General features: G+C 61.7%; 44 protein-coding genes (1 of these 44 running past the window's edge). 19 read left to right on the top strand and 25 right to left on the bottom strand.

Annotation, left to right across the window (positions count from 1 at the left end; genetic code table 11):
* On the top strand, positions 1 to 824 hold the end of the coding sequence (cobJ, locus tag D8U82_RS20320; RefSeq protein ID WP_130902843.1) for a precorrin-3B C(17)-methyltransferase. 877 nt of this gene lie to the left of the window's left edge; only the last 824 of its 1,701 coding nucleotides appear in the window; its start codon lies beyond the left edge, outside the window; it ends in the stop codon at positions 822 to 824.
* Positions 825 to 1,192: 368 nt separating this feature from the next.
* Positions 1,193 to 8,299, top strand: a complete 7,107-nt coding sequence (locus D8U82_RS20315) for a TcdA/TcdB pore-forming domain-containing protein (RefSeq protein WP_130902842.1) — start codon at positions 1,193 to 1,195, stop codon at positions 8,297 to 8,299.
* A gap of 77 nt (positions 8,300 to 8,376) precedes the next feature.
* Here D8U82_RS20315 and D8U82_RS20310 read toward each other — a convergent pair whose 3' ends face one another.
* From D8U82_RS20310 to prmA, 8 genes are all read right to left on the bottom strand, one after another.
* Positions 8,377 to 8,973, bottom strand: coding sequence for a MarC family protein (locus D8U82_RS20310; protein ID WP_016771870.1), 597 nt, complete (start codon positions 8,971 to 8,973; stop codon positions 8,377 to 8,379).
* A 62-nt stretch (positions 8,974 to 9,035) separates the two neighbouring features.
* Positions 9,036 to 11,813, bottom strand: coding sequence for a hybrid sensor histidine kinase/response regulator (locus D8U82_RS20305; protein ID WP_038861141.1), 2,778 nt, complete (start codon positions 11,811 to 11,813; stop codon positions 9,036 to 9,038).
* 99 nt (positions 11,814 to 11,912) lie between these two features.
* Entirely contained in the window at positions 11,913 to 13,208 is a 1,296-nt protein-coding gene (gene purD / locus D8U82_RS20300; protein WP_073471778.1) for a phosphoribosylamine--glycine ligase, read from the bottom strand.
* 151 nt (positions 13,209 to 13,359) lie between these two features.
* Entirely contained in the window at positions 13,360 to 14,967 is a 1,608-nt protein-coding gene (gene purH, locus D8U82_RS20295) for a bifunctional phosphoribosylaminoimidazolecarboxamide formyltransferase/IMP cyclohydrolase (protein ID WP_130902841.1), read from the bottom strand.
* Between the two features lie 83 nt (positions 14,968 to 15,050).
* Positions 15,051 to 15,371, bottom strand: a complete 321-nt coding sequence (gene fis / locus D8U82_RS20290; RefSeq protein WP_002555375.1) for a DNA-binding transcriptional regulator Fis — start codon at positions 15,369 to 15,371, stop codon at positions 15,051 to 15,053.
* Positions 15,368 to 16,378: a tRNA dihydrouridine synthase DusB gene (gene dusB / locus D8U82_RS20285; protein WP_016771866.1), complete on the bottom strand. Its 1,011-nt coding sequence runs from the start codon at positions 16,376 to 16,378 to the stop codon at positions 15,368 to 15,370. Before dusB ends, fis begins: the two co-directional genes overlap by 4 nt.
* A 184-nt stretch (positions 16,379 to 16,562) precedes the next feature.
* Positions 16,563 to 17,834 (bottom strand): DUF3426 domain-containing protein, encoded by a 1,272-nt coding sequence (locus tag D8U82_RS20280; RefSeq protein WP_130902840.1) that lies wholly within the window; start codon positions 17,832 to 17,834, stop codon positions 16,563 to 16,565.
* A 30-nt stretch (positions 17,835 to 17,864) separates the two neighbouring features.
* Positions 17,865 to 18,743 (bottom strand): 50S ribosomal protein L11 methyltransferase, encoded by an 879-nt coding sequence (gene prmA, locus D8U82_RS20275; RefSeq protein ID WP_122751734.1) that lies wholly within the window; start codon positions 18,741 to 18,743, stop codon positions 17,865 to 17,867.
* A gap of 194 nt (positions 18,744 to 18,937) precedes the next feature.
* Here prmA and D8U82_RS20270 point away from each other — a divergent pair, with 194 nt between their 5' ends.
* Positions 18,938 to 22,891 (top strand): type III effector 1, encoded by a 3,954-nt coding sequence (locus D8U82_RS20270; RefSeq protein WP_130902839.1) that lies wholly within the window; start codon positions 18,938 to 18,940, stop codon positions 22,889 to 22,891.
* 64 nt (positions 22,892 to 22,955) lie between these two features.
* Here the strand turns inward: D8U82_RS20270 and accC are convergent, their stop codons facing one another.
* The 5 genes from accC to gcbA form a co-directional block, all read right to left on the bottom strand.
* The gene (gene accC / locus D8U82_RS20265) at positions 22,956 to 24,311 is read right to left on the bottom strand and encodes an acetyl-CoA carboxylase biotin carboxylase subunit (protein ID WP_024011424.1); all 1,356 of its coding nucleotides are present in this window, start codon (positions 24,309 to 24,311) and stop codon (positions 22,956 to 22,958) included.
* Positions 24,312 to 24,328: 17 nt separating this feature from the next.
* Positions 24,329 to 24,787, bottom strand: coding sequence for an acetyl-CoA carboxylase biotin carboxyl carrier protein (accB, locus tag D8U82_RS20260; RefSeq protein WP_016771862.1), 459 nt, complete (start codon positions 24,785 to 24,787; stop codon positions 24,329 to 24,331).
* 24 nt (positions 24,788 to 24,811) lie between these two features.
* Complete coding sequence (aroQ, locus tag D8U82_RS20255) at positions 24,812 to 25,267, bottom strand: type II 3-dehydroquinate dehydratase (protein ID WP_016771861.1); 456 nt, start codon at positions 25,265 to 25,267, stop codon at positions 24,812 to 24,814.
* 239 nt (positions 25,268 to 25,506) lie between these two features.
* Positions 25,507 to 27,453: a methyl-accepting chemotaxis protein gene (locus tag D8U82_RS20250; protein ID WP_130902838.1), complete on the bottom strand. Its 1,947-nt coding sequence runs from the start codon at positions 27,451 to 27,453 to the stop codon at positions 25,507 to 25,509.
* Positions 27,454 to 27,504: 51 nt separating this feature from the next.
* Positions 27,505 to 29,175, bottom strand: coding sequence for a diguanylate cyclase GcbA (gcbA, locus tag D8U82_RS20245; RefSeq protein ID WP_130902837.1), 1,671 nt, complete (start codon positions 29,173 to 29,175; stop codon positions 27,505 to 27,507).
* A 415-nt stretch (positions 29,176 to 29,590) separates the two neighbouring features.
* Between gcbA and D8U82_RS20240 the strand changes: the two genes are divergently transcribed.
* From D8U82_RS20240 to D8U82_RS20215, 6 genes are all read left to right on the top strand, one after another.
* Positions 29,591 to 30,658 carry a DUF2333 family protein gene (locus D8U82_RS20240; RefSeq protein WP_016771859.1) on the top strand — a complete coding sequence of 356 codons (1,068 nt, stop codon included), beginning with the start codon at positions 29,591 to 29,593 and terminating at the stop codon, positions 30,656 to 30,658.
* A 3-nt stretch (positions 30,659 to 30,661) separates the two neighbouring features.
* Entirely contained in the window at positions 30,662 to 31,219 is a 558-nt protein-coding gene (locus D8U82_RS20235) for an NUDIX hydrolase (protein ID WP_125926231.1), read from the top strand.
* A gap of 186 nt (positions 31,220 to 31,405) precedes the next feature.
* Positions 31,406 to 31,777: a translation initiation factor Sui1 gene (locus tag D8U82_RS20230; RefSeq protein ID WP_007914613.1), complete on the top strand. Its 372-nt coding sequence runs from the start codon at positions 31,406 to 31,408 to the stop codon at positions 31,775 to 31,777.
* Between the two features lie 220 nt (positions 31,778 to 31,997).
* On the top strand, positions 31,998 to 33,911 hold the full coding sequence (gene speA / locus D8U82_RS20225) for an arginine decarboxylase (protein WP_016771856.1): 1,914 nt from the start codon (positions 31,998 to 32,000) through the stop codon (positions 33,909 to 33,911).
* Positions 33,912 to 34,144: 233 nt separating this feature from the next.
* Positions 34,145 to 35,491 (top strand): contractile injection system protein, VgrG/Pvc8 family, encoded by a 1,347-nt coding sequence (locus D8U82_RS20220; protein ID WP_130902836.1) that lies wholly within the window; start codon positions 34,145 to 34,147, stop codon positions 35,489 to 35,491.
* On the top strand, positions 35,488 to 36,279 hold the full coding sequence (locus tag D8U82_RS20215; RefSeq protein ID WP_125917547.1) for a DUF4123 domain-containing protein: 792 nt from the start codon (positions 35,488 to 35,490) through the stop codon (positions 36,277 to 36,279). The genes D8U82_RS20220 and D8U82_RS20215 overlap by 4 nt, the downstream gene beginning before the upstream one ends.
* 9 nt (positions 36,280 to 36,288) lie before the next feature.
* Here the strand turns inward: D8U82_RS20215 and D8U82_RS20210 are convergent, their stop codons facing one another.
* Both D8U82_RS20210 and D8U82_RS20205 read right to left on the bottom strand, forming a co-directional pair.
* Entirely contained in the window at positions 36,289 to 37,638 is a 1,350-nt protein-coding gene (locus D8U82_RS20210) for an MATE family efflux transporter (protein ID WP_130902835.1), read from the bottom strand.
* Between the two features lie 146 nt (positions 37,639 to 37,784).
* A complete protein-coding gene (locus D8U82_RS20205) occupies positions 37,785 to 38,078 on the bottom strand; it encodes a hypothetical protein (RefSeq protein ID WP_016771853.1) in 294 nt (97 codons plus the stop codon).
* A 245-nt stretch (positions 38,079 to 38,323) separates the two neighbouring features.
* Here D8U82_RS20205 and D8U82_RS20200 point away from each other — a divergent pair, with 245 nt between their 5' ends.
* From D8U82_RS20200 to D8U82_RS20180, 5 genes are all read left to right on the top strand, one after another.
* Positions 38,324 to 38,626 (top strand): MazG-like family protein, encoded by a 303-nt coding sequence (locus D8U82_RS20200; RefSeq protein WP_016771852.1) that lies wholly within the window; start codon positions 38,324 to 38,326, stop codon positions 38,624 to 38,626.
* The gene (locus tag D8U82_RS20195) at positions 38,626 to 39,375 is read left to right on the top strand and encodes a methyltransferase (protein WP_130902834.1); all 750 of its coding nucleotides are present in this window, start codon (positions 38,626 to 38,628) and stop codon (positions 39,373 to 39,375) included. Before D8U82_RS20200 ends, D8U82_RS20195 begins: the two co-directional genes overlap by 1 nt.
* Before the next feature lie 12 nt (positions 39,376 to 39,387).
* Positions 39,388 to 39,999: a DUF4136 domain-containing protein gene (locus tag D8U82_RS20190; protein ID WP_016771850.1), complete on the top strand. Its 612-nt coding sequence runs from the start codon at positions 39,388 to 39,390 to the stop codon at positions 39,997 to 39,999.
* A 41-nt stretch (positions 40,000 to 40,040) separates the two neighbouring features.
* Complete coding sequence (locus D8U82_RS20185; RefSeq protein ID WP_041480657.1) at positions 40,041 to 40,598, top strand: DUF4136 domain-containing protein; 558 nt, start codon at positions 40,041 to 40,043, stop codon at positions 40,596 to 40,598.
* Between the two features lie 220 nt (positions 40,599 to 40,818).
* Positions 40,819 to 42,816 (top strand): pilus assembly protein TadG-related protein, encoded by a 1,998-nt coding sequence (locus tag D8U82_RS20180; protein ID WP_130902833.1) that lies wholly within the window; start codon positions 40,819 to 40,821, stop codon positions 42,814 to 42,816.
* Here the strand turns inward: D8U82_RS20180 and D8U82_RS20175 are convergent.
* A complete protein-coding gene (locus tag D8U82_RS20175) occupies positions 42,801 to 45,563 on the bottom strand; it encodes an ATP-binding protein (RefSeq protein ID WP_130902832.1) in 2,763 nt (920 codons plus the stop codon). The genes D8U82_RS20180 and D8U82_RS20175 overlap by 16 nt on opposite strands.
* Positions 45,560 to 46,006 (bottom strand): TadE/TadG family type IV pilus assembly protein, encoded by a 447-nt coding sequence (locus tag D8U82_RS20170; protein ID WP_122693322.1) that lies wholly within the window; start codon positions 46,004 to 46,006, stop codon positions 45,560 to 45,562. The genes D8U82_RS20175 and D8U82_RS20170 overlap by 4 nt, the downstream gene beginning before the upstream one ends.
* A 75-nt stretch (positions 46,007 to 46,081) precedes the next feature.
* Between D8U82_RS20170 and D8U82_RS20165 the strand changes: the two genes are divergently transcribed.
* From D8U82_RS20165 to D8U82_RS20155, 3 genes are all read left to right on the top strand, one after another.
* On the top strand, positions 46,082 to 46,552 hold the full coding sequence (locus D8U82_RS20165; protein ID WP_130902831.1) for a prepilin peptidase: 471 nt from the start codon (positions 46,082 to 46,084) through the stop codon (positions 46,550 to 46,552).
* Positions 46,553 to 46,670: 118 nt separating this feature from the next.
* Complete coding sequence (locus D8U82_RS20160) at positions 46,671 to 47,438, top strand: response regulator transcription factor (protein ID WP_130902830.1); 768 nt, start codon at positions 46,671 to 46,673, stop codon at positions 47,436 to 47,438.
* A 1,171-nt stretch (positions 47,439 to 48,609) separates the two neighbouring features.
* Complete coding sequence (locus D8U82_RS20155) at positions 48,610 to 48,915, top strand: DUF6124 family protein (RefSeq protein ID WP_130902829.1); 306 nt, start codon at positions 48,610 to 48,612, stop codon at positions 48,913 to 48,915.
* Between the two features lie 105 nt (positions 48,916 to 49,020).
* Here the strand turns inward: D8U82_RS20155 and D8U82_RS20150 are convergent, their stop codons facing one another.
* The 8 genes from D8U82_RS20150 to cpaB are packed head-to-tail and all read right to left on the bottom strand — an operon-like array spanning position 49,021 to position 56,468.
* Positions 49,021 to 49,293, bottom strand: a complete 273-nt coding sequence (locus tag D8U82_RS20150; protein WP_024011439.1) for a DUF3613 domain-containing protein — start codon at positions 49,291 to 49,293, stop codon at positions 49,021 to 49,023.
* A 9-nt stretch (positions 49,294 to 49,302) separates the two neighbouring features.
* Positions 49,303 to 50,025: a tetratricopeptide repeat protein gene (locus D8U82_RS20145; RefSeq protein WP_125926221.1), complete on the bottom strand. Its 723-nt coding sequence runs from the start codon at positions 50,023 to 50,025 to the stop codon at positions 49,303 to 49,305.
* A gap of 23 nt (positions 50,026 to 50,048) precedes the next feature.
* A complete protein-coding gene (locus tag D8U82_RS20140; RefSeq protein WP_125926220.1) occupies positions 50,049 to 50,933 on the bottom strand; it encodes a type II secretion system F family protein in 885 nt (294 codons plus the stop codon).
* A 1-nt stretch (position 50,934) separates the two neighbouring features.
* Positions 50,935 to 51,819, bottom strand: coding sequence for a type II secretion system F family protein (locus D8U82_RS20135; protein WP_125926219.1), 885 nt, complete (start codon positions 51,817 to 51,819; stop codon positions 50,935 to 50,937).
* 17 nt (positions 51,820 to 51,836) lie between these two features.
* A complete protein-coding gene (locus D8U82_RS20130) occupies positions 51,837 to 53,105 on the bottom strand; it encodes a CpaF family protein (protein ID WP_039763729.1) in 1,269 nt (422 codons plus the stop codon).
* Entirely contained in the window at positions 53,102 to 54,292 is a 1,191-nt protein-coding gene (locus D8U82_RS20125) for a pilus assembly protein (protein WP_122610416.1), read from the bottom strand. The genes D8U82_RS20130 and D8U82_RS20125 overlap by 4 nt, the downstream gene beginning before the upstream one ends.
* Entirely contained in the window at positions 54,289 to 55,506 is a 1,218-nt protein-coding gene (locus D8U82_RS20120) for a type II and III secretion system protein family protein (protein ID WP_122508650.1), read from the bottom strand. Before D8U82_RS20120 ends, D8U82_RS20125 begins: the two co-directional genes overlap by 4 nt.
* Positions 55,507 to 55,526: 20 nt before the next feature.
* Positions 55,527 to 56,468 (bottom strand): Flp pilus assembly protein CpaB, encoded by a 942-nt coding sequence (gene cpaB, locus D8U82_RS20115; RefSeq protein WP_130902828.1) that lies wholly within the window; start codon positions 56,466 to 56,468, stop codon positions 55,527 to 55,529.
* Between the two features lie 337 nt (positions 56,469 to 56,805).
* On the opposite strand from cpaB, the gene D8U82_RS20110 reads away from it, so the two are divergent.
* Positions 56,806 to 57,000 carry a Flp family type IVb pilin gene (locus D8U82_RS20110; protein WP_051600590.1) on the top strand — a complete coding sequence of 65 codons (195 nt, stop codon included), beginning with the start codon at positions 56,806 to 56,808 and terminating at the stop codon, positions 56,998 to 57,000.
* Positions 57,001 to 57,082: 82 nt separating this feature from the next.
* A complete protein-coding gene (locus D8U82_RS20105; protein WP_130902827.1) occupies positions 57,083 to 57,490 on the top strand; it encodes a response regulator in 408 nt (135 codons plus the stop codon).
* Positions 57,491 to 57,671: the final 181 nt, after the last annotated feature.

Below are 57,671 nucleotides of genomic sequence, written 5' to 3'. Positions count from 1 at the left end.
TGGCGATCGCGATTGCCGAGCAACCGCTGGACGTCGCGCAGATCGGCCGCCCGCGTGGTCGCCTCGCGGTCATTGGCCTTGGCCCCGGCGCCGCCGAACTGATGGTGCCAGCGGTGAAAGCCGAACTGGCCCGCGCCACCGATGTGCTTGGCTACGAAACCTACGTGCGCATGGCCGGCCCGTTCCGCGACGATCAGGTGCAGCACTGCACCGACAATCGCGAAGAAATGCAGCGTGCCCGCCATGCCTTCAGGCTCGCCGCCGCAGGCCGCTCGGTGATCGTGGTTTCCTCGGGCGACCCGGGGGTATTCGCCATGGCCGCTGCGGTGCTCGAAGCCCTGCACGAATCGGACGATCCGGCGTGGCACAGCGTTGATCTGGAAATCCTCCCCGGCGTTTCCGCCTCGCTGGCCACTGCGGCTCAGGCCGGTGCGCCGCTGGGCCACGACTTCTGCGTGATGTCGCTGTCGGACAACCTCAAGCCGTGGGCGATCATCGAGAAACGTCTGGATCTGGCCGCCGAAGCGGATCTGGCCCTGGCGTTCTACAACCCGATTTCCCGGGCGCGCCCGTGGCAGTTGGGCCGGGCGCTGGAGATTGTTGCGCAGCACCGCTCGCCTGAAACACCGGTGGTGCTCGGTCGGGACATCGGCCGGCCGGGGCAGACGCTGCGCACCACGACCCTGAGCGCATTGACACCGGAACAGGTGGACATGCGCACCATGGTGTTGATCGGCTCTTCGACCACCTGCACCTTCGCCCGTGCCGGGGGCGGTGAATGGGTGTACACGCCGCGTTGGTATGGTGAAAAACCGCTGTCCTGAAAAACCCTCCGCTCATGCAATTCTCAGCGACGGGAAAGTTTGAGCGGTTGTAAGTCCGATTGAAGTTTCAATTGTTTTCCACCAGCAATAAACAATGGTCATGTCCCACAGGGCAGGGCCATTTTTTATGCCCGACGGTCGCGCCGGTCCGCTAATTATTTCGCTGCCGTTACAGCGTACTGCTGCGGTGTTATCAGATATTGCCGGGGACAAGCTTTGTATTCCTTGTTGTTTGTGTGGCGCGTATTCGCCCACTAGGGTGCTGTGTTCACAGCACTTGTCGAGTGTCGTTCAAATCAATCTACCGCTCTGCAGCGGCGCGAAAGTGTGCGCGGTCAATGAGCCATTTAATAAACAAGGAGTGTGCAATGGCTTTGAAAAACGATTATTCGTTCGGGCGAGCGTTCGTATCTGCGCAAGAGTATTCGGTGATCTCCAGGGCGTTACGGGAGTTCTCTGCCTCGGCGCAGTACCAAGCGCTGAACGACTGTTACCAGCAAGCCAGTCAAACGACCGATCCGGTGTCGTTGTTGACCCTGGCGAGCCTGTTTCAAGAGCAACTTGCAGCGCTGCTCAAACGCAAGAAAACCCCTGTCCCGGTGGCTGTCGATGACATTGCGCGCGGGCTGCAACATTATCTGTCACGGCTTTCGACGACCGTGGAAATGTTGTCGGGGCTGACCCGGCCGGTTCCGAAGGTTATCCATTTCGTTTGGGTTGGCGGCAGCGAAGTCGGGGTCAATCAGCGCGATTACATGAATATCTGGCGTCAGGTGATGGCGGCGGAGGGTTACCGCTTCAACCTTTGGTACGACAGCGATGCGTTGCTGGCTTTCGAGATGAACCGGGTCATTCTCGACAGTGCCAGGGCTGATGCGATGGCGTCCGGTGGCGCTGCACTCAAGCATGCCGGGCAACTGGCGACGATGATTGAAGACCGCGCACGGGTGTTGAAACAGCAGATGTTCGACTACCTCAGCCAGCCGAAGTGGAATGGGCGAGCCGATCAAGCGCGCATCGATCTGATGGTGCGTGCTTATGGCAAGGACCGCGCGACGCTGCGGGCTTTTCGTCAGCGCTGCCTCGACAGCCATCTGGCGATGGTTGGCGCGGATCTGCAATTACGCGATGTATCTCACGCCTTTGCCGATGACTTGCTGGCGGACGTTTACCGCCGCGAAGTGTCGATGCGCGGCAACTTTGCCGCAGCGAGCGATGTGGTGCGCTTGCAGGCAGAACTTCTTGAAGGCGGGCGTTATACCGACATGGATTATCTGCCGCCACTGCTCGATAAATTGGGCGGTGTCGATATCAGCGATTACAGTCAGACGCAAAAGATCGGTGTTCTGCAACTTCTGTTGAACAACAACCCGCAGTTGATGCCTGGACGCGATCCGCAGCATTACCCCGACAGAACCGGCAGTCTCCCAGAACAACATAAACAACTTCTCGAGGATTTTGCTCGCAGCAAACCGGACCCGCTTGAACTGTTCGTGCCGCCGCAAACCGTGGAGGCCGGCGAGAACGGCTTTCGCATGGGGCTGCAAATCGGCGAAGAAATGAATGCACATTTCATCGCCCAGCCGGGCAGCGGCATGACGATGTCGATCATGCAAGTGATTCGGCTTAATTACGACGTGCTTACTGAAGTTGAAAGACGCATGGCCAACTCGGGATCCGGGTGGGCCGACAGTGAAACCCTGACCACGGTCGCTGCGGCAGTCATCGAAGAGATGTTGGTCAGGTCGAACTTCACCAACTGGAATGAAGCTTATGCCTACCAATTGCTTAAAGCGGTTGTCACCTATTACCAGGACGGCATTCGTAATGACGCGGGAGGCACGGTAACGCTCACCGGCCCCGGCGCGGCCCTCGCCGGATTGCATGAATACATTGAAGCCAATTGCGATCCGTTTTTCACTCGTCAGGTGCTGGCGCAACAGCGTTTGCGCGAGGGCTACAACGTCAATACCGAAGAGGAAACCATTTCCGGCTGGATCGTCAGGGGCACGGAAAAGGACTGGCTGGAGATGGAACACGCCCGGTGGGCCGAGGGCAAGCTGAAATCCCGTTATGCCGGACGCTTGTCCGACCTGCTCAGTGATCGAAGCCTGACCTTCGAGCGCGGCTGGCCCGTTGTCGAGGGCAAACCGGTGCTGTTGACCGCGGTGCTGCAACGTTTGATGGATGATCTGGGCGAGCCGTTCATTCGAGCGATGCGAGACAAGCTGAGCGGGGAGGTTACCTTCGATCAAACCGTGGTCATCGACTTCGACACCCGCCAACAGGTGCTGGCGCAAGGACCTGTCGTGGTGCCGACCTCCCGTGGCGCGGATTCCGTCAGCCATCTCAACGAACTGTTCAGCCGCATCGCCCACGGAACGCTGCCGCTGGAGCAACTGAGCCCCACAATGCGGGTCGTGCTCGGCGGCATTTTCGGCGCGACGAGCGTGGACGATGGCGGGTTCGCCGATACCTGGCAACAGGTGCGCGACCTGGCCATCGCCACCGACCGCGACGGCACTTTCGCGCGCTACGATGCGATTGAAAAAGCCGTGCGCCAGCGCCGCTCGGCGGCGTTCGAGAACGGGCTGGAACGCGACCTGCCGACGGCCACATCGACGACCCGCGAACTCAAGGTGCAAGCCATGTCCGAGCCGCTGACGCTGCGCCAGTGGGGCGAGCGTATCGGCCAGATCAAGCGCAGCGCCCGGCAGGAGTTCCGCACGCAGATCTTGCAGCGCAGCGGCCAGGTGCGTGACGTCTTTTTCAAGGCTGGCGCGGTGTCGGTCAAGCAGTTGCCGCAGGATCTGTTGCAGCACAACGCAGGCGACCCGGGGCGTCGCTGTTATCCGCTGGTGCTGCTGATGGGCGCCGCCGTTGCAACTGGCGAGCCGGCGGAGCGGGCGTTGGTCGGGCATGTCGCCAGCGCCAGCGCGAGTCCCGACGAACTTGGCTCGCGGGCGTTGCGCAGTGCGCTGGACGAACTGCGCGCCTTGCCCACCGGCGAGGTCGGCAGCGCTCGCGGCGTGCAGCGCATGGACAGCATCATCGCCGCGCTGGACGCCAGTGCGGCACCTGCGGTGCTGCTGCTCGACACCGGCGACCACGCCCTGCTGCTGGCCAAAGTGCGAACCGGTGAGCACGCGGCCTATCGCTTCTACGACCCCAACTTTGCTCTCTATGGGTTTGCCGATGGTGCGCAGTTGCAGCGTGGCGTAGAGCATTATCTGAGCGCAGACGATAACGCGCTGGCGAAGCTTTACGGTCTGGGCGATGCGGCCAATGCGCCATTCAACGTGATCGAACTGGACACCTCGGCGATCGCCGAACGCAGGCTGTCATCGGATCTGCGCGTGGACAGTTTTCTGCACAACGCTGCACTGGCCGATCCGCAGGGAGCGTCGATCTGGCACAAGCAAGCGCTGGCCCGTACCCGATCTCTTGGCGAAAACGCTCGACTGGGCGCCAGTCTCGCGCAACTGGACGCACGCTACTGGGCCAGCGAGTTCGAGCAGGCGACCGAGCGCTTGCGCCTTGAGCACAAGGTGGCGGGTGATTACGTGCCGTTGCTCGATACCCTCGGCAACAAAGCCGACGGCGGCCACAGCATTACCCTGATCGATCCGCGCAATGCGCAAAACACCCTGACGGTGATCACCCGCGATTCGCGCTTTCAGAAAATCAGGCAATACGTCGAACGACTCGTGCAGGGCGGTGCGGCCAGGCCCGGGCAGACGGCTGACCACGACGGTGGCAGCCGGCTGAGTTTCGCCTTTGCGATCCAGACGCTGATCAGTGAGATGCGCCAGCGCGATTACCGCGCTGGCGATACCGTGCCGGCGCTGACCGTTGCTCTGCAGATCCAGGTGTACGTCAGTTATGCACAGCTGGGCTTTGGTGTCGCCAGCGATGCTGCGCAGATCGTCCAACTGGTGCGTCAGGTAGCAGCGGCCGAGCGGGCGTTGCAGCAGGGCTCATTCGCCGCACGCCTGGCAGGACAGGCCGCCACGGGCGTTGGCGTGGCATTTTCCGTGGCCAATATCGGCTTCGACATCTACAACCTGACGCAGGCAGAGAATCATGAGCAGCGAGCGCGGTTCTCCACGTCCCTGGCGTTCAACACGGCGGCGCTGGGTCTGGATCTTGTCGCCCTGGCAGCGGGCGGAACGGTGGCCGCGTTCGCCGCAGCGCTGGCTGTGCCGCTACTGGGCGTGGGTATCGGGGTCACCGCGATTGCCAGCAATCTCGGGCAGATCATGGACAAGGCTGCGGCCATCGGCGAGCACCTCTCGCAGATTCACGACGCTTATCAGCAATCTTACGAACGCGCTGGTGCGGTCTTGCAGTTCCCCGCTCTGGCCGTGATAACCGAGGTGGATCTGCACAGCAGGAGGGTGGCGTTCGAGGGGCAGAAGTTTTACCCCTGGAAAGGCAGTGCGCTGGAGCTGCCGCAGTACGACGATGATCCAGCCAGGCGACATGCCGCGATCAACATCCCCAGAGCCTTTCAACGGCCTGCTGTCGGCAGCGTCTGGGGGACCTTGCCCGAGGCGCTGGTGCTGCCCTGTTCACCCGTCTGTTACTACGGCTACGAATATCAGCTCGGCAGCGCCGGGGCCGTGCCTTTTTCCACGACCCGCTATCCGCGGTTGCATGACCGTCTGGCACATCAGCTGGAATATGACGCGCTCGGTAACCGGGTGTTTTACCTGTTCAGCACGCCGTTTGCGCCACACATCCTTTACAAGCTGCATCCGGTCTTCATGGCCACGACGATCAAGGTGCAGTTGAGCGCTGAGGTCAGCCAACTGGTGGTTCCGGACCTGCCACCAGAGTGGCGCGAGAAGATTGCCTACCGGATCACCGCGCCGCAGGGGCAGTACCGGATTCGGTTGGTGCCAGGGCTGCTGGCGGTGAATTTCGAACAAGCGCAGGGCTGGGAACGGGTGACGTGGACGGTGCAAGCGTCCTGGGCCCGGGTCGAGCAGGTCAGTTTTCGGGAAAAGCCACGGGACAGCATCGACAGCGCACCTGACATGCTGGTCGATGGCGTGATGTTGAATCGTTTCGACGGTGTCATCGAGCTGGCCGAGGGGCTGTTCCGGATCGACTGGACAGGCCTCAGCCTGCATCTGATCGGTGTTGTTCTCGACTACGAAAACGAAGCTGCGGATCAGCTGCGCAGCGCCGACATGACAGCCAGCGGCATCCCGGCGCCGGTTCTGCGCTATCTGCGCGCTCAGGTCACCAGCGGGCAATTGACCGCAGCGTATTTGCCGTTACGTAACTTCAGAGTGCCGTTCAATTCGCCGGGCCAACCAGTGGTGACCACCGGCTATTACGACACTGCGCGGGACCGGGTGCTGTTCGCACGTAACCTGCCGCAGGAGGTCAACGAGGGCGTGGTTCTGGCAGGCGTCAGCGCCCGCCATGCGTGGTTCTACCATCCCGATCATCCATCGCTGTGGCGGGTCGATGTGCTGACCGGCACCGTCCAGCATCGCTACCGTCTGAAAAATCCGCGTATGGGATCGACGATCATTGGCTGCCAACAACAAGCCGATGGTGCGCTGCGGATTGTGCAGAGGCTGACGGCAGAAGCGTTGCATGGCACTACCACCATCGAGTATCGGATTACCGCTCAGAAGGTGGAGCTGACGGCTTGCAAGATCACTTTTGCGGCAGAGGATTATCGGTTCGAACCGCGCGAAGCGCTTCGACAAATCGATGCCCCGTTCAGGCGCGAATCGCCAGACACGGCCGCCAGCAGCAGCGGCTGGTCTTATGCTCCGTTCATTGTCGTGGAAGGCTATGCCGGGTTGCAGCTGCGCGACCGGGCCTGGCTGAACAAGGCGACGGGCAAGTGCACTCAGGCCGGGCAGGACCGGTCCTGGCCCGAGGACTTGTTGATGCTGGTGCCGTCCAGCTCGGAAAACAACGCGGTGCTGTTCTATAGCCCGCAGGAGCGGACGATCAGTCGCGGCATCGAACCCCGGGTCGGGCATTGGCAGAATGTGGTGATCGAACACGATGTGGTGGAGGTCACTCAGACCAATCAGCGTTTCATCGCCACCAAGGACGACGGCCGACTGTTCGAAATCGATATCGTCGACGTGCCGGCAGCGGCAGCGATCGACGACGCGATTGTGTTTCAGTACGGGGTACCTTCCCTTGCCCACAGAAGCGATGAGGCGTGGCTCGATCAGGCCGATAAGCCGTCGATTCTGCGGTTCGCCGGTGTCGGGCCGCGTTGGCTGCAGCGACATCCCGATTGGTTGAGCGCATTGCCCGCGCTGGCCACGAAAGCGCCGTTGCTGCCGTTGCCGATCTTCGGTTTACGTGATGTGGCAGGTCAGGCTTTCCTGGCGGCATGGTGTGTCGATGGCAGAATCGCTGTGGCCGATATCGGTCAGGGCAAGGAGCTGGCGCTGCTCGGTCTGACCCCGGATAACAGCGCGGTCTGGTTGCTTGAAATCAGCACCGGACAACTTTATCGCCAGCCGCTGATGGCGATCGAAGCACTGCGGGGAGTGTTTGCCGAGGACCATCGTTTGCTGAAATCGGAGGCGCTCGGCAGGCCTGAAAAGGTCTGGACGTCATGGACTTTTGCTGAGGTGCGACGCCAAGGTGAAGGGCTGGTCGCGCAGACCCTCGACGGGGTGCATCTGCAATTGCTGGATAACCAGCCGGCAATGATCGTTGGCGTGGAAAATCGCTGGTCTCATGTGCCGGGTCAGAGCGATGAACAGTTACGTGCACGCCTGCGAGCATTGTTGCACGGGCATGCCCACGCGCCTGTCATACAAGTGGCAAGTGCAACCGGACGCTATCTGTATTACCTGCCGCAACTTGATCGGCTGTTCGATCTGGCCGGACGCAGCGACGGGCAGTGGTCGGCATTTCTCGGTACGCGCGGGTCGAAGCAGCCGATGCTGTTCGACCCGGTCGACCAGTTGATTTTCAGCGCCGGCCCGAACGACGGCGTCTGGCTGCCCGGCAGTTATGCCCATCGCGACGCCGAGGTCATGGTGCTTGAGGTAGGTGATGACATCACAGAAATCGAAACATTGTTGCCCGATGACGTTGCCAGGCTGCTGCTGACTTTCGGTGCGCAGACCTCGGGTTATCGGCTGTCGCAAGCGTCCTTCCAGCGCCTGGACTGCATCGTGGTCGATGGGCGACAGGCTTCGGATGCTGAAACGGCAGAACCTTGCCTGCTGGATCTGGATCTGGACGAGTGCGGGCATTGGTGGATGTCACGGGTCGATGACGATGTGGTACTGACCGATCCGGACTCCGGGCACAGTCTGATCGTGCGCAATTTCGACGGACAACGCCCACTGCTACTGATGCTGCCCATCGCCGGGCGGCCACATACCTTGACGCTGGCTCAAGGGCTGCAAGCCTTTGCCACTGCGCGCGGTGTCGAGGCAACGGTCAGCCTGACAGCGGTGATCGCAGCGCTGCGCTGAGGCCGCCATGCACAACAAAACGCCGCGAACGGTGACCGTACGCGGCGTTTGTTGTGGCGGTTGCACTGCGACAATGCTCAAGGCACCAGATAACCCTTCACACCGGTAAAGATGATTTGCGCTGCCAGCGCGCAAACGAACAATCCCATCAAGCGGCTGACAATCTGCAAGCCCTGATCGCCGAGAATCCGCTCGATGCGATTGGACAGGTACAGCACCACACCGACAGTGAAACTGGCGAGCGCAATACTCATGATTGCGGTGAGCTTGTCGTCCCAGTGCGGCTGGCTGACGCCCATTACCAGCAAGGCGCCGATGGTGCCGGGGCCGACCGTCAGCGGAATGGTCAGCGGCACGATGGTCACATCCTGCTGCACGTTATCGGCCTGCACCGCCGGTTTGCCCTGAGCCATGCCCAGCGCGGAAATGAACAACACGCTGCCGGCACCGATGCGGAAGGCGTCCACGGTGATGCCGAAGACATCGAAAATCACCCGCCCAAACAAATACAGCAGAACACTGGAAATCAGTGTGGCGAGGGCGACCTTCCACGCCAGACGCCGCTGTTCCTTGCGCGAATAGCCACGGGTCAGGCTGATAAAGCAGGACAACACGAAGAACGGGCTGTAGAGCACCAGCATCTTCAGATAAACGCTGAACAACACATGGAGCATGATGCAAGCTCACTGGCGATGGAGTCGGGGGGAGTCTATCAGGCACCGGACAATCTGTCGGTTTACGACGGCTGGGTCGTGGCCCGGTTCTGCTGATCGCGTTCGGCGACCCAATGCTCGATCAGTTCACGCAGTTGCGACAGCTCCACCGGTTTGGACATGTGCCCGTCCATGCCGGCCTGGCGGGCGCGTTCTTTATGTTCGGCGAGAATGTGCGCGGTGAGGGCGACGATCGGTGTGCGGATGCGCTGATTGCTGACTTCCCAGGCGCGCAGTTGCTGCGTCGCGGAGAAGCCATCGAGGATCGGCATTTCGCAGTCCATCAGCACCAGGTCGTAACGCTGGGCCTTCATCGCTTGCAGCGCTTCTTCGCCATTGCTCGCGGTGTCCGGTTGCAGATTGAGCTTGCCGAGCATGCCGCGAATCACTTTGGTCGAAATGGTGTTGTCTTCGGCGACGAGGATGCGGAAGTCGCTCGGCACCTTGGCCGCTGTGGCCGCCGTAACGACCTGCGGCTGGAACACCACCTGGCCCTTGTTGCGCTGATTGAGTTCGTCCGCCAGCGTGGTCTTGAGCGTATAACCGGCCACCGGTTTGGCCAGAATCCGTTTGATCCCGGAATTGCGCGCAATGATCTTGCTCGGCGCGTTGCTGATGCCGGTGAGCATGATCAGCAGAATGTCGTGGTTCAAGCTCGGGTCTTCCTTGATCTTCGCGGCCAGTTGCATGCCGGTCATGCCGGGCATGTTCTGGTCGAGCAGAACCACGTCGAAGTAATCGCGCAGGTGCGCCTTGGTGCGCAGCAGCGCCAGCGCTTCCTTGCCCGACGGCACGGCGCTGACATTCAGGCCCCAGGCGCTGCATTGCTGTACCAGCACTTTGCGACAGGTGTCGTTATCGTCGACTACCAGTACCCGTGCGCCTTGCAGCGGACTGTCCAGATCGGAGGTCGGATGTTCGAGGCGATCCGGGTCCAGCGGCAAGGTCAGCCACAAAGTGCTGCCCTGAGTGGCGCCGCTCTTGATGCCGAACTCGCCTTGCATCAGACGAATCAGTTGGCGCGCAATCACCAGGCCGAGATTGCCGCCCAGGCGATTGGCCGAGAGGAAGTGCTTGCTGTGCAATTCGGCGTGCAGAAGCGCCTCGCGCTCTTCCGGCTCCATCGGCACGCCGCTGTCCTGCACGGCAATGCGCAGGCGCGGTTTGCTGCTGCGCTCGTCCAGTGCAACGACGATCAGCACTTCGCCTTCTTCGGTTTTCTTCAGGGCGTTTTCCAGCAGGCTCAGCAAGGTCTGGCGCAGGCGCGTCGGATCGCCGCTGATCACCCGTGGCACTTGCGGCTGGATGAAACTGATCAGCTCGACGTTCTGTTGCTCGGCCTTGGCCCGGTAGATGCTCAGACAATCATCGATCAGGGCGTTGAGGTCGAACTGCACGTCATCGAGTTCGATCTGCCCGGATTCGAGCTTGGAGATGTCGAGGATCTCGTTGATCAGCGTCAGCAGTTCGTTGCCGGCGCTGTGGATGGTCTGCACATAATCGCGTTGCTTGACCGACAGCGGCGTGCCCAGCAGCAGCTCGGTCATGCCCAGTACACCGTTCATCGGTGTGCGGATTTCGTGGCTGATCTTGGCGAGGAATTCGGCTTTGGCGTTGATTTCGGCGTTGCTTGCCGCGAGGTCGCGGCTGATGCTGAAACGGCTTTCGGTGATGCTGCGCTGTCGCTCGCCCAAGGCAATGCTCATCAGCAGGCCACTGATGCAGATGAACACCATCAGCGTCATGATCAGGCCTTGCGGCGTGACCAGTGTCAGCCCCAGCAGCGCCGGCAGGATAACCAGCGTGCCGATGTTGAACACGACCATGGCGGCGACGAACAGACGCGCCGGGCGATAGCCTTTTTGCCAGTGATAGAAGCCCACCAGCAACATGCTCAGGCCGGCCAGTGCGACCAGTGCGTAGGTGATGATGTTCAGCGGCAAGGTGTTGACGAACAGCAGCAACAGGCTGCACGTGACGATCAACAGAATGTCGCCCCACAGCAGTTTGTTCAGCGCGTGCTGGCCCAGTGGCGCAAAGAAGCGCAGGGCGAACATCAACCCGGCTGGAGCCGTCAGCAGCAATGCCAGATAAGCGCCCGGCGTCTGAATGGCTTGCCAGTTCGGCAGCCACGGACCGGCGAGGTTGAGCAACAGGAACAGACTCAGCCCCAGCAGGCCCTCACAGATCGCCAGCCACAGACTGCTGCGCGAGCGCGAGTAGGCGTAGCGCACCAGGTTGTGCAGCAGGAGCATGGCGAGGCAGCCGAACAGCAGGCCGAAAATCAGCGTCTGCTTCTGATCGGCGGCGCCTTCGATTGCCGCTTGCAGGGTGATGTGCGGGCGCAGCTGATGGCCGGAAACCATGCGTACGTAGACGTCCAGCGGCTTGTCAGCCTGGGGCAGCGGCAGCATGAAATCGCTGCTCGGCAACGGATGTTCGGCCTGCGGTCGTTCGTTGCCGGTATTGCGTTGCTCGATCAGCCGGTCGCCGTCGAGCACGTAGAGATTGAGTTGGGACAGGTCGGGGGCAAAGATGCGCAGCACTTGTTCGTGCTTGCCCGGCGCCAGTTTGAAGCGCAGCCACAGGGCGCCGTCGGGTTCGGCCGCGGTCAGGCGGTCAAGCTCGATGGGGCTGAATTGATTGGTGTAGCGAGCGGAGCGGATGTCGCTCAGTTGCAGGATGCCCTGATCGTCAAGCAATACCGACCAGCCACTGCCTTGCGCGGCCTGGGCCGGGAGCATGCAGAGCAAGGTCATCAGCGTGACGGTGAAGCTTATGGCAATCCTGAGCCAGCGCACGGCGAAATCCCTTCGTAGGTTGATGCCAGAATATAACGATGCGCGACGACCGAACAGCCCGGCGAGGAATGGCATCCCGCGCCGGGCCTGATGGATCGCTTACTCCTGGGTTTCGCCGCGTTCACGGGCAATGGCGCGGTAGCCGATGTCCTTGCGGTAGAAGCAGCCTTCCCAGTCGATGGCAGCGGCCAGTTTGTAGGCCTGCTGCTGAGCTTCGCCGACGGTGGCGCCCATGGCAGTGGCACACAGTACACGACCACCGGCAGTTACGACCTGTCCGTCTTTCAGCGCGGTGCCGGCGTGGAAGACTTTGCCTTCCAGAGCTGCCGCCGCGTCCAGACCGTTGATCGCTGCGCCTTTGGCGTAGTCGCCCGGGTAGCCGCCAGCAGCCAGAACGATGCCAACGCTCGGACGCGGATCCCACTGTGCTTCGATCTTGTCCAGCGCTTGCGCCAATGCGGCTTCAACCAGCAACACCAGGCTCGATTGCAGACGCAGCATCACCGGTTGGGTTTCCGGATCGCCGAAGCGGCAGTTGAACTCGATGACTTTCGGGTTACCGGCCTTGTCGATCATCAGACCGGCATAGAGGAAACCAGTGTAGACGTTACCTTCGTCGGCCATGCCGCGCACGGTCGGCCAGATCACCTGATCCATCACGCGCTGATGCACGTCGGCGGTGACCACCGGGGCAGGGGAGTAGGCACCCATGCCACCGGTGTTCGGGCCGCTGTCGCCGTCGCCGACGCGTTTGTGGTCCTGGCTGGTGGCCATCGGCAGCACGTTCTTGCCGTCGACCATGACGATAAACGAAGCTTCTTCGCCGTCGAGGAATTCTTCGATCACCACACGTGAACCGGCGTCGCCAAACGAGTTCCCCGCGAGCATGTCACGCACGGCGTCTTCGGCTTCGGCCAGGGTCATGGCGACGATTACGCCTTTGCCAGCAGCCAGGCCATCGGCCTTGATCACGATCGGCGCGCCTTTCTCACGCAGATAAGCCAGGGCCGGCTCGATCTCGGTGAAGTTCTGGTAATCGGCGGTCGGGATCTTGTGGCGCGCGAGGAAATCCTTGGTGAAGGCTTTCGAGCCTTCCAGTTGCGCAGCACCGGCGGTCGGACCGAAGCAGTCCAGGCCACGGGAGCGGAACAGATCGACGACGCCAGCCACCAGCGGCACTTCCGGGCCGACGATGGTCAGGGAAACGTTCTTTTCAGCGAAGTCGGCCAGTTGCTCCAGCGCCAACACGTCGATGGCAACGTTCTCGCACTTGGCTTCAATGGCAGTGCCAGCGTTGCCCGGTGCAACGAAAACCTTCTGCACACGCGGATCCTGAGCCACTTTCCAGGCCAGAGCGTGTTCACGGCCACCGCTGCCAATGATCAAAACATTCATTTCAAAAACCTCGGATGACGCTAATTCTGTGGGGGCTGATCGTTCCCACGCTCCGCGTGGGAATGCCTCTACGGACGCTCCGCGTCCGAGGGACGCGGAGCGTCCCGGGCTGCGTGCCCACGCAGAGCGTGGGTACGATCAAGCAAAATAATCAGTGACGGAAGTGGCGCATGCCGGTGAATACCATTGCGATGCCGGCTTCATCAGCAGCAGCAATCACTTCGTTGTCACGCATCGAACCGCCCGGCTGGATCACCGCAGTGATGCCAACCTTGGCCGCGTTGTCGAGGCCGTCGCGGAACGGGAAGAATGCATCGGACGCCATGACCGAACCGGCGACCTGCAAACCGGCGTGCTCAGCCTTGATCGCGGCGATGCGGGCCGAGTTGACGCGGCTCATCTGGCCGGCGCCGACACCGATGGTCTGGCGATTCTTGGCGTAGACGATGGCGTTGGATTTGACGTACTTGGCGACTTTCCAGGCGAAGATCAGGTCGTGGATTTCCTGTTCGGTCGGCGCGCGTTTGGTCACCACTTTCAGGTCATCGGCGCTGATCATGCCGATATCGCGGCTCTGCACCAGCAGGCCACCGTTGACGCGCTTGTAATCCCAGGCAGCGGCGCGCTCAGCCGACCATTCGCCGCAGGCCAGCAGGCGTACGTTGGCTTTCGCGGCAACAATGGCACGAGCTTCTTCGCTGACCGATGGGGCAATGATCACTTCAACGAACTGGCGCTCGACGATCGCTTTGGCGGTCTCGGCATCCAGTTCACGGTTGAAGGCGATGATGCCGCCGAACGCCGACTCGGTGTCGGTGGCGTAGGCCAGTTCGTAAGCCTGACGGATGCCGCCTTCAGCGTCCGGGCTGACCGCCACGCCGCACGGGTTGGCGTGCTTGACGATCACGCAGGCTGGCTTGACGAAGCTCTTCACGCATTCCAGCGCCGCGTCGGTGTCGGCGACGTTGTTGTAGGACAGTTCTTTGCCTTGCAGCTGGGTCGCGGTGGCGATGCCGACTTCGGCCGGCCTGGCTTCCACGTAGAACGCCGCGCTCTGGTGCGGGTTCTCGCCGTAGCGCATTTCCTGAGCCTTGATGAACTGGCTGTTGAAGGTGCGCGGGAATTCGCTGCGACCTTCAGTGCTCAAGGTTTCAGCGGCCTGGTTCACGGTGCCCATGTAGTTGGCGATCATGCCGTCGTAGGCGGCGGTGTGTTCGAAGGCCTTGAGCATCAGGTCAAAACGCTGAGCGTAGGTCAGGCCGCCGGCCTTGAGGTTTTCCAGGACGTTGGCGTAATCGCTGGCATTCACCACGATGGCCACGTCTTTGTGGTTTTTCGCTGCCGAACGGACCATGGTCGGCCCGCCGATATCGATGTTCTCGATGGCGGTCGGCAGGTCGCAGCCTGGCTTGTTGATGGTTGCTTCGAACGGGTACAGGTTGACCGCTACCAGATCGATCGGCTTGATGCCGTGCTCGTTCATGATCACGTCGTCGATACCGCGACGACCGAGGATGCCGCCGTGGATTTTCGGGTGCAGGGTTTTCACCCGACCGTCCATCATCTCGGCGAAACCGGTGTAATCCGCGACTTCCACTGCGGCAACGCCGTTGTCACGCAGCAGCTTGAACGTTCCGCCGGTGGAGAGGATCTCGACGCCCAGAGCTTCGAGCTCCTTGGCGAATTCGAGGATCCCGGTCTTGTCGGAAACGCTGATCAAGGCGCGGCGGATCGGCAGGCGGGTAGTCTGGTCGGTCATCTCAATTTCCATCAAAAGCAAAGGAAGTCAGCAAAAAAGGCGACCGTTTTTTACGCGGGCGCCTTTCTGGTTTGATTGAATGCTTACAGCAGATCGTACTGCTTGAGTTTCTTGCGCAGCGTGCCGCGGTTCAGTCCCAGCAGCTCACTGGCCTTGGTCTGGTTGCCCTTGACGTAGTTCATCACGCTTTCGAGCAGGGGCGCCTCGACTTCGGACAGCACCAGGTTGTACACATCCGTGACGGACGCGCCCTCAAGGTGGGCGAAATAATTGTGCAGCGCCTTCTCGACACTCCCGCGAAGGGTCTGGCCTTCTTCGCTCGGCGTGTTGAGGTGCTGTTTCAAATTCACGTTGTCGCTCACGGGTGTTGTTCCACTCACTAAAGTCTCGGTCATCATCGTCATGCGGCCACCCCTTCTTCGTCCCCTGTCAGGCTCTTGTAACGCTCGGCGAAGAACTCCCGAACGTCGGCGCATTGTGTTTCCGTACCATCCAAACGATTGAAACGGGCGCGAAACTCCCTGGCGCCCGGCAAGGTTGCGAGATACCAGCCCACATGCTTGCGGGCAATGCGCACGCCCATCACGTCGCCATAGAAGGCGTGAAGGGCAGCCAGATGCTCCAGCAGGATGCGTTCCACTTCGCTCAGTTCCGGCGCGGGCAATTTCTCGCCGGTGCGCAGGAAGTGATCGATCTCGCGAAAAATCCATGGCCGCCCTTGAGCGGCCCGGCCTATCAGCAGGCCATCGGCACCGGTCGCATCAAGCACGTATCGGGCCTTTTCCGGCGAATCGATATCGCCATTGGCAAACACCGGGATCGACACCGCCTGCTTGATCGCGGCAATCGTGTCGTACTCGGCTTCCCCTGTGTACAGATCGGCGCGCGTACGGCCATGTACGGCCAGCGCTGTGATCCCGGCCTGTTCGGCGATCTTCGCCACGTTCAGACCGTTCTTGTTCTCGCGATCCCAGCCGGTGCGGATCTTCAGGGTGACCGGCACATCAACCGCGGCCACTACGGCCTGCAGGATCTCGGTCACCAGTGCTTCGTCTTTCAGCAACGCGGAGCCGGCGGCCTTGTTGCAGACCTTCTTTGCCGGGCAACCCATGTTGATATCGATAATCTGTGCGCCCAACTCGACGTTGGCCCGTGCCGCATCGGCCAGCATCTGCGCGTCGCCACCGGCGATCTGCACCGAGCGCGGCTCGGGATCGCCTTCGTGGATCATGCGCATGCGCGACTTGCGGGTATTCCACAGGCTCATGTCGCTGGTGACCATTTCCGAGACTACAAGCCCTGCGCCCAGACGCTTGCACAGCTGACGAAAGGGCTGGTCGGTGACGCCCGCCATCGGGGCGAGAATCAAACCGTTCTGCAATGTATATGGGCCGATGCGTACCGCCGACATAGGACTTCCCTGAAGTGGGGCCGGATCATGAGAGTTCGAAAAAGGGTGGGCATGATACCCGCTCTCGATGACTGGTTAAAGGCTGAATTGAACAAAATCTGAACAGTTATTCTGTTATCGCCAACGGTTTGGTCGGCTGCGATCAGTCAGAAAAATGCCGTCAATCGGGAAACGCTGAAGCGGTTCATTCCGGTGAGTGGAAGTTCAGGCTGTAATTCACCGCTTTCGGCCCCGGATCGAGAATATCCAGGGCGATGTGGATCGGCGTCTGCGGCGGCATTTCCGCGAGGCCCTCGAGATCGCCGCTCAGGTACTCGCCGGCTTTGAAGCGACGACTGGCGATCAAATGACCGTTGAGGTCGGCGAAGCGCAGTTCGAGCAAGGGGAACGGCTGGGAAAACGTCGCTCGGTTGTAAATGATCGCATCGACCACCAGTGCCCCGCTGAACTCGGGATGGCTGCGCACCACCAGGTTGCTGCTCTTGATTTTGCCGATATCGACCTTGGACGGCACGGTGCAGCCGATCTGCGGGCAGATCTGCTGGAACCACGGTCGGTATTGATCCTGCCGCGCCAGTTCCTCGAAGTGATAGGCAACGTACTGAGCGGCAAGGCCGGCGGCGGCCAATACCACCAGCACCAGCCAGAGCAGGCGCCGGCCCCAGGGCGAGCGGCGTTGCTGCCAGTCCAGTTGCAGCGGGTCGTCGGTCAGATCCTGCAGGACCTCGGCGCGCACGCCGGGCTCGGCCCGTTCGCGTTTTTTGCGCGGCGAGGTGATCAATGGCAGATCGTCGTCATCGCTGTCGTCGCTGGCCGAGAAGCGTTCGCGGCGGGCGGTCGGGTCAATCGGATCGTGCAGGCGCAGTTGCGGGATCGGCGGCTCGTCATCCAGATCCACCGGTTCCAGTGATAACGAGGGTTCGGTGCGCTCGGGTTCGAGGGTTTCGACGCCGTCGATATCCGGCTCGATATCTGGTTCGACATCCGGCGCTGCGCTGCGCTCATCGGCAGGCTCGCTGAACAGGCTGTCGGGCCATGTGCCTTCGTCCGGTTCCTGGCTGTCGCGCCGGGCGCTCAAGGATTCTTCGCGGGTACGGCCGAATTCGGCGGCCGGCTGGATTTCGCGCTGTTCGAGGCGGGCGAGTTCTTCGTCCAGATCGAGGCTGTCCAGATCCAGTTCCGACGCGCTCCATTGCTTCTGGCTGATGGCGCGCGGCGCGGGGATCTGTTCGACGACCGCAGAATCGCTGACAGGCGCGGGCGTTTCAGGCAGCGCTGGTGCGAGCGGCGTCACCGTGTCCTTGCCAGAATGTTGCTCGAGCAGCTGCTTGGCGGCATTGAACACTTGCAGGCAGGAGCCGCAACGAACCACGCCGCGCGCCACGCTCAACTGAGCATGGTTGACGCGGAAACTGGTCTGGCAATGCGGGCATTGGGTGACGAAACTGTCGGTCATGCGGCGATCCGGTTCAGGCAAGCGGTCATTTTAGCGCCGACGCCCGGTGATGCGCACCCAGCCGTCGCGATTGGCGATCGGGTCGAGCTCGAAGTCCTGCGCATAAGCTGCCGCTACTTCTTCGCCCTGCTCGGCGAGAATGCCCGACAGCGCCAGGCGCCCACCGCTCTTGACCAGGCTGGACAGCTGCGGTGCCAGCGACACCAGCGGGCCGGCGAGAATATTGGCCACCAGCACGTCGGCCGGAACCGGCGGCAGATCCTCGGGCAGGTACAGCGGGAACAGCTCATCGGCAATGTTGTTGCGCCCGGCGTTGTCGCGCGAGGCTTCCAGCGCTTGCACGTCGATGTCGGTGCCCACGGCTTCCTTGGCGCCGAGCAGCAGGGCGGCAATCGCCAGAATCCCCGAGCCACAGCCGAAATCCAGCACGTGGCAGTCTTTCAGATCTTGACCGTCGAGCCATTCCAGGCACAGTGCGGTGGTCGGGTGGGTGCCGGTGCCGAACGCCAGGCCCGGGTCCAGCAGCAGATTGACTGCGTCAGGCTCGGGTGCGGCGTGCCAGCTCGGCACGATCCACAGGCGCTGGCCGAAACGCATCGGCTCGAAACCGTCCATCCAGCTGCGTTCCCAGTCCTGGTCTTCGATCACTTCGCTGTGATGTTCGGGCAACGGGCTGCCGGTCAGCAATTCCAGATGGGCCAGCACCGGTTCCGGTTCGGTACCGCCTTCGAACAGCGCCAGCAAGTGGGTGTGCGACCACAGCGGCGTGGTGTTGAGTTCCGGTTCGAAGATCGGCTGGTCTTCGGCGTCCATGAAAGTCACCGACACGGCGCCGACTTCGAGGAATGCGTCCTCGTAGGTTTCGGCTTGTTCCGGGGTGATGGCGAGACGGACTTGCAGCCAAGGCATGGCGGGCACCTTTGAAAATCTGTGGGGCAGCCCGAAGCTGCAAAAGCGCGCAGTTTACGCCAGGTCGCCGGCAAAGTGGACACACCGCTTGGCTGTTACACATTCGAGCCCGCGATATACATATGTATGGCCTGAGCACTTTTGTCGGCAAATAGAGTGAGCGCTCATCTCTACGCAACAAAAGGCTGGACGACATGGCGGATCAACAAGGAACTGTAGAAGAAAAACCACCGATAGCCGCTGCGTCTACGGGGTCGGTGCAGGAGATCCTGCTGCGCATCACGCGCTGGCAGGTGATGATCGACAAGCGCTTGAACAGCCAGATGACGTTGCTCGAGGCGCTGGAGCATTTCGCATTGACTGAACTGCGCAGGCATTACCCGGACGGTCATTTCGCCCCGGGCTTTGTGGTTGCCCTGCTTGACGCCATTCTGCAAAAGCTTATCGACGGCCGGCCAGTCATGTTCCTGGCGCTCCAGGACGCTCCATTTCGCTGGCCTGGGGGCGCCGATCCCGGTTTGCCGTCCAGCCGTCATGAGCATGTGATCCGGACGGTGGATAGCGTTTCGTTGCACTTCCTCGACCAGTACAAGAAATACCTGCGAGAACATTGGGCGACAAAAGGGCGGGAGGCGTTGTTCGATCGCCTGATCAAACGCAAGCTGCGGCGCTATATCAAAGACATCGAGTTGCTGTTGCGCCGTGACCAACTGGCTGGTCTGACACTGGATCAATTGCGCAGCAAAATCGACCGGGTGCAGGCCCGCAGCACGCGTCGGTACCGATTGACCGCCCTGGCAACCGGTGCAGAGAAAAAGATTCTCGAGGCGCATTCCTTTGCGCAACTGCCGTCATGGATGAAGGCGCTGAAGGAGCCGGATCGCGCCTTGTTGCGTGATTATCAGGAGCAGACCTCACTGGCCCAGGCAGCACTCGATGACCTGCTGCTGGGCTACGGCTCGTTGCGCGGCTTTGCCCGCCAGCAGGCCATCGAATACATTCAGCTCAAGCTCGACATGACGGTTGAACCGGACCGGATCGACGTGCGGCTCAGATGGCGCTCGGCGGTCGGTGAGCCGACCCACAATCGCAGCCTCAGTGACCTGCTGGCATGCGGGCCGATCGGGCAGGACTTCGCAGCGGTACTGGAGATCAGCAGTCCTGCGCCATTGCGCAACCAGTCAATGAAGCCGACATTCATTGCCGACATGCTGGCGGAACAGGATTATCCGGCGGACTACCTGCGAGCCCTCGCCGAGCAGTACCAGCGCACGGAAGTGCAAAAGGCACTTGTCGACTGGTTTGCCGCACGGCTTCGGCAGAGCGCATTCGTCGCGCGCTGCGCAGCTCATCTGTCGGATTCCGACCATGAGCGTCTCGAGCAGATGTGGTCTGGGCAAACCACAAAGAAACCGTTGCAAGTGGCCGCATTGACACTGCCCAACGGCATGCAATGCGCCGATCTTCTGGTGTTCTACCAGGCAGAGACTGAGCAAGCGGTGAATAACCTGGTGCTGTACGCGCCCAACAAGCCGGACGGTCAGGAGTGGGTCCGGTTACCTTCGATCGCGGCGTTGACCGGCGAAGTATGGAGCTGGACACAGAGCGAATCCGGTCGCGAGTATCTGTTGCAGCAACTTTCGCCGGCTGCACATCACCCTGCACGGGATTATCTGTTGGCCGCTGCGGCCAGCCCCGCTCTCTGGGGCATGCAGAGTGACCTTCGCCGAGCGCCCCTGCCGTTCACCGAATGCGTCGAAGCCGCTGCAAAAATGGGCCTGGCAAACAACCTGCAGCGGGTCGAGCAGGACAACTCGCTGCGCTGGTACACGACGCTCGGGCTCGAGGCTCGCCGGCGCATCAGCAGTCTGAATCAGGAACTGATCGTTCATCAGCAGGTGTTCAACGAGCTGCTGGGCGGTTTCGAGGTTTTTGTCGATTTCGCCAGGCGCACGGTTGCCGCAGCGATCACGCCCTATATGCGCAGCAAGAACGTGCTGGAACCGGTCGATCCGGCCACCGTGTTGATCGATTACAACCCTGGCGTCGCCGACCGCAGGAAGCAGCAGGTGGCCACGCTGCTCGACCTGGCCATTCACGGCTACGATGACAACTCCGGCATCGAACATCCGAAAAAAGGCGTGCGATCGTCGGTCGGCCAGGATCTGAGCCAGGTGCGCAGCGCCGATCTGGCGCTGTATCTGCGCCGGGCGTGGCTGGGTGAAAAATACGCCAGCGAGATCCGTGGCAAATATCTCGACCCGCGTGATGCTGCCTACGAACCGCGTCGTTTTGCCTACCGCAACGTGCTGCTGTCAAAGATGGACCGGGATTTGCGCGTGGCCAGAAGTCAGGCGCGATTGAGCGACGCGGTGTATTCAGCGCTGGTCCGTCAGGTCTCTCTGTTGAGCCAGGTGCCAGCGCCGGATACGCATTTTCCGGGCGCGAGCATGGTTGAAAGTGACGGCGTGTTCAGGTTCACCGTGCGACATCACGTCGTGCTCGGGGTTTATGTCCTGACCTCGTTCAACCCCGAGCCGTCCTGGTGGCTGTACACGCCTGATGCGCCCGACGGCATTGTGGTGCGTGCGTATCAGTCACTGTTCGGCGACATCGCCGGCGCTTTGCATGACTACTTGATGGCGCGTACGCCGGTTGCCGCGCGCAGCATCGTGTCGCGCACCCTGTATGCGATAGCAGCAAAAAAACAACGCGTCGATACGCTGTACGAAGCGCAGCGCCTCATTGACGCGCGCAGCGAGTTCAATGCGTACATCGAGCGCGCGGTCACGGATGTGCAGGACATCACCACCAGCCGCGCGCAAATGATCGAACGCCAAGTGGTCAAGGGGCTGATGTTTGCAGCTGCACCGTTTTGCATGGTGTTCCCTCCGTTTGCCTTGCTGCTCGATGTCGTGTTCATCGCCGTCAGCGCCGGTCAGGCGGTCGCTGCGCATCTGGAGGGTGACGTCGATGGCGCGCTCGGCCACTGGCTGGAGGCGTCGTGGGGCGCGTTGTTCGCTATGGTCGGCGCCGGCAGTGCGATCAAGTGGCTGGGCGGTGCGGCCAGAAGTCTGAAGCACACCATGCGGCCGGTTTCGTTGTTGTCAGAGCGTCTGAACACCGTGGCTCCGCTGCGCAGGGAAGCACTGCCGGCGATCCGGGAAGTACGCTTCCATGCCAGGCAGGCCGTCAGCAAGGCGCCCGAGCGTTTGCAAAGGGTGACCGAAGAAGGCGTCTTTTTCGGCACATGGCGCAGTCCGCCCAGCGCTGCGCAGCCGCAACCGGCCTATTACATTCGCAACAAGGGCAAGTATTTCCTGGTCAGGGAAAATCCGCATTTTGGTGGGCTGAGCCTGGTCGATGCCCGTCGCCCGACCGCCATCTATCAGCAACCGATTCGGCTTGCTCCGGGGGGCAAGTGGACACACGCCAGGGTAGGGCTCACAGGTGGCAACGTGCGCAACCTTGGGCGCGTGAGCGATTTGAATGATGCTTTTCCTGGAGGTGTCGAGCCCGTGCTGAACCGCGGCGCGCTGCAGGGCGAAGCGGTGGTGGCGCATTTTCGTCCCGGATCGCCAGATAACTATCTGTTTTCGTTGAATGCGCAGAGTTGCGTCATCGCCTCGCTGTATAACCCGACGACAAGGGTGGGGGCGGTCATTCATTTTGATCACAATATTCGCCCGTTGATCGAGCGAAGTGTCACGCAGGTGCTGGAGCGTCTGGGGGGCGCACCGCAGAACATTCGCGCCACGCTGGTAGGTGGCGACTGGCTGTCGGCGGGCGCTGACATCGGCGGTCCGGTCAGGCGCGTGTTGCGCGAACAGGGCCTGCAGCCGACCTGGGATTACTGGTCGTACTCGTCGTGCCTGGGCAACAGCTATGGCGTGGTGCTGAATCTGAACAATGGAGTCTCGAGAGTGTTCAAGCATTCCTCTGGTCAGATTGGCAGGCTGTACGACCCGCTTATCGCCAGATCGAGCTATGCCAAGGACGGGCTCTCGGTACGTGCCCGACACTTTACGAGACGGTTCACCCGCAGGCCGTTACATGAAAACGCCGCAGGAGCGGTGGTCGATGATGCCGGCCTGCGGGCATCTGCCGCAATGGTCGAGCAGCAGGCGTTCTCCACGGTAATGCTCTGATGGGTTTGTTGCAGGCATAAAAAACCCGATCCGCAGGGATCGGGTTTTTCATGCCGCTTCAGCCTTACGACTGTTTGGCCAGCTTGTGCTCGAGGTAGTGAATGTTCACACCGCCCTTGCAGAAGCCTTCGTCACGAACCAGGTCACGGTGCAGCGGGATGTTGGTCTTGATCCCGTCGACCACGATTTCGTCCAGGGCATTGCGCATGCGTGCCATGGCTTCGTCGCGGGTTGCGCCGTAAGTGATCAGCTTGCCGATCAGCGAGTCGTAGTTCGGAGGTACGGCATAACCGCTGTACAGGTGCGAATCGACGCGAACGCCGTTGCCGCCTGGGGCGTGGAAATGCTTGACCGTGCCCGGGCTCGGCATGAAGGTCTTCGGATCTTCAGCGTTGATCCGGCACTCCAGCGAGTGACCGCGGATGACCACGTCATCCTGAGTGAACGACAGCTTGTTGCCAGCGGCGATGCTGAGCATCTCCTTGACGATGTCGATACCGGTGACCATCTCCGAAACCGGGTGCTCCACCTGAACACGGGTGTTCATTTCGATGAAGTAGAAACGGCCGTTCTCGTAGAGGAACTCGAAAGTACCGGCGCCACGGTAGCCGATGTCGATGCATGCCTTGACGCAGCGAGCCAATACTTCCTGGCGCGCCTTCTCGTCGATGCCCGGTGCCGGTGCTTCTTCGAGAACCTTCTGGTGCCGACGCTGCAGCGAGCAGTCGCGGTCGCCCAGGTGGATGGCGTGGCCCTGGCCGTCGGACAGTACCTGCACTTCGACGTGGCGCGGGTTGGTGAGGAATTTTTCCAGATAGACCATCGGGTTGCCGAACGCCGCACCTGCTTCGGAGCGGGTCAGTTTCGCCGAGGCGATCAGGTCTTCTTCCTTGTGCACCACACGCATGCCGCGACCACCACCGCCGCCGGCGGCCTTGATGATCACCGGGTAGCCGACTTCACGACCGATGCGCAGCGCCGTTTCTTCGTCTTCCGGCAGCGGGCCGTCAGAACCCGGAACGGTCGGTACGCCTGCTTCGATCATCGCGTGCTTGGCCGATACCTTGTCGCCCATCAGGCGAATGGTGTCGGCTTTCGGGCCGATGAAGGCGAAGCCGGAGTTCTCGACCTGCTCGGCAAAATCGGCGTTTTCCGCGAGGAAACCGTAGCCTGGGTGAATGGCGGTAGCGCCGGTCACTTCTGCGGCAGCGATGATGGCCGGAATGTGCAGGTAAGACTGAGCGGCGGACGCCGGGCCGATGCAGACGGATTCGTCTGCCAGACCCAGGTGCATCAGCTCTTTGTCGGCCTTGGAGTAAACGGCGACGGTCTTGATGCCCATCTCTTTGCAGGCACGCAGAATCCGCAGGGCGATCTCACCGCGGTTAGCGATCAGAACTTTTTCCAACTTCGCAGTCATCAAAGGCTCTCCGCGGTTCAAACGATGGTGAACAGCGGTTGGTCGTACTCAACCGGCTGGCCGTCTTCGACGAGGATGGATTCGATCACACCGCTGGTTTCAGCTTCGATGTGGTTCATCATCTTCATGGCTTCGACGATGCACAGGGTGTCGCCTTTCTTCACGGTCTGGCCGACTTCAACGAAGGCTGGCGAGGTTGGCGAAGATTTACGGTAGAAGGTGCCGACCATCGGCGAACGGGCCACGGTGCCGTTCAGCGCCGGTGCAGCAGCGGCGGCCGGAGCAGCGGCAGCGACTGGCGCGGCAGCAGGGGCAGCGGCCGGAGCCTGCATCGGGGCTGGCGCGTAGTACTGCTGCGCCGGGGTCTTGCTGTGACGGCTGATGCGTACGGACTCTTCGCCTTCCTTGATCTCGAGCTCGTCGATGCCGGACTCTTCCAGCAATTCGATCAGTTTCTTAACTTTACGGATATCCATGAATCATCAACTCCCAAGGGTCGGTCAGGGGCGTATAGCTTGGTGTTCAAGCTGCTCTAGTGCGGCCTCCAGGGCCAGTCGGTAACCGCTGGCGCCAAGGCCGCAGATCACTCCTACCGCTACATCGGAGAAGTAGGAGTGATGGCGGAAAGGTTCGCGCTTGTGCACGTTGGACAAATGCACTTCGATGAATGGGATGCTCACTCCCAGCAGCGCGTCACGTAATGCGACACTTGTGTGCGTAAAAGCCGCCGGATTGATCAGAATGAAGTCCACGCCTTCACCGCGCGCAGCGTGGATGCGATCGATCAATTCGTACTCGGCGTTGCTTTGCAGATGCAGCAGATGATGTCCGGCTTCGCGGGCGCGCCGCTCCAGATCCTGATTGATCTGCGCCAGGGTCGTCGACCCGTAGGTCCCCGGTTCCCGGGTGCCGAGCAGGTTCAGGTTGGGGCCGTGCAGCACCAATAGCGTTGCCATCTGCGTTGTCCTTGTTATCAATGAGCAGTCGTCAGAATCCGGCGACTATGCCGCAAAGCCTTTGTGACTGTCCAGTTCCATGCAATAGGCGGCACGATGGGCGATGTTTGCGCGAAATTTGTGACCGAGGATCAGGATCCGGTCACTTGTAATGACAGGGCCGCCGCCTCCGCGAGCAGGCTCGCTCCCACAGGGGTATGCATTCCAATGTGGGAGAGCCTGCTCGCGAAGGCGGTGTGTCAGACGCGAAAGGCCTGGACGGCTGTGTGCAGTTGGCCGCCGAGAATCAACAGGTTCTCGCCCTGTTCACGCCCCTGGCCGATGCGCAGCAGGTTATCCCCACCCAATTGATGAATGCGCTCGCTGTGATCGCGGATCTCGCTGACCGCGCCACTTTGCTGCGCAGTGACATCAGCGATGCGCACGGCGGTGTCGGCGATGGTCTGGATCGCGCCGACGATTTTGTCCAATGCACCGTCGGCCGCTTGCGCCTGACTGGCCGTGGCTTCGGCGTGTTCGACCTGCACGCGCATGCCTTCGACCGATTGTCGCGCGGCGGTCTGCAGGCCGGCGATCAGCGTCTGGATTTCTGCTGTGGCCCCGGCGGTGCGTTGTGCCAGCGAGCGCACTTCCTCGGCGACCACGGCAAAACCACGGCCCATCTCCCCGGCGCGGGCCGCCTCGATCGCGGCGTTCAGGGCGAGCAGATTGGTCTGGTCAGCAATCGAACGAATCACCGTCAGCACGCCGCCAATGGTTGCCGACTCTTCGGCCAGATGTTCGATCATCTGCGCATTGCCTTGAACTTCACCGACCAGCGCATGCAGCCCGGTCAGGCTCTGGCCGATCACCGTCTGGCCATGCTCGACGGCCAGTCCGGCATGACGGCTGGCGTCCGCAGCCTGCCGGGCATCGCCGGCCACTTGCTGAATGGTCGCCTCGAGTTCACCCAGCGAGTCGCGAATTAGCGCGGTATCGCCGGCCTGATGCTCGGCGCCGCTGTGCAAGTCATTGCTCAGTTCGGCGAGGGTGCGGCTGCTGCCTGCGACTTGCTCGGCGTTGCCGCGAATGGTGCCGACCAGGTCCACCAGATAGGCGCGCAAGCGGTTGAGCGACGCTTCGATATCGTGCAATTCGCGATTGGTCTTGCCCAGTTGGATGTCGCGACTGAAATCGCCCTCGGCCCAAGTCGACAATGCCGGGGCGAGGTTGGTCAGGGTGCGGGCGAGGCGCCGCTGCAAGGTGTCGATGAGCAGGGCGATCAGCAGAATCAGGCCAATCATCACTCCTTGCATCAGGCGCACTTCGCCCTGGATCTGCCCGTGTTGCGCGCGTACCACCGGTTCGAGACCGGCGATGGCGTGCTGCACGCTGGCGATTTTTTCGTGGGTGGCGGCGCTGAGATCGGCGCGTTTCTGGATCTGTTCGCGGGTGCGCGCCAGTTCCGCCGGATAGCGGCCAAGCAAGCTGTTCAGTTCGCGCTTAAGGGCGATACCGGCATCTTCAGCGGCGGCTTTGTCGGTGTTTTCGATGCCCATCAACGCGGCGAAATCGTCACTGCTCGATTCGTTGCTGGCGACCACACCGAGCAAGGGCAGGGCATCAATGGCTTCGGCCTGGGCGCGCATGTTGCTCACTTCGCGCTCGACATCGGCAGCCAGTTCACTGCGCCCGCTGCTGACCAGTTTGTCCCGCGCCAGCGACAGTTTGCCCAGATGCTGCGATGCGGCAAGCAGTGGCGCGAGGTAGGCGGCGTTGCCATTGGCGTAGGTGTTGAGCTGGTCGAGGCTGGCGCTGAGTTCGCGTTCGGCCTGCAACAGCAGCGCCTGCGGATCGCCGGCCAGTTTGCCGGCGGCGAGCAGGTCGGTTTTGCTGAACTCATCAAGGCTCGACAGGCTTGGCTGCACGGCGTCGGCCAGCGTCGGGGGCAGCTCACCCAGTTGCTTGTGCACGCTGTCGATAGCCTGGGCGGCGCTGCTCAGGCGCAGCGCGTCACCGCTGGCCAGATAATCCTCGACGTTGCGCGCCACTTCATTCTGAAATTGTTGCGACAGCCCCAGGTAACGCTCCATCAACAGATAGGGGCGTTCGAGGGCTTTTTGTGACCACCACAGCGTGGCGCCAAGGGCCACGCAGACGGCGACCAGCAGCAGAGTGTTGAGATTGGTGAGCAACTTCAGGCGCATGACGGCTACCAACGGCAGGAATGGTAAGCGCCTGAATTTATTGCGGTTCTATTACAGGGTTATGACCGATTCAGTGGATTCCGATGAAAAAGTGGCACTTTGCTTTGACTGGCGCGCGGTCTGCACCCGATTGCGTCCTGCACCCTTGGCGCGATACAGCGCCTCATCGGCCTGGCTGGCCATCATCAGGCTGTCGGAGTCATCGCACATTTCTACTACGCCGGCGCTGAACGTGCACCAGAGGTCCTGCGGCTGCGCCGGGTAATGAATTTCGGCGAAGCGCTGGCGAATCTCGTCGAGGACTTTGTGCGCCGCGTCGATATCGGTGTCGGGCATGACGATGGCGAACTCTTCGCCGCCGTATCGGCCAATAAAATCGGTCTTGCGCAACCGCTGCTTGAGAAACAGCGCCAGGCTCTTGATCACCCGGTCACCCATCGGGTGGCCATGGCTGTCGTTGACGCGTTTAAAGTGGTCGATGTCGAGCATGGCAAAGCTCAGCGGTTTGTTCTCGCGGCGGGCGCGGAACGAGCAGTCTTCGAGCAATTGCAGGATGTGCGTGTGGTTGTACAGGCCGGTGAGGCTGTCGCGGACCATCCGTGCTTTGAGGTTGCGCGCCCGAGCGGCGCGGTTGCGCACAGTGGTGATCAGGTGCCGCGGTTTGATCGGCTTGGTCAGGAAGTCATCGCCGCCCTCGCTCATGGCGTCGAGCTGCTTGTCCAGATCATCCTCGGCCGACAGGTAAATGATTGGCACGCTGACGTAGCGGTCATTGTGACGGATGACTTTGGCCAGCTCGGTGCCGGTGCAGGCCGGCATGTACATGTCGAGGATGATCAGGTCCGGCTGGAAATCCGCCAGTTCGGCCATTGCCTGAATCGGTTCGATCAGGGTGCGGGTGACAATCCCGGCGCTGTTGAGCAGGCGCTCGGTGTGCAAGGCCTGGGCGCGCGAGTCGTCGATGATCAGCACTTTATAGGGCTCGTACTGGGCGACGCAGGTCAGCACTTCGATTTTTTCCAGCAGGCTCGAGGCTTCGAGCGTGCCGGTGAGAAATTCCTGGCCACCGGCGCGCACGGCGGCGAGGCGGGTCGGGGTGTCGGTTTCGTGCAGGCTGAAGAACAGCAGCGGCAGCGGTTCTTCGAGGCCGACCTGAGCTTCGGCGGCGAGTTTCAGGCCGATGCCGGGGCCACTGAAATCCACGTCCATGACAATCGCCGCGGGCAAGCGCTCGACCATCGACGAGCGAAACGCCGCGACACTGTCCAGTGCCTGCGCGCTGAGGCCAAAGAATTCGAGCTGCTTGGCCAGGCGTTCGGCGCGGTCGTGATCCTGCAACATTACGTAGATCGGCTTGCGCAGCGGCGGCAGGAACGTCTGGTCGAGCTGGTCGCCATGGCGCAGGCCGGTGCGCGAAAGGCGCTGCATCAAGCGATTCAGATCAGTGATCAGGCCGCTGCTGAGGCGCCCACGGTTGGCATCCACCGCTTGCAACGACTGGCTGATGTGGTGCGCCAACTGAGTGTGTTCAGGCTGTTCGAAACGCTCGGCAAAACGCAGCAGACGCAGATTCGCCTCGCTCAGTTCGGCGAGATCGACGGTGGACCACTCACTGCGTTGCAGGCGCTGCCATATCTCAAGAATCTGACGTGCCTGATGAATTACCCGCTGGGCAAAGTGGTGCTTGAGACGCTCACGGCTGGGGTCTTCTGGCTCGGTCATATCCTGACTACTAGTTAGGGTGCATGCTGAGATCGACTGGTGGCTCTATGCTAGCACCTCTTTTCCCTTAGACGAGTGTCGTACGTCAATAATCTGCTGGACGACACGATTCAGTTTCTGACCGGGTGGTTTTCTCATGCACCTGCAGGTCAGTCAGATGCCCGAAATCCGGACGCTTGCCTTGAAGGGCAGGGCAGAACAGTCGGGAATTTGTACATCGCTGCTCGGGCCGAATCCAGATCAGAGTTCACTGCGTTGCTGGCGTTGCCGTATCAGGGAATCCCTTAGTGTGTCGCGAAGCGTCATCGGGCCGCACCATTTGCGGCTTATCGTTAGCGACGGGTGCCCGGCCTTGGCACGTTGTTGTATGGTTGTGGTCGAACCGTTGAACCCAAGTGATTGAAAGGATATCGCCATGCTGGACTGGAAAAACCGCGCGGGCAGCGCGCCTGAACGTGCCGCCGAGCCCAAGTCGGCCACCCGCAGCTATGTCGGCGGGCTGCTGTTCAGCCGGGCGCTGGCCACAGTGGTCGGTCTTTACTTGCTGGTCACCATCGCGCTGGGCTGGTACTGGAGCCAGGAACCGGAGCTGTTTCCGGTGGCGCAGAACGCCCAGGTCGCTGCCGAGAAAGAAGGCAAGCAAATGGTGGTCGGCTACACCACGGTCGAGACCCTGAAGACCGTTGCCGGCACCTTGCTCAACAAGCCGGGCGGTTACATTTCCAATGACCGTTTCCCGCCGGGTCTGTGGATGGACAACACGCCGAGCTGGGAATATGGCGTGCTGGTGCAGGTGCGTGACCTGACCCGCGCCCTGCGCAAGGATTTTGCCCGTTCGCAATCGCAGTCGGCCGAAGACGCCGATCTGGCCAAGGCCGAACCACGCTTCAACTTCGACAACAAGAGCTGGGTGCTGCCGTCCAGCGAGTCGGAATACCAGGAAGGCATCAACTCCCTGAGCCGTTATCAGTCGCGCTTGTCGGATCCGAATCAGAAAAACGCGCTGTTCTACGCCCGCGCCGACAACCTCAACAACTGGCTGGGCGATGTCGGTACCCGTCTCGGTTCGCTGTCGCAACGCCTGTCGGCCAGTGTCGGTCGGGTCAAGCTCAATACCGCGCTGAAGACCGAAGTTCCGGCAGTCGGCGAAGTGCCGCAGGTTGACGAAGAAGTCGTGGAAACCCCGTGGATGCAAATCGACAACGTGTTCTACGAAGCACGCGGTCAGGCCTGGGCGCTGTCGCATCTGCTGCGTGCCATCGAGGTCGACTTCGCCGATGTGCTGGCGAAGAAGAACGCCACCGTCAGCGTGCGCCAGATCATCCGTGAGCTGGAGGCTTCGCAAGAGCCGGTGTGGAGCCCGATGATCCTCAATGGCAGCGGTTTCGGCGTGTTGGCCAACCACTCGCTGGTCATGGCCAACTACATTTCCCGGGCCAACGCTGCGGTGATCGATTTGCGTCAACTGCTCAATCAGGGCTGATAGGTGAGCCAGAGCACAAGAGAGGCGGCCCATCGCGCCGCCTCGGACGCCGAACAGATCGCCTGGGTCGACGAGCAGGACAACTTGCTCGGCGCGCTGGTGCGCTCCGATTTGCGCGAGCGCGGGCTGATTGGCCGTGGCACCTACATCATGCTGTTCAATTCCGCCGGTGAGCTGTGCGTGCACCGGCGCACGTTGAGCAAGGCGATTTACCCCGGTTACTGGGATGTTGCCGCAGGCGGCATGGTTCAGGCCGACGAAAGTTATGCCGAGTCGGCGGCGCGCGAGCTTGCGGAAGAGCTGGGCGTCAGCGGCGTTGAACTCACCGCTCACGATCACTTCTACTTCGAAGACACCGGCAACCGCCTGTGGTGTTCGGCGTTTTCCGCCGTGTGGGACGGGCCGCTGAAATTGCAGCCGGAAGAAGTCCTCGAAGCGCGATTCATCCCTGTCGAACAGGTCATGCGCGAAATCAGCGAAAAGCCTTATTGCCCGGACTCTCTGGCCGCGCTGAAGCGCTATCTCAAGGCGCAGCAAAGCAACGTCGCAAAGAACACATGAATTGGCGCCGATTGGCACTTAGCAATCGCGATTTTTGCCGTTACACTGCGCGACCTTTTCAAACTGCACCGAACGCTTCCCAAAAAGCGCCGATGCAGTAGCGCTGCCCCTGCCTGAGTGGGGCTTCGCGGTCGCTGACCTTGCCCAAGGTTGCGATCAGTCTTTGTCCTCCCGAGAGGATTGCCGGTGGCCAAGAAAGCCGCATCCTTCGCCGCCCTGGGCGGCCTGGTATTTTCCACCGACGCAGGTCGTCATTGCCCGGAATGCAGCAAGCCGGTGGACGCCTGTATCTGCAAACAAACCGTGATCCCGGCCGGTGACGGCATTGCCCGCGTGCGTCGCGAAAGCAAGGGCCGTGGCGGCAAGACGGTGACCACCATCACCGGCGTGCCTCTGGCCGAAGACGCGCTCAAGGAGCTGGCGACGACGTTGAAGAAACGTTGTGGCACCGGCGGGGCGTTGAAGGACGGCATCATCGAAATCCAGGGCGATCACGTCGAGCTACTCTTGGCAGAGCTGATCAAGCACGGTTTCAAAGCGAAGAAGTCCGGCGGCTAGCAGCCTCTGTGAAACCCTCCGGCGGCTTGATCCGGCTTCGAGTGTTCTCGGATCCGGCGTCGTCGCCATGGTTTTCACAGAGCCTGTTCATGACCGGTTTCTAAACTCCACGCAGTCAGTGCGGTCTACCGCCGCACTGACGAACCGTCATTTTCATTCTTTAGACTGCGCCGGCCTGAACGTCAGGCGACGCACTCTGACTTCTTTATAGGGGACTTCGATGTCCGTACGACGCACACGTAAAGACGATGGCAGCCAATGGACAGTTGCGGACAGCCGCAGCGTTTACGGGATTCGCCATTGGGGGGCCGGGTATTTCGCGATCAATGAAGCCGGTCGCGTCGAAGTACGTCCGAACGGCCCGAGCAGCTCGCCTATCGATCTGTTCGAACAAGTCGACCAACTGCGCAAGAGCGGTTTGTCCTTGCCGCTGCTGGTGCGGTTCCCCGACATCCTGCAAGACCGTGTCCGTCAGTTGACCGGTGCTTTCGATTCGAACATCGAGCGCCTGGAATACCAGAGCAAATACACCGCGCTGTACCCGATCAAGGTCAACCAGCAGGAAGCGGTGATCGAGAACATCATCGCCACCCAGAACGTTTCCATCGGTCTGGAAGCCGGCTCCAAGCCTGAGCTGCTGGCGGTGCTGGCGCTGGCGCCGAAGGGCGGCACCATCGTCTGCAACGGTTACAAGGACCGCGAGTTCATCCGGCTGGCGCTGATGGGCCAGAAGCTCGGCCATAACGTGTTCATCGTCATCGAGAAAGAATCCGAAGTCGGTCTGGTGATCGAAGAAGCCGCCTCGCTGAAGGTCAAGCCGCAGGTGGGTCTGCGCGTGCGCCTGTCGTCGCTGGCCTCGTCGAAATGGGCGGACACCGGTGGCGAGAAATCCAAATTCGGTCTGTCGGCGGCACAGCTGCTGTCGGTAGTCGAGCGTTTCCGTGGCGCCGGCCTCGATCAGGGCATCCGCCTGCTGCACTTCCACATGGGTTCGCAGATCGCCAACCTCGCTGACTACCAGCACGGCTTCAAGGAAGCGATCCGTTACTACGGCGAATTGCGCAACCTCGGTCTGCCGGTCGATCACATCGACGTCGGCGGCGGCCTCGGTGTCGACTACGACGGTACCCACTCGCGCAACGCCAGTTCGATCAACTACGACATGGACGACTACGCCGGTGTCGTGGTCGGCATGCTCAAGGAATTCTGCGACGCGCAGAGCCTGCCGCATCCGCACATTTTCTCCGAGAGTGGTCGTTCGCTGACGGCGCACCACGCAATGCTGGTGGTGCAGGTCACCGACGTCGAGAAACACAACGACGAAATCCCGCTGATCGAGAACAAGGAAAGCCTGCCGGAAACCGTGCAGTGGCTGGTCGATCTGCTCGGCCCGACCGACATCGAAATGGTCACCGAAACCTACTGGCGCGCCACCCACTACATGAGCGACGTCGCCGCGCAGTACGCCGACGGCAAGCTGACCCTGGCGGAAAAAGCCCTGGCCGAGCAATGCTACTTCGCCGTGTGCCGTCGCCTGCACAACTCGCTGAAGGCGCGTCAGCGTTCGCACCGCCAGGTGCTCGACGAACTCAACGACAAGCTGGCCGACAAGTACATCTGCAACTTCTCGGTGTTCCAGAGCCTGCCGGACACCTGGGCGATCGATCAGGTGTTGCCGATCATCCCGCTGCATCGCCTCGACGAAGAGCCGCTGCGCCGTGCGGTGCTGCAGGATCTGACCTGCGACTCCGACGGCAAGATCAACCAGTACGTCGACGAGCAGAGCATCGAAACCAGCCTGCCGGTGCACGCGTTGAATGAAGGCGAAGATTACCTGCTGGGCGTGTTCCTGGTCGGCGCCTATCAGGAAATCCTCGGTGACATGCACAACCTGTTCGGTGACACCGACTCGGTGAACATCTACCAGAACGCCGATGGCAGCGTGTACCACGCCGGTATCGAGACCCACGACACCATCGAAGACATGCTGCGTTACGTGCACTTGTCGCCGGAAGAACTGATGACTCACTACCGCGACAAGTGCGCCAGTGCCCGCATCAGTGCCAGCGAGCGCACGCAGTTCCTCGATGCCTTGCGTCTGGGCCTGACCCGCTCTTCCTATCTGTCTTCCTGAGACCCGATAGCGTTCCGCCCGGGTTGTCCGATTTTTTTCCGCAAGCTGTGGAAAAGTCGGACAACCCGGTGGGACATCTCCTGATTTTTTCCCGAAAGCCTGTGCTATCACGGTCAGCAAACTCATCTGGTCTGCTTTTCGCGTAGGTCATTTCCTAAGTTGTACTTCGCCTCTCTACTCGGCCATGCCTCTCGGCGAGAATCCCCGGCCGCCCCTCCTGTAGAGATCCGCCCATGTTCGATCCAGTCAACGAGCCGTCGTTTCGTCTCGATGTAGCGGGCCTGTCCGACCCCTTCGAAGTTCTCGCCTTTACCGGAAGGGAAGCGCTCAGCGAACCCTTCGCCTTCGAGATCGATGTGGTGATCGACGATCCGCATCTGGATCTCGCCGGCCTGCTGCACCGTTCCGCGTTCCTGTGTTTCGGCGCGCCCGACCAGGGTGTGCACGGGCAATTGCACAGCCTTGTCCAGCACGAGCACGGCCATGGCTTGCGTTTGTGCCGAGTACGTCTCGGGCCCAGGCTCGACTGCCTCGACCTGCGTTTGAGCCAGCGCATCTTCAGCGGCCGTTGCGTGCCGCAGATCATCGAACAGGTGCTGCGCGAACATGGCATCGTCGGCCTGCAGCGACGTTACGAGTTGCACAGCGACTACCCGGCCCGCACCTTCTGCACGCAATACCGCGAATCCGATCTGCAACTGCTTCAGCGTCTGTGCGCAGAGGCGCGCATTCACTACTACTTCGAACATCACCGCGACAGGCACTGCCTGGTGTTCGGCGACGATCCGACGCGGATGCCCCATGCAGACGTCGCGCACTATCAGGGCGAGCATGACCAGCATGGCGTAGCTCCAGCCGTCCGCCAATGGCGACTGCGCGAAGACTCGCAGGCCAGCCAGCGAGGCCCCGATGCCGAAGGCCACAGTGATCTGCCGGCCTTGCGCAGTGGTCAGTGGTTGCCGCTGGACGGCCATCCTTTCCTCGAATGCAACCGCCCATGGCTGCTGACCCGCATCGAGCACCGTGCCGATCAATCTCTCGAATCGCCCTATTGCAATCGCCTGTTCGCGGCCGCGCGGGTACCCGTCTGTGTGCCCGCCGCTGCGCAGTCCAAGCAGCGCATGCACAGCTTGCAGCGTGCCTGGGTGGTCAGCGTCGATGAGCCGCAGCCGGATCGCGCGCGGCCGGTCGCGGTGCAATTCGACTGGCTGTATCAGGGCGAAGGCGCAGCGCCGAGCCATTGCTGGCTGCCCCTCGCGCCTGACCTGAACGAGCTGCCCTCGGCGGCACTCGCCGATGGCGTGGAAGTGGTGGTGAGTTTTCTTGAGGGCGATCCCGATCAGCCGGTGGTCAGTGGCGTGCTCCAGCCCTCGGTGTTGCCAGAGGCTGCGGTCGAGGACGATGAACCGGTATCGCTCCCCGAACTGCTGGTGAGCGATGGGTTGCAGCAATCGTTGCAGTCTGGCGAGCCGTTGCTGTTGCTGTGCCTGATGCCGGGCGGTGGCAGCTTCAACCACTGCGCCGAGTCCGTGTGCAGTTGCCGGCTGCTCACCGCGCTCGATCAGAGCAGCGCACGATGAGCGGCGCGGCGCTTGAGCCCATGGCGCAATGGCTGTTGCTCGACACCCCGGACGCGGCACGCGCCTTGCTGACCTTGCGCCAGGGCTTTGCCGATGTGCAGCGGCACCGGTTGTTCGACGGCACCGAATTTCAGCCGGTCAGTGAGCACGGTCCGGTTCTCGTCGATTTGCGCGAGAGCCCGGCATTGACCGCCCTGTGCCTGCGCGACCCGGACACCTGGCGCGGCCTGTTGTTGAGCTGCGAGATACCGGCGCAGCAGCTGCTCAGCCACTTGCAGCGCATGCTTACCGTCTCGTTCGGTTTGAATCATCGGGCCTTGCTCAGCTATTACAACCGCCAGACCGCCAGTTATTTCTTCGACGCCTGTGACGCCACGCAGCTGAGTCGCTGGCTCGGGCCGATCCGCCAGTTGCGCTGGTTTGGTGGCACCTGGGCGGACCGCGCCATCGGCAGTCAGGGCTGGCAACAGCTGCGCAATCCCGGCCTGCTCGTCGAACCTTTGGGCATCGAAGAAAGCCTGACCCGGCGCCAGCGCGAACGCTTGCAAACCTGTCTGCTTGAGCAGCACATCTGGCGCTGGTGCCAGTCTCTGAGGGTTGATTACCAGACGATCGCTGTGCATGTGCAACAAGGTCTGGCGCTGGGTTTCAGCGATCGTGCTGTGCTCGATGGCTGGCTGTGGCTGCGCCTGCTCAATCCGCGCGCCGTGCTGGTTATGCCGCCGGCCGGATTGACGCAGCCGGAACGGCTCGACTTTCTGCGTCGGCAGTGGGGCGCGGCGGACTGACTTTTCTGATCAGTGAGCCTTGCCGCTGAACCAGCCATCGCTGCGCTTGAGCCACAAGGCTTGCGCGCCAAGGGTCACGCTGCGCAAGACCATGAACAGCAGAAAAGATATCCACAGGCCGTGATTGCCCAAGGCCTGCAAAAACCAGGCGAACGGCAGCAACAGCAGCACCGTCAGCAGCATGCCGTTGCGCATTTCCCGCGCACGGGTGGCGCCGATGAACAGGCCGTCGAGCAGGTAGCTCCACACCGCAATCAACGGCAGCACGGCGAGGTAGGGCAGGTAGACGAACGCTGTCTCGCGCACGCTCTGAATATCGGTCTGCATCTCGATGAACAGGTGTCCGGCCAGCAGAAACAGCACGGCAAACCCGAGGCTGGCAATCAGCGACCAGCCGCCGGCCACCACCAGCGATCGACGCAATGCCAGGCGATCCCGCGCGCCGATGGCATGGCCGCACAAGGCTTCAACGGCGTGCGCCAGTCCGTCCAGTGCATGGGCCGTCAGCAGCAGGCCGTTGAGCAGCAGCGCGTTGGCCGCTACGGTCGCATCGCCGAGCCGTGCGCCCTGCACAGTAATGAGGAAAAACACCGATTGCAGGGCGAGGCTGCGGATGAAAATGTCACGGTTGACCGCCAGCAGCGGCCGCCAGCTCTGCCAGACTCTCAGCACCGACCAGATGATCTGCCCCGGATAGGCGCGCAATGCCGTGCGCGTGAGCCACAGGCCGAGCAGGGCGCCGCTCCATTCGGCGATTACCGAAGCCCGCGCGGAACCGGCCACGCCCCAGTCCAGGCCGATGACAAACCACAGATTGAGCACAATGTTGATCAGGTTGGTGCTCAGCAGAATCGCCAGCGGCGCCCGCGCGTTCTGCGTGCCGAGGAACCAGCCGACCAGCGCATACGTCGCCAGCGCTGCGGGCAGGCCAAACAGACGCGTGTGGAAAAACTCCCGGGTCAGTTGCTCCAGTTCAGCCGACGGTTGCATGAAGTGCAGGGCAACGCCACTGAGCGGCACGCCAAGAGTGCCGAGCACGACGGCCAGCCCCATCGCCAGCAGCAGGCCCTGCAAGAGAATCTGCCGCAACGCCGCGCCATCGCTGCGCCCGGCAGCCTGCGCGGCAAAACCGGTGGTGCCCATGCGCAGAAAACCCATCGCCCAGGCAAGAAAGGTGTACAGACTGGCGCCGACCGCCACCGCGCCGAGTTGATGGGCATGCGGCAGATGGCCGATGACAGTGCTGTCGACCAGCGCCACCAGCGGCACGGAGATGTTGGAAAGAATCATCGGCGCGGCGAGCGCCCAGACCTTGCGGTGAGTCGGGCGGTCGCGCCAGTCGGTAATCAGAGAGGACATGCAGGCTCCTTGGGGGAGCGGGGATTGTAGCGAGTCGTGCCATTCAATGTGGGAGCGAGCTTGCTCGCGAAGACTGACCGACGGTGAAGATTTCGGCTGTGCCGGCCATTCGCGAGCAGGCTCGCTCCCACAGGGTGGCGGTGGTGTTAATGGATGATCCAGCTCAACAACCACAACCCCAGCAGCAGCCAGATGATCCCGGCAATGATCGACGCATTCATGAACGCCCGGATCGCCGACCACAGCAGCATCAGGCCAACGATCAGGGCGATGATGCTGATGATCGAGGTGTCCATCCCCAGCGTTTGCGCCAGGCCGTCGACAAAGTTGCTGCCGGCATTGCTGAGCATATTGAACAGGCCGCTGAGGCCATCGACGATAAAGCGGATGACCGAACCGAGTGCCTGGCCGAGCCATTCGAAAAAGCTTTCTACACGCATGTGTGCATCCCTGATGAAAGAGCTGAGCCTTGGGCCACACCGAGGGCGGCCGAGTTCCCTGCATGATAGAAGGTTTGCCCGGATCATGTGTGGGAGCGAGCCTGCTCGCGAAGGGGGCGTGTCAGGCAAATCCGGTCTGGATGATCCACCGCCTTCGCGAGCAGGCTCGCTCCCACAATTGATCATCTGCGCTGCTTGCCTTCAGCCCGCATCCCCCCGAAGCTATGCGTCTTCAGGAGAGCCCGATGAACCTTGTAGAACTGACCGAACGCCTGCACGCCATTCGCGACCGCAATGACTGGCGGCAATTTCACAGCCCGAAAAACCTCGCCATGGCCGCCAGCGTCGAAATGGCCGAGCTGGTGGAAATCTTCCAGTGGCTGACGGAAGACCAGTCACGCCAGTTACCGGCGGACAAACTCGCGCATGCCGGGCAGGAAGTCGGCGATATCGTTCTGTATCTGTTGCTGCTGTGCAGCGAACTGGGTCTGGACATGAATGAAGTGGTGCGCGCCAAGCTCGCCGACAGCGAACGGCGGTTCAGCTGATGAGCGACCGTCATTTCGATCAGTTGGCCACGCGCTTCGCCGAAAAAATATACGGCGGTGCCAAAGGCGCGATTCGCCTCGCCGTGTTGCAGGCCGATCTGAGCGAGGCCTTGCCGGAACGTCCGCTGCGCGTGCTGGATATCGGCGGGGGCCTGGGGCACATGTCGCTGTGGCTGGCCGAGCGCGGCCATGACGTCACCTTTACCGAACCGGCCGAACCGATGCTGGAAGGCGCACGCGAGCGTTTTGCCGAAGCCGGGCAAACCGCGACATTCATTCAGGCGCCGTGGCAGGAACTGCCCGGTCAGCTCACCGAGCCCTATGATCTGGTGATGTGCCACGCCGTGCTGGAATGGCTCGCCGAACCCCATGCGATCCTGCCGGTGCTGCGTCAACTGACCAAGCCCGGCGGCTGGCTGTCGCTGGCGTTCTACAACCGTGATGCGCTGATTTATCGCAATCTGCTCAAGGGCCATTTCAAGAAAATGCGCAAGAACGTCATGGCCGGCGAGAAGCAGAGCCTGACCCCGCAGCAGCCTCTCGACCCTCGGGAATTGGCAACGCAACTCGCTGGAATGTGGCAGGTCGAAAGTCAGAGCGGCGTACGGGTATTTCATGATTACATGCCGGTGGAATTCCAGGCCCGCGCCGAACTGGCGGATTTGCTGGAAATGGAACTCGCGCACCGTCGTCACCCAGGCTTCGCCGGGCTTGGGCGTTACTTGCACTGGATCTGCCGGCCGATCTGAGCGGAGCGCGACATGAAAGCTCGATGCGGGTTATTGCTGATAAGTCTGGGGTTGGCCGCTTGCCAAGGCAGCAACCCCTACGTGGCCCAGTCACGGCCGTTGCCGCCGGCACCGCCGCAAGCCGCCACCACCTTCGACCGCAGCGCCTACCCGGCGCCGCCGCGGGATTACGGACGCTACCGCAATTGGGCCTGGCGCGACGGGCAGTTGCCGCCGGGCACGGCGTGGGCCGATTCGGCGCAAGTGGCCGAGGCGGTCAGCAATGCCCTCGACCAACGTGGCTTGCGGCCGATGCGCGACAACCGCCCGGCCGACCTGCTGGTCAGCGCCGACCTGCGTCTGGAAACCCGTTTGCGCCAGGTTCGCGATGATTACGGCTACTACGGCGGATACGGCGGCTATGATCGTTATGGTCGCGGTTACGGCATGTACAACAGCGTGCCGATCGTGCGCACCTATCAGGAGCAGGTCGTAGTGGTGCGGGTCGATCTGTTCGATGCCGGCAATGGTCAGCCAGTGTGGAGCGCCAGCGCCGAAACCGGCACCCAGGGCAATCAGATCGAACGCGCCGATGCGATCCGCGAGGCTGTGGAAAAAGCCATGGCGGCGTATCCTCCCAGCTGACGTCGTGTCAGCAGGTTCATGTCTTCACCCGGAGAAAAATCATGTTCCGCCGTCTCGCTCTACTCGCTGTTGCCGCGCTGCTCAGTGCCTGCGCCGCCAATCAGGTCAATCACGATTTCGACGCCAGCCGCGACTTTGCCGCTTATCGCAGCTGGAGCTGGAAAGACCCGGCCCTGCAATATCGCCCCGATGATCCGCGCATCAAAAGCGACCTCACCGAACAGCGCATCCGCCAGGCGGTGTCCGATCAACTCGATCAGCGCGGTTTGCGCCCGGCTGCCGGCGGCGGCAAAGGTGATCTGAGCGTGCAGACCTACCTGATCGTCGAGGACCGGCAGCAGCAGGTGACAACCAATTACGGCGGCGGTTGGGGCGGCCCGTGGAACGGCTACTGGGGCGCACCGATGTACAACGAAACACGCAACATCACCTACAAGGTCGCGACCATTCAGATCGACCTGCTCGACGGCAAGGACGGCAAACTGGTCTGGCGCGGCAGCGATGAGCAAATGCTCAGCAACCGCCCGAATCCGGCTGACCGCAGCAATGCCATTCGCGAGACCGTCGCACGGATCCTGGCGAACTATCCACCGCGTTGAACCGCTCTGAACCGTTTCCTGTGGGAGCGAGCCTGCTCGCGAAGGCGGTGTGTCATTCAGCATTGAATCCTCTGGCACTACGCTTTCGCGAGCAGGCTCGCTCCCACAGTGGCGGTGGTGACAGGAATGGCGCGACGCCAGCACTCTCGACCGACCGCGTCTACACTCTTTTTCATCAACGGAGGTAGCGCTCGGCACTGCGCCGGCAAAGGAGTGCGCCATGTCGCCAGGATCGCAAGGCAACGGCCCGGCCCGGCAACGCGGGGCGATCGGCTTGATGGCGGCAGCCACCCTGAGTCTGGCGCTGGTGATGATGTTGCTGGTGGTCGACAGCGGCCGCCTGTACATGGAACAGCGCAAATTGCAGCGGGTGGTCGATACCGCCGCCCTCGAAGCGGTCAGTCGCGGCGGCAATTGCCTGCCCGGGCTGACCGCCGCCAGTTATGCCGGGCAAAGTGCGCTGCGCAATGGTTACGTGGTGGATGCCGCCAATACGCTCGTCACCACTTGCGGCACGCTGACCACCGCTGCCAGCGGTTTGCGCAGTTTCACTGTCGATGCCACGCAATCAAGCGCAGTCAAGGTCGCCGCCAGTCGTACGGTCACCAGCAGTTTTGCTGGCGGTGTGCAGGCGTTGTTCAGCGCCACGCCGGTCAGCCTCAATACCACGCTCATTGCTTCGGCAGTTGCCGCGAAACCGCAGCCGACCGTCGCCCAACTGAATATTCGCAGCACCCTCGCCAGCATCGACACGGCGCAGTCGAACATCCTCAATCCGCTGTTTTCCGGGTTGCTCGGCGGCAACGTCAACCTCACGGCGGTGGGCTGGGACGGCTTGCTGCACACCGATATCAACCTGCTCAAATACCTCGATCAGTTGGCCATCGACCTCAACGTCGGTGCCGGCAACTACACGCAATTGCTCAACACCCAAGCGACCGTGACGCAGTTGATTCAGGCCGCAGCGACGGTGGTGCAACTCAACGGCGCGACTGCGCAAGTGGTCACCGCGCTGGGCCAGTTGCAGGTCGCCGCCATCAATGCGGCGCCGGTTAGACTCGGCGAGATCCTGCAGCTGCAAACCGGCACTACGGCGGCGGGGCTGGATGCCAATCTGCAATTGCTGCAATTGGTGCAGGGCGTAGTGCAACTGGCCAACAGCAAGAGCGCGGTGGCGGCGACCTTGCCGGTCAACGTGCTGGGGCTGGCCGGTGTCACGGTACGGGTGAAGGTGATCGAACCGCCGCAGTTCTCGGCGATTGGCGATCCGGCGCGGGCCAAGGCCGATCCATTGGGACCGGACCGAATTTATGTGCGCACTGCGCAGGTGCGCACGCTGTTGTCGGTGAATCTGCCGGTGCTCTCGGGGGTGACGGGGCTGACCAATGCGGTGCTGGGCCTGGTCGGTACGCTGACGCCGACGCTCAATGCGCTGTTGAGCCTGAATCTGGTGGACACAATCAATTCAGTGTTCTGCCTGTTGGGCGCCGGTTGCCAACAGCTCGATCCGAAGCTGCTGCCCTCACCGCAGATCGACATCGCGCTGGATGCCGGCGGGGCGAAAAGCTATGTCACCGATTACCGCTGCCCGACCGACGACAGCGGCAGCAAAAGCCTGACTGCCGCCACCACGACTTCTCTGGCTGATCTCAAACTCGGCAAGATCGATCCTGTCGCGGCGTTCTCTTCAGTCGCCGAACCAACGGTGGCGCCGTTGCCGCTGGTCGATCTCGGCATCATCACCTGCCACAGGATTCTCGGCATCGGCAGTTGCGATGCCGCCTCCCGGGTCCAGTACGGCGCGGGCGGCATCGCCCTCAAACTCGACACCAGCGTCGCGCAGACCACGCAGAATCTGCTGTTCTCCAGCACCACACCCTTCGCCACCCCGGCCAACCTGAAACTGCCGCCGAGCCTGCTGCCGGCCGCGCCGACCAGCAACATCGTCGGCAGCCTGGCAAACACGCTGTCCGGCATCAACCTGATCGTCTACAAACCCGTGGGCAGCAATCCGCTGGGCGCCATCGTCACCGGGGTGGCTTCGTTGATCAGCGACGTCAGCAACCGCTTGTTGCCAGTGGTCACCGGTTTGATCAGTCCATTGCTCGATCCGCTGTTGAACAATCTGCTCAAAGGCTTGGGCATCAACCTGATGAATACAGAGGTGGGCGCCAATATGTCCTGCGGGCAGACCGGCAAGGCCTATCTGGTGATCTGATCATCCGTGGCAATCGGCAATTCGATGCAGAACCGCGCGCCCTCCGTGGAGTTGCGCACGCTCAACTGGCCGCCCATGTTGGCGATGATGCCGTAGCTCACCGACAGGCCCAGACCGGTGCCGACGCCAATCGGCTTGGTGGTGAAGAACGGCTCGAAGATCCGCTCCAGCAAACGCGGATCGATACCGCCGCCATTGTCCTCGACCCACAACCGCACGCTTTCCTCGTCACGCTCGGCGTAGATCGAAATCCACGGTTTGAACGCTGAGTCGTTGTCGCGTTTGCTGAGCAAGGCGTCACGGGCGTTGACCATCAGATTGATCAGCACCTGCTCCAACTGATCGACGTAGCCGCGCACCTGCGCCTCGAAGCCGGTCTCACTGATGCGCAGATCGACACCTTTGCCGCGCATGCCTTCGGCCAGTAGCGACAGGGTGCCTTCGATGGCTTGGGCCGGGTTGAACAACTGTTGTTCGATTTCCGAGCGCCGGCCGAATACACGCATGTGGTCGACCACCTTCGCTGCGCGCTGCACCTGGGCGTCGATACGGTTGAGTTTGTCGGTCAGATAATCGACCTGCACCTCACCGTTGCCGAGGCGCTTGAGCACGTTGACGATGGCCATGCGCATCACGTTCAGCGGTTGATTGATCTCGTGGGCAAGGCCGGTGGCCATTTCGCCGAGGGTGGCCATTTTCGCGCTTTGGGTGAGTTGCTGTTGCGAGCGGCGCACCTCGGTGTTGTCGCGGCCCACCGCTTGCACTTCGATCAACTGTCCCTGCTCATCGAACACGCCGCGATCCGACCAGACCCACCAGGCGTGTTCGCGTCCGGGCAATTGCAGGCTGATTTCCGCTGTACTCACTGGCTGTTGCGGGGTCAGTTGGCTCAGGCGCTGCACAAAAGCGCCGCGCTGTTCTTCGGACATCCAGCCACCCAGATCAACCCCGGGCAGTTGTTCCGGGGTGCATTCCAGATAAGTCGCCAACGGTCGGTTGCCAAAGATCAGCGTCAGGTCCGGGCGATAACGGCAGATCATCGCCGGCGAGTCCTCGACCAGAATCCGGTAACGCTCTTCGCTTTGCCGCACCTGCTCGGCGGCAAGCGTCGCGTCGGTGACGTCCAGCCACAGGCCCACCGCCTCGACCGGCAACCCGAGATCGTTGCGCAGCAGTTTCGCTTCATCGAGCAGCCAGTGATACTCGCCACGGTTGTCGCGCAGGCGATAACGCGCACGCACCGAGCCTTCGCGCAGCAACTGGCGGTTGCGCTGGAAATACAGTTCGCGGTCGTCGGGATGCACGCGCTCGACCAGCGCTGTCGTGTCGCAATCTTCCAGCGTCCAGCCCAGCAAGGGTTGCAGGCTGGCGCTAAAAAAATCCGGAACCAGTGCGCCTTCTGCATAGCGCTGCACGTAGATCACCGCCGGTGAACTGGCAATCAGATTATCCAGCCGCGCATGGGCGGCAGCGGCGCGCTGTTGTTGATTCTGGATGTCGCTGATGTCGAGCATGAAGCCGACCAGACGCCGATGCTCACCGGTGCCGCTGACCTGGCCCTGAATCCGATACCACGTCGCCGCTGCGCCGACCTCCGCGCGGTGCAGACGTACGCTCAGGGTCAGCGCTTCTCCTTGCAGTTGCAGGGCGCGCAAACGGCTGCGCAACTCGGCGCGATCGGCGGGATGAAACAGCGACAGCCAGTCTTCTACCGGCAGCAGGCGATCGCTGAGATCCAGTGCCGAGGCCAGCGTCGGCGCCAGTGCAATCTGCTCTTCGGCACTGATTTCCCACCAGCCGGTGCCGAGCAGGTTTTGCAGCGAGTCCAGGCGCTCCATCGATTGCACATGGCGCTGCTCGCGCAAGCGGCTGAGCAGCGGCCCGGCCAGCGCGCCGGCCAGGCTCAGCCAGTCGCGATCGGTCAGCCATGGCGCCACGTTGTCGACTGTATAAAACCCGCAGAGCAGCCACGCGACCACACCCTGGTCATTGCTGTAGGGCACGGCGAAACCGTTGGCGTTGCCGAACGTGGCCTGCAATCGCGAGTGTTCATAGCGGCCCTGCGGGCCGGCGAGACGTTGCGGCGCGCTGCCGTTGAGGCTGTCCAGCGGCGTGCCCAGCGGCTGGCCGTCCTCCCACAGTTGCGGGGCATCGTGGCCGCGAAACTGTTGATGAATCTGCCAGCCTTGGGCCTGTTCATCGAACAACGCCACGGCGAGGCAGGGGATGTGCCAGCGCTGGGCGATGGCCTGCAATTGTTCGCCAAGCACCGTCGGCAGGCGCGTCAGGCTGCACGTGCGCAGACGATCGCTGACCTGCGCGGCGAGGGTCTGGCAGGCGTCGCGATCGCGCGCTTGCTGACGTTCGAGCAACAGGTCGGCGATGTCGAGCATCTGCAACCGCCAGCCATCCTCCAGCGGCTGCACCCAGCCGCGCAGGTGCAGCGGCTGATCATTCAGGCCTCTGAAATCCAGATCGAGCAATTGCCCTTGCCAGTCTCGCGGCTGACCTTCGATGGTCAGCAGACTGTGCGGCAGCAGGTAGGCGCTGAGCGGCAGCGGCTGACCCTGAGGTTTGTGCTGGGCGAGCAAATGCCGCAGCGGGCCGGCGATTTGCAACACATCGCCGTTGCCATCCAGATAAAAATGCAGGCCGATCGGCGGCGCGCCGAGGTGGTCCGGCAAGTCGTGGGCTGCGACGGGGGCGCGCTTGAGCAAGCGCCCGAAAAGCTTATCGCCGGCGGTCAAAATTGCAGGCTCGAGCTGGCGGTCAGGTGCGTGGGCAGATTGGGCACCGTGCCGATCCCGGGCAGCACCAGAAACGGCATGATCTGATTGAGCTTGCTCACCGGGTAATTGACGCTGACGGTCAGGGTGCCAGTCCCCGCGTCGTACGCCGCACTGGTGTCGGTGCCGACCACCAGATTCAAGGCCGAGGGCAGCCATTGCAGTTGTTGGGTCAGCGCGGCATTGGCGGTGTTGACCACCACCGTCGAATAGTTCGGCGTGGCCGGGTCCACCGCAACGCTGCGGCGCACCGCCTCGGCAGTGGCCTGGTTGAACGATTGCATCATCACGAAGGGCAGGCCGTAGCTGACCAGCCCGTAAAACACTGCGAAAAAGATGATGAACACCAAGGCGAATTCGATCGCCACCGCACCTTTTTGCGACCTGCGAAAGCCGTTTTTCATGCGTGCGTCTACCCTGACAGTCACTGCGTAGTATCAGCATAGAATCAATCAGGCAAAACGGACGGCTTTCAGCGGATGCAGATTTCCCTTGTTCTGATCTGGCTGGCGATCTGCGCCGCGCAAGATGCCCGGCAGCGGCGAATTTCCAATGCTTTGACGTTAGGCGTCGGCGCGCTGGCGTTGGTCTGGTTGTTGGCGACTGGCACTACTTGGCTGGGCGCCGACGCGGGGCAGGGCGGCTGGGCCTGCCTGATCGCTTTGCTGCTGACGCTGCCGGGGTATTTCTTGGGCCGCATGGGCGCCGGCGATGTGAAATTAATGACAGCTCTGGGTCTTGCGACGAACGGCATATTCGTTCTTGGCGCATTTATCGGCGCGGGCGTGGCCAGCGTGCTGTGGCTGCTGCTCGCGCCAAAAGTCTGGCCTCATATGGCTCAAGGAGTTAGAGAGCATGTGCGTCATCTGGCCCCGGACAAGTCAAAAAAGCTGCCATTTGCGCCGTTCGTGTGGGTAGGTGTAGTGCTTTCGCTGTACTGGATCATCTGATTGCGGGGTGCCACTAGTCCTATGTACATAGTCGGAAAGTGGGTCTACTTTCAATTCAGGCGAATACGCCACCAAAGTGCAGGAATCGTCAGCGTTGGCCGAGCAAATGGAGTGGTTCGTGAACAAGCCTAATTCGGTAAAAATCCTCGTGGTCGATGATCAGCCGCTGATCGTCGAAGAACTCTGTGAGTTTCTCGAGAGCAGTGGCTACCGTTGCGTGCCGTGCGACTCGAGTCTTGAAGCCATCGAGCTGTTCCGGGCGGACCCGGACATCGGTCTGGTGCTGAGTGATTTGCACATGCCGGACATGGACGGCATCGAGTTGATCCAGGCGTTGCAGCGGCTGGCCGGCAAGCAGCGGGTGTTCGAGGCGATCATGCTCACCGGGCGCGCTGACAAGCAGGATGTGATCAAGGCGTTGCGTGCGGGGATTGCCGATTACTATCAGAAGCCGATCGATCTGGCAGAGTTGCTTGAGGGTGTGCAGCGCCAGGAACTGGCTTTGCAGGAACGGCAGAAGAATCTGCATCTGGGGCATTTGAATCAGAAGTTGCAGTTTTTGTCCGAGTCGATTGATGACCTTTATCAGGATCTCGACAAGGTGCGGCGCTCGCCCGTGCCCGTGGTCAGTGATGCTGAACCTGAGTCCGTGGAGATGCCGGCGGTGTTCAGTCAATTGTCGCCCCGGCAGTTGGACGTGGCGCGGTTGGTGGGCAAGGGGCAGACCAATTATCAGATTGCCTGTGAGTTGGGGATTACCGAGAACACGGTGAAGTTGTATGTGTCGCAGGTGTTGCGGTTGACGCATATGCATAATCGGACGCAGTTGGCTTTGGCGCTTTCTCCTGGTAGTTCGGCGGGGCGGCAGCGGGTTACGGCGCATTGACTTGGCGGCTTTTGGGCCGACAATGCTTTGGGTGGTTGGGGTGAATATCCGTTTCTTCGGGTGTTGCGGCTGGCGGTTTCGCCCTTACGGCGAGTCCCTTTTGGCAAACGCCGGAATGCCGGCCCAGCCCAAAGGAACCAAAAGGTCTTCGCCCTGACGTTCGGCCCGCTCGCTGGGGCTCGGGGTTCCTTCGCTCCGGGATCGATCCTGGCGCAGCGGCTCCGGTTTGCTTCGCTGCACCTCCTTGCGCTGTGTCTGGCTGCGCCAGACGGTCGCTGCGCTCCCACGCCCGGATCAATCCCTCCACTCAGCCTGCCGACGGGCTCCCAGATCAAGATCAAAAGCTACTCGAGCTTGCGCTCATTGTTTTGAGCGGTGAAAAGCATGCGGTGTCTGGCTTTTGTTTTGCGCTGGATTCGCCCCTCACCCCAGCCCTCTCCCGAGGGAGAGGGAGCCGATTTGCGGGTTGTTCAAAATTTGCATTCGACTCGGTATCTCAGGTCGGCATACCTGACCCAAACTACTCGGTCGGTCCCCTCTCCTCTGGGAGAGGGCTAGGGTGAGGGTGCTTTTGATCTGCTTCAAAATCTGTGTTCGACTCGGTATTTCAGGTCGGTGTACTTCGCCCAAACAACTCGATCGGTCCCCTCTCCCTCTGGGAGAGGGCTAGGGTGAGGGTGCTTTTGATCTGCTTCAAATCTGTGTTCGACTCGGTATTTCAGGTCGGTGTACTTCGCCCAAACAACTCGGGTCGGTCCCCTCTCCCTCTGGGAGAGGGCTAGGGTGAGGGTGCTTTTGGTTTTGATTGTTTAAATCTGTGTCTGATTTGCCAGAACCTTCCCACAAGGTTTTCAGGTTGTCCGTCGGACGTCGGGTCACTAGTCTCTGGCTGTCGCTGACAACTCAGCGGTCAGGTGTGGAAACCTGAAATTCAAGTAGTTGCTTTGCATTGCTACCGTAATCGTTGTCGGCGTGTTCGTTCGTCTGCAAACTGTGTCGCGGCGGCTGTGCGTGGGCAGACTTTGGTCTGGCCGGTTGCCTACTTATCGGTTTTCCACCCTGCGTACAGCTGCCACCTTTTGTCGTGTGGAAACGACAGAAGAGGGCGTCACAGCCAAGTAGGAGTTCTCATGGACAAACTGATCCCAGACCCACCCCGCTCGAAGACGCCATGCGCGCCGACGATCTGGTGAAAAACCGCGAAGCGATAAAACGCGCGCTCGATTTCTATCTCTGCCCCGAACCTGCAAAACCGCATCCGCCCAGTACGCTGTTCATGGTGGTGCCCAATGTCGATACCGAAAGCCTGTTGGCGCATGCCTGTGAGTCGCTGGCGTCAGCGAGTGCGATGGCGAGTAATTTCGCTGGCGAGTTGAGCGGGTTTCAGCGCAGCACGGCGTTGGCGATTCAGCAGATTGTCATGCTGGCGGAGTTGGCGGTGAATCGGGCGCTGGATCGGGTGGATCCGCAGAGCTGAAACCGCGTTATCGTTCTTCGCGAGCAGGCTCGCTCCCACCGAAAGCACGCGGTCGACTGTGGGAGCGAGCTTGCTCGCGAAGGGGCCTTTAAGCGCACCACCAAACTAATTCTTGCTCTCGATCTTCCCGCCCGCATCCGGATCGTAAAAATCCGGTATCTCGTACTGGTATTTCTTCAGCCAACGCTGCATCGCCAGTTCGCGTTCGGTGGCGGTGGCGCTTTGCGGTTTGGGCGAGGCGGCTTTGTTGCGGCTTTGCAGGACCAGCCAGCCTTCGGTTTCCTGTTGTTGCGCCGAGGCCGGGCCGGTGTCGATGGCGTGGGCGGTGAGGGGCAGGGTGAGCAGGGTCAGGTAGCACAGGCCTTTGCGGATAGTCATGGCTGTCTCCTATTCGAGCGTCGGCGGTAGCGGGTCGATGAAGGCGGCGACGCGGTCGCCGGGGGTGTTTTTGGCGTTGGTCGGGGCTTTGAGTTTTTCCGCGCGTTGCTGCGCTTCGGTGAATTGTTCCGGGGTCAGTTTCGAGCGGCTGACGACCTCTGCTGCTTGCGGCCAGTCGTTCTGGTAGAGCAGCAGGGTGACCATGTTCAGCGTCGCCAACTGATTGTTCTGGCTCAGTTCGATGGCGGTGAGGAATTCGAATTTCGCTTCGTTGAGGCGCAGTTGGTTGAGGTAGACCACGCCGAGGTCATTGCGGATTTTCTCGTCGGTGGGCGCCAGGCGCGCGGCGCGTTGCAGGTGGGCCTGGGCCTGGCCGTTGTCGCCACGGGCGGCGTAGACCTGGCCCAGGCCATGTTCGGCCTGGGCGGTGAGGCAGCCGCCAAGCAGGCTGCGGTAGAGCGGCTCGGCTTCGCTGCGACCGAGCAGGCGATAGACCTTGGCTTTGCGCAGGCGCACTTCGCTGAGGTTGTCCGGCAGGCTTTGCAGGTTGGCGAGGCTGGCGTGGAGCTTGCCGTCGCTGGCCAGATCATCGGCGAGGTTCAGCGACAGTTCCTGCTCCGACGTGAGTTTGCTGCAGCTGGACGGCGACAGCAGCGAGGTCCACGGCGCCTGGCCATCCGTGGCGCAGCCGCTGAGCAGCAACAGACTTGCCATGACTATCAGTACTTTCATCAAACGCTCTCCATGAGCCAAGGTCAGTTTGCGAACGCGCGGGCAATGGCGGTGAAGCCCGGGCCGGCCAGTACGATCAGCAGGGCCGGAAACAGAAACAGCATCATCACCACCGACATCTTCGCCGACATTTTCGAGATGTATTCCTGCAGCCGGGTCAGGCGTCGGTCGTCCAGTAATTGCTTGAGCGCCAGCAGTGATTTCATCGCACCGCCGCCCTGGTGGATCAGTTGCTGGAGGATCACGCAGGTGTCGGTGAATTCGTCCACCGCGAGCATCACTGCGGTCTTGTTCAGCTCCTGCCCCAGCTCCAGACCGGAGTCGACGCGGCTGAGGATCAGGCGCAGTTCGCTGGTCAGTTTCGGCAGCAGTTTCTGCGCTTCGACGCTGAGCACGCGCAACGCTTGTTCCACGGCCATGCCGGATTCGAAGAGGATGCGCAGCAGCGGTATGAACGTGGAAATTTCCACGGCGATGGTTTTCTGTCGGCGGGCGGCGGCGTAGGCGAGCAGGCGTTTGGGCAGTAAATAGCCGCCGCCCGCAGCGAACATCGGCGCCATCCAGCGGTGGCTGGTCTGCGGAAAAAACACTTCCTGCAAGAAGATCGCCAGCCCCACAGCGAGCAGCGGCGTGCCGATTTGGCAGGCGGCGAAGAGCGCGCGTTCGTTGGCGCGGCGCCAGCCGAGGCGGCCGAGCAGGGTCTGGGTTTCGCTGTCGATGCTCACCGAGCCCCGGCCGAAACGGCTGTTGCCCAGCGCGCGCAGCCAGTGGCCGAAACGGTTCTCCCGCACCAATTGGCCGTGCAAGCGCTGATGCACCTGACGCACGCGGCGGCGCTCGGTGAGCAGGTGATTGCCCAGCAATAACAGCGAACCAAGGAGCAACAACAACGCCGCGAGCCAGACCATCTCAAACGCTCCGCAACATGCGCCACAGCGCCAGACTGCCCAACACCTGCAACACGGCGGCGCTGAGCAGCATGGTCTGGCCGCTTTCGTCGTGCCACATGCCGAGCATGTAGCCGGGGTTGGTCAGCATGAAGTAGCTCACCAGAATCAGCGGCAGCAAACCGAGCACCCAAGCGGTCATGCGCGTTTCCCCCGTCAACGCGCGCAACTGCCGCGCGCCCTGGTCGCGCTCGCGGATCAGTTTGATCAGATTCTCCAGCAACTCGCTGGCGTTGCCGCCGTAGCGGTGATTGACCTTCAGGCCGAGGGCGAACATGCGCAATTCGTCCTGCTCGTAGAGCTCGGCAAAATCGCTGACCGCATCGGGCAGGTTCACCCCCAGTTGCACGTTGCGCTGTACCCGGCCCATGGCCGCTTTCAAGGGATCTTCACTGGCCTCGATGCCGCCCAGCACCGCATCGCTCAGCGTGCGCCCGGACTTGAGACTGCGCACGGTGTGGTCGAGCAGTTGCGGCAGTTGCTCGATCATGCGGCGGATCCGCCGTCGGTAGCGAATGGCGATGTACAGCCGCAACGCCACGGGCGGGACGAGCAACATGATCAGCAGACCAACCCAGCTCCCGAGCAGAAATCCCAGGCCCATGGCCGCCGCCCACAGGCTCAGCCACAGACCGAAACGCTCGCTCGGCTGACCGAGGCCGGCACGCAAAAACATGCGCTCCAATCCCACCCATTTCGTCTGTTCCACGGCCAATTGCGGTTGCCCGGCGGCGAGTCGATTGAGGACTTTTTCCGTCGCGGTCTTGCGCAGGCCTTGCAGGAACAGATAGATCGACAGCCCGAGCAGCATCAGGCAAATGGCGATAAGAATGATCGGTCCCAGCATCTGCGTGCTCCTCGCCGTCAGCCCAGGTGAGCGTCTTGGCGCAGCTTGTCGCCGGCCGGGTTGACCGCTTCGCGGACAAAGCCGAACCCCGTGCGGCGGTCGAGGCGGAACAGGGTGTTGGTGACGTAGACGTCCTCGCGGATGCCGACCACTTCCACCACTTCGCTGACGCAGCGCCGGCCATCGGGCATGCGCGTCAGTTGAATGATCACGTCGAGGGCGGCGCAGATCATCTGGCGCAAGGTGCGTTCGGCGATCGAGCGCCCGGTCAGGCCGACCAGCGTCTCCAGACGCAGCAACGCGTCCTGGGCATTGTTGGCATGCACGGTGCTCATCGAACCGTCGTGGCCGGTGTTCATCGCGGTGAGCACGTCGACCACTTCGACGCCTCGGATCTCGCCAAGAATGATCCGGTCGGGACGCATGCGCAGGGCGTTGCGAATCAGGTCGCTGGCCTTGACCTCGCCATGACCCTCGGCATTCGGCGGACGGGTTTCCAGACGCACCACATGCGGATGGCCGAGTTGCAGTTCGGCGACGTCTTCGATGGTCACCAGCCGCTCGTGCGGGTTGATCAACTGGCTGAGGATGTTCAGCAGCGTGGTCTTGCCGGTGCCGGTGCCGCCACTGATCAGGATGTTGCAGCGCCTGCCCACGGCGTTCTGCAGGAACTCGAAAATCGCCAGATCGATGGTCTGCATCGCCATCAGGTCGGTGCTCTTGAGCATGTCCTTGCGGAACTTGCGGATCGACAGGCACGGGCCGTCGAGGGCGATCGGCGGGATGATCGCGTTGACCCGGCTGCCATCGGGCAGGCGCGCATCGACCATCGGCGAGGACTCATCGAGGCGGCGCCCGAGCGGCGCAAGGATGCGTTGCATGACCCGCTCGACGTGATGCGCATCGATAAAACGCAGATCGCTCTGATGCAAAACGCCGTCGCGCTCGATGAACACCCGGTGCGGGCCGTTGACCAGAATTTCCGTCACCGACGGGTCGCGCAGCAGGACTTCCAGTGGGCCGAAACCGGTGAGTTCGTCGACGATTTCTTCGCCGAGGCGCTCCATTTCGTAGCGCGAGATCGCCAGATGCAAACGCGCGATGTATTCGGCGACCTTGTCGGTGACGAACTGCGCCAGTTGCTGGCGTGAACCTTCCAGCAGGTTTTTTCCTGACTCCTCGATGGCGTCGATGATGTAGCGGTGCAGGACCAGTTTCAGGCCTTCGTGATCGCTGTTGCCGATCGCTCCGCGTGGCGTCGCGCCAAAGAGTTTTTCTGCGCTCATGAGTGGCCTCGCAGACGATCGAACCAGGTGACTTTCGGTTTGCTCAGACCTTCGGAACGCTTGGCCAGACGCTCGCCGAGGGCGCGCAGGCTCTGGGTGAGTTTTTCCCGGGGCGCCAGTTCGAAAAGGCTGACGCCCTGGTTTTTCGCGTTCAGGCGCACGTCGGGACTGAAGGCCAGCACGGCGATGACTTCCAGATTGAAGGTCTTGCCCAGGGTTTCGGCATCCGGCGCGACGTTGCTCAGGTAGCGATCGATCAGCAAGCGCCCGTGCTCGAGTTTCATGCCTTTCTCACGCCATTGGTTGAGCACGGCAAGATTGCGTCGGCAGTTGAGGACGTTCTGGTCGGTGTACCAGAGCAGTTTGTCGCAATGGCTGACGAAGGTGCGCAACGCTTCACTGTCGGCCTGCCCGGTGAGGTTCACGACAATGTGCTGGAAGTGCTGGCGCAGGGCGCTGAGCAGCATGTACAGCTCGGCGGCACTGGTGGATTCCAGCGGCTCGTCGCTGTTGGCGTAAGCAAGAATTCGCAGGCCGTGCTCGGCGCTGGTGAAAGCGCTGTCGATCAGCGTGGCGTCGAGGCGGCGCAAATGACGCAGGGCATCGCCGAAGTGAAACGAACTCTCCAGACCCAACAGCGCCAGACTGTCGCCACGCGGCAGACCGAGGTCGAGCAGCAGGGTTTGCTGGCCGCTCTTCTGCACGACCATGGCCATGTGATTGGCGATCAAGGCGCCGTCCGACGCGCCTTGCACACCGTACAGAACGGTGAGGCCGCCGAGCTGGGTGCTAGGTGTAACGGCCGGCAGACGCTTACTCAGGCGCCGCACCAGTCCGGCGACTTCGCTGGAACGCGAGCCATAGGCGACAAAATCCCGCGCACCGGCGCGCATCGCATTCAGCACAAGCTGATTGTCCATGCCGTCACCGAGCGCAACAATCGCCAGCATCGGCTTGGCTTCCAGCGCACCTTCGATCAGCGCGCTCTGCGCGACGACGTGCTCGCGGTCGAGACCGACGAAGACCAGATTGGCGAACGTTACATCGACCAGTGCGAGCAATTCGTCGAGGCTGCCGGCACCGGCGCTGATGACCTGGCCGAGTGGCGCGAGGGCGCTTTGCAGCCATTCCAGATCGGTGCTGTTGCGGGTGATGGCGAGGAAGGTCTGACTGAGATTCTGGTTCATTGCGACAACCCGCTGCGCTTGTCGAAGTTGCCGTTCTCGAGGAAGAACATGCGATAGAAATTCGGGTCGTAATTGCGCAGTTTCTCCCCCGGCAACGACGGCAGTCGCGCGTCCGCCGCCAGTGGCTGGACCAGGTGCGGGGTGACGATCATCAGCAGCTCGCGCTCTTCGCGTTTGATCTGCGAACCCTTGAAGAACGCGCCGAGGATGGGAATGTCGCCCAGGCCGGGAAACTTGTTCACCTGCGAGCTGTTGGTGGTGCTGATCAAACCGCTGATGACAAAACTTTCGCCATCACCCAGCGACACGCTGGTGTCGGTACGGCGGATGGTCAGCGCCGGAACGGTGGTGCCGGCGATGTTCACCGCGTTGGCAAAATCCAGTTCGCTGACCTCCGGGGCGACCTTCAGCGCGATGCGGTCGCGGCCGATGATGGTTGGCGTCAGGGTCAGGCGGATGCCGAATTCCTTGTACTCGATCGACACGCTGTCGCTGCCGGAACTGGGCACCGGAATCGGGATTTCCCCGCCGGCCAGGAAGCTCGCACTCTGCCCGTTCAACGCCACCAGACTCGGTCGCGCCAGGGTGTAGGCGAAGCCGCTGGTTTCCAGGGCGTTGATGATCGCCATGGTCTTGCCGCCGACCCAAGAGAAATTGAACAGCGAGTTATCCACCGGCAGGCGCGGCTGCGGCACGCCGTCAATCGGCGGCAGTGTGCCGGGCGAGCCGAACAGGAAATTGCCGCGCGTGCCGATCAGCGACGCCGTGGCTTCCTTGAGTTTGGTGCGGCTGACTTCGACGAAGCGAATGTCGGTCTGCACTTGCGACGGCAGGGTCGGATCGTCCGACGGCACGCTGCTGGTCAGCGCCGTGGTTGCCGCGCCCTGGACGAAGACCATGGCTTGCTGAGGCTGCGCCGAGCAGGCGGTCCAGACCATCAGGCTGGTCGCGCCGGGGCCGACGCCCGTGAGCAAAAAGGACGAACCGCCATTGGCATGCACGTCGGCAATTTTCGGATCGCCCACTGCCAGCCGAGTGATTGCCACCGGGGACTGCATGTCCTGTTGGAAGCCTTCACCGATCTCGATCACCGAGGGCAGGCGCGGCAGTGCCGAGCAGTTGCCGACCGCCGCGAGGGCGCTGTTCATCGTCAATCCCAACAACAGCAAGGCCCGGAGCGCCGGTTTCAATGTCGGTCTGAGTCGACTCTGCATGCACGTGAATCCTTGCGCAGTCATGGGGTTTGTTGGCTGATCTGGTTGCCGCGAATGATTTCCACCGCAGGCCTGGGCGCCGCGCCGGCACTGGCGGTGGCAGGTGCTCTTTGCGCGCTGCCCAGGGCGAGTTGAGTGAACTGGAAAAGCTGGCTGTTGGCGCGATCCAGGTGCGCGGGCGATTGCGCTTCGCCGGCCCAGTATTTGGCCAGCCGCTGTTCTTCGCTGCTGCGCACCGCGAGACGCAAGGTGCCGACTTGAGTGGCAAGCATCAGGCGGCTGAGCAGTTGTTCCGGCACCGCCAGCACCACTGTGCGTGCGGCGATGCGGCGCTGGTCCTGTTTGATTTTTTCTTCGGCGCTGAGGCTCGGCGATGCCGGTTGGCCGTCGTTGGTCAGGCCGTAATGATCGCCAATTCCGAGCACGCGCAGGGCCGGAACGGCGATCTGCGCCGACTGCTGCAGATTGCTCGCGTCCTCGCGCAGATACAGCAGCACATCGACGTAATCCCCCGGCAGCAACTGCCCGGCGGCACCGATCACTTCATCGACGGCCACGGTGAGCGCGCGCTCGTCGCGGCGAATCATCCGCGCCAACGCACCGCCAGCCTGGAAGCTTTCGTCATTGAGCCAGGTGCCGGCGCTGAGGTGGCGCCAAGGTGTGCGGCCGACTGCTTGTTCGATGCTGGTCAGGCTGCCGGCCGGTGCGCTGCGCAGTTTTTCCACGGTCACATCGGCGGCGGTCAACGGCGTGAACGGCGCTACATCGTGGAGCAGTACCACCACCGGTTGGCGGGTCTGGTCTTCGGCAATCGCGACAGTCTGTTCAATGCTGACCGCTGGGGCGACGGGCGCCTCGGCGACCGGGGCCGGCTGACGACTGAGCACCAGCCCCCAGTAACCGACAAAAACCGCGCCGAGCAACAGCAACGCGGCTAGGCCCATGGTGACGCGACTGTTCATGACGGCTCTCCCTTTCCTGCTGCACAACCGATTGCATTTGCTTGCGAAAGGCGGACTGAATCGGCAGCTATGAACATGCAACTATTTCGCTATTTCCAAGCTAGCTGATCCAAGCAAAAGCGCCATTAATGACAGGCAAATAACCCACCAAAGTATGAGTCCTGGCCAATTAACAGCAGGAAATGGCCGGGACACATTGGGATTAATGCTTTGTGATTAATGCGTTCTTACAGTTGTTGGGCGGGGGTTTGTTGACAATGCTCATGTGGCACGGTGGAACCTTGCCGCGGTGGTGATGTCGGCGCCAGAGGCGCGAAGGAGTGGACCTATGTTTCGTATGACTTTTGATTATGTGATCGCCAAGGCTCGCGCGTTTGCCCGCAGTGAAGAGGGTGCTTCGGCGATCGAGTATGCGATTGTGGTGGCGATGGTGGCGGTGGTGGTTGTGGCGTTCATTACGCCGATTGGAGATCGGATCCTGGCGATATTCAACAGCATTTTGAATGCACTTCCGGCGGCACCGGCTCCTTAAGCACCCTTCTATTTTTATGAACTCTGCACCTGGCTGATATCGCACTACACTGGATTTACCTTTCAGTATTCAGGTATTGCCTATGAACGCGTCTTCGTCGTCCCGCCAACAACTGCTTCTGGTTGATGATGAAGAAGACGCGTTGCTGGAGTTGGCGGAGTTGCTGGAGGGGGAGGGCTTTACCTGTCATACCGCGACGTCGGTGAAGCTGGCGTTGCATCTGTTGACCCGGCATCCGGATATTGCTTTGGTGATTACTGATCTGCGTATGCCCGAGGAGTCGGGCATGTCGCTGATCAGGCGGCTGCGTGAGCATACGTCGCGGGAGCATTTGCCGGTGATTGTGATGTCGGGGCATGCGGATATGGAGGATGTCAGCGATATGTTGCGGTTGCAGGTGCTGGATCTGTTTCGCAAGCCGATTTATCACGTGAGGTTGTTGGAGACTCTCGATACTCTGTTTCCCAAGCCTCGGGTTGAGGCTGGGTGAACTCGGCGGCCTTTGGGCCGACCGTGTTCTTGGGGGGGTGGGTGAATATCCGTTGCTGCGGGTGTGGCGGCTGGCGGTTTCGCCCTTACGGCGAGTCACCTTTTTCAAACGCCAAAAAGGTAACCGAAAAGGCTTGCTCCTACGTTCGGCCCTCGCAGGCTCGGGTTCCTTCGCTCCGGGA

Source organism: Pseudomonas sp. Sample_23, from assembly GCF_004307595.1.
Classification (GTDB): domain Bacteria; phylum Pseudomonadota; class Gammaproteobacteria; order Pseudomonadales; family Pseudomonadaceae; genus Aquipseudomonas; species Aquipseudomonas atacamensis.
Note: the sequence above shows the minus strand (reverse complement) of the source record. Positions and strands in the feature narration are given on the sequence as shown.

Excerpts from the sequence above, each read along its gene's own strand:
- purD (WP_073471778.1), bottom strand. The coding sequence starts at position 13,208 with ATGAATGTTTTGATCATTGGCAGCGGTGGCCGTGAACACGCTCTGGCC.
- D8U82_RS20105 (WP_130902827.1), top strand. The coding sequence starts at position 57,083 with ATGAACGCGTCTTCGTCGTCCCGCCAACAACTGCTTCTGGTTGATGAT.
- D8U82_RS20110 (WP_051600590.1), top strand. The coding sequence starts at position 56,806 with ATGACTTTTGATTATGTGATCGCCAAGGCTCGCGCGTTTGCCCGCAGT.
- D8U82_RS20165 (WP_130902831.1), top strand. The coding sequence starts at position 46,082 with ATGCAGATTTCCCTTGTTCTGATCTGGCTGGCGATCTGCGCCGCGCAA.
- D8U82_RS20205 (WP_016771853.1), bottom strand. The coding sequence starts at position 38,078 with ATGCGTGTAGAAAGCTTTTTCGAATGGCTCGGCCAGGCACTCGGTTCG.
- D8U82_RS20170 (WP_122693322.1), bottom strand. The coding sequence starts at position 46,006 with ATGAAAAACGGCTTTCGCAGGTCGCAAAAAGGTGCGGTGGCGATCGAA.
- prmA (WP_122751734.1), bottom strand. The coding sequence starts at position 18,743 with ATGCCTTGGCTGCAAGTCCGTCTCGCCATCACCCCGGAACAAGCCGAA.
- accC (WP_024011424.1), bottom strand. The coding sequence starts at position 24,311 with ATGACTGCGAAGTTGGAAAAAGTTCTGATCGCTAACCGCGGTGAGATC.
- D8U82_RS20125 (WP_122610416.1), bottom strand. The coding sequence starts at position 54,292 with ATGAACCAGAATCTCAGTCAGACCTTCCTCGCCATCACCCGCAACAGC.
- D8U82_RS20140 (WP_125926220.1), bottom strand. The coding sequence starts at position 50,933 with ATGGTCTGGCTCGCGGCGTTGTTGTTGCTCCTTGGTTCGCTGTTATTG.
- D8U82_RS20315 (WP_130902842.1), top strand. The coding sequence starts at position 1,193 with ATGGCTTTGAAAAACGATTATTCGTTCGGGCGAGCGTTCGTATCTGCG.
- purH (WP_130902841.1), bottom strand. The coding sequence starts at position 14,967 with ATGACCGACCAGACTACCCGCCTGCCGATCCGCCGCGCCTTGATCAGC.
- D8U82_RS20120 (WP_122508650.1), bottom strand. The coding sequence starts at position 55,506 with ATGCAGAGTCGACTCAGACCGACATTGAAACCGGCGCTCCGGGCCTTG.
- dusB (WP_016771866.1), bottom strand. The coding sequence starts at position 16,378 with ATGTCGGCGGTACGCATCGGCCCATATACATTGCAGAACGGTTTGATT.
- D8U82_RS20135 (WP_125926219.1), bottom strand. The coding sequence starts at position 51,819 with ATGCTGGGACCGATCATTCTTATCGCCATTTGCCTGATGCTGCTCGGG.
- D8U82_RS20185 (WP_041480657.1), top strand. The coding sequence starts at position 40,041 with ATGTTCCGCCGTCTCGCTCTACTCGCTGTTGCCGCGCTGCTCAGTGCC.
- D8U82_RS20270 (WP_130902839.1), top strand. The coding sequence starts at position 18,938 with ATGGCGGATCAACAAGGAACTGTAGAAGAAAAACCACCGATAGCCGCT.
- D8U82_RS20180 (WP_130902833.1), top strand. The coding sequence starts at position 40,819 with ATGTCGCCAGGATCGCAAGGCAACGGCCCGGCCCGGCAACGCGGGGCG.
- D8U82_RS20210 (WP_130902835.1), bottom strand. The coding sequence starts at position 37,638 with ATGTCCTCTCTGATTACCGACTGGCGCGACCGCCCGACTCACCGCAAG.
- D8U82_RS20130 (WP_039763729.1), bottom strand. The coding sequence starts at position 53,105 with ATGAGCGCAGAAAAACTCTTTGGCGCGACGCCACGCGGAGCGATCGGC.
- D8U82_RS20310 (WP_016771870.1), bottom strand. The coding sequence starts at position 8,973 with ATGCTCCATGTGTTGTTCAGCGTTTATCTGAAGATGCTGGTGCTCTAC.
- accB (WP_016771862.1), bottom strand. The coding sequence starts at position 24,787 with ATGGATATCCGTAAAGTTAAGAAACTGATCGAATTGCTGGAAGAGTCC.
- cpaB (WP_130902828.1), bottom strand. The coding sequence starts at position 56,468 with ATGAACAGTCGCGTCACCATGGGCCTAGCCGCGTTGCTGTTGCTCGGC.
- D8U82_RS20240 (WP_016771859.1), top strand. The coding sequence starts at position 29,591 with ATGCTGGACTGGAAAAACCGCGCGGGCAGCGCGCCTGAACGTGCCGCC.
- D8U82_RS20190 (WP_016771850.1), top strand. The coding sequence starts at position 39,388 with ATGAAAGCTCGATGCGGGTTATTGCTGATAAGTCTGGGGTTGGCCGCT.
- D8U82_RS20250 (WP_130902838.1), bottom strand. The coding sequence starts at position 27,453 with ATGCGCCTGAAGTTGCTCACCAATCTCAACACTCTGCTGCTGGTCGCC.
- speA (WP_016771856.1), top strand. The coding sequence starts at position 31,998 with ATGTCCGTACGACGCACACGTAAAGACGATGGCAGCCAATGGACAGTT.
- D8U82_RS20215 (WP_125917547.1), top strand. The coding sequence starts at position 35,488 with ATGAGCGGCGCGGCGCTTGAGCCCATGGCGCAATGGCTGTTGCTCGAC.
- D8U82_RS20150 (WP_024011439.1), bottom strand. The coding sequence starts at position 49,293 with ATGACTATCCGCAAAGGCCTGTGCTACCTGACCCTGCTCACCCTGCCC.
- D8U82_RS20145 (WP_125926221.1), bottom strand. The coding sequence starts at position 50,025 with ATGAAAGTACTGATAGTCATGGCAAGTCTGTTGCTGCTCAGCGGCTGC.
- D8U82_RS20155 (WP_130902829.1), top strand. The coding sequence starts at position 48,610 with ATGCGCGCCGACGATCTGGTGAAAAACCGCGAAGCGATAAAACGCGCG.
- fis (WP_002555375.1), bottom strand. The coding sequence starts at position 15,371 with ATGACGATGATGACCGAGACTTTAGTGAGTGGAACAACACCCGTGAGC.
- D8U82_RS20280 (WP_130902840.1), bottom strand. The coding sequence starts at position 17,834 with ATGACCGACAGTTTCGTCACCCAATGCCCGCATTGCCAGACCAGTTTC.
- gcbA (WP_130902837.1), bottom strand. The coding sequence starts at position 29,175 with ATGACCGAGCCAGAAGACCCCAGCCGTGAGCGTCTCAAGCACCACTTT.
- D8U82_RS20220 (WP_130902836.1), top strand. The coding sequence starts at position 34,145 with ATGTTCGATCCAGTCAACGAGCCGTCGTTTCGTCTCGATGTAGCGGGC.
- D8U82_RS20200 (WP_016771852.1), top strand. The coding sequence starts at position 38,324 with ATGAACCTTGTAGAACTGACCGAACGCCTGCACGCCATTCGCGACCGC.
- D8U82_RS20195 (WP_130902834.1), top strand. The coding sequence starts at position 38,626 with ATGAGCGACCGTCATTTCGATCAGTTGGCCACGCGCTTCGCCGAAAAA.
- aroQ (WP_016771861.1), bottom strand. The coding sequence starts at position 25,267 with ATGGCAACGCTATTGGTGCTGCACGGCCCCAACCTGAACCTGCTCGGC.